General features: G+C 58.7%; 48 protein-coding genes (2 of these 48 running past the window's edge). 21 read left to right on the forward strand and 27 right to left on the reverse strand.

Annotated features, from left to right (window positions below; genetic code table 11):
* Nucleotides 1–521: the 3' portion of a CsgG/HfaB family protein gene (locus tag ASC74_RS30150; RefSeq protein WP_056746588.1), read on the forward strand. The gene continues 346 nt to the left of window position 1, outside the view; 521 of the gene's 867 nt are visible here — the last part of the coding sequence; the start codon falls outside the window, past its left edge; its stop codon occupies nt 519–521.
* Nucleotides 522–1,156: 635 nt separating this feature from the next.
* Here ASC74_RS30150 and ASC74_RS30155 read toward each other — a convergent pair.
* From ASC74_RS30155 to ASC74_RS30165, 3 genes are read right to left on the reverse strand one after another with little or no spacing between them, the layout of a single operon-like run.
* Nucleotides 1,157–1,540, reverse strand: coding sequence for a hypothetical protein (locus ASC74_RS30155; RefSeq protein WP_056746590.1), 384 nt, complete (start codon nt 1,538–1,540; stop codon nt 1,157–1,159).
* The gene (locus ASC74_RS30160; protein ID WP_056746592.1) at nt 1,540–2,490 is read right to left on the reverse strand and encodes a hypothetical protein; all 951 of its coding nucleotides are present in this window, start codon (nt 2,488–2,490) and stop codon (nt 1,540–1,542) included. Before ASC74_RS30160 ends, ASC74_RS30155 begins: the two co-directional genes overlap by 1 nt.
* Nucleotides 2,491–2,550: 60 nt before the next feature.
* Nucleotides 2,551–2,865 carry a hypothetical protein gene (locus tag ASC74_RS30165; RefSeq protein WP_056746594.1) on the reverse strand — a complete coding sequence of 105 codons (315 nt, stop codon included), beginning with the start codon at nt 2,863–2,865 and terminating at the stop codon, nt 2,551–2,553.
* A 720-nt stretch (nt 2,866–3,585) separates the two neighbouring features.
* On the opposite strand from ASC74_RS30165, the gene ASC74_RS30170 reads away from it, so the two are divergent.
* Nucleotides 3,586–3,942: a DUF6124 family protein gene (locus ASC74_RS30170; protein ID WP_056746601.1), complete on the forward strand. Its 357-nt coding sequence runs from the start codon at nt 3,586–3,588 to the stop codon at nt 3,940–3,942.
* Nucleotides 3,943–4,125: 183 nt separating this feature from the next.
* Here the strand turns inward: ASC74_RS30170 and ASC74_RS30175 are convergent, their stop codons facing one another.
* From ASC74_RS30175 to ASC74_RS30190, 4 genes are read right to left on the reverse strand one after another with little or no spacing between them, the layout of a single operon-like run.
* A complete protein-coding gene (locus tag ASC74_RS30175; RefSeq protein ID WP_056746604.1) occupies nt 4,126–5,505 on the reverse strand; it encodes a curlin in 1,380 nt (459 codons plus the stop codon).
* Between the two features lie 27 nt (nt 5,506–5,532).
* Entirely contained in the window at nt 5,533–5,994 is a 462-nt protein-coding gene (locus ASC74_RS30180; RefSeq protein ID WP_056746605.1) for a curlin, read from the reverse strand.
* A gap of 60 nt (nt 5,995–6,054) precedes the next feature.
* On the reverse strand, nt 6,055–8,298 hold the full coding sequence (locus ASC74_RS30185) for an Ig-like domain-containing protein (protein WP_056746607.1): 2,244 nt from the start codon (nt 8,296–8,298) through the stop codon (nt 6,055–6,057).
* Nucleotides 8,299–8,333: 35 nt separating this feature from the next.
* Nucleotides 8,334–9,680, reverse strand: a complete 1,347-nt coding sequence (locus ASC74_RS30190) for a hypothetical protein (RefSeq protein ID WP_056746609.1) — start codon at nt 9,678–9,680, stop codon at nt 8,334–8,336.
* 282 nt (nt 9,681–9,962) lie between these two features.
* Between ASC74_RS30190 and ASC74_RS30195 the strand changes: the two genes are divergently transcribed.
* The 5 genes from ASC74_RS30195 (at nt 9,963) to ASC74_RS30215 (ending at nt 18,446) form a co-directional block, all read left to right on the forward strand.
* On the forward strand, nt 9,963–11,411 hold the full coding sequence (locus tag ASC74_RS30195) for a sensor histidine kinase (RefSeq protein ID WP_056746611.1): 1,449 nt from the start codon (nt 9,963–9,965) through the stop codon (nt 11,409–11,411).
* A 191-nt stretch (nt 11,412–11,602) separates the two neighbouring features.
* Complete coding sequence (locus ASC74_RS30200) at nt 11,603–14,410, forward strand: multicopper oxidase domain-containing protein (RefSeq protein ID WP_056746612.1); 2,808 nt, start codon at nt 11,603–11,605, stop codon at nt 14,408–14,410.
* 17 nt (nt 14,411–14,427) lie between these two features.
* A complete protein-coding gene (locus ASC74_RS30205; protein WP_442965810.1) occupies nt 14,428–15,450 on the forward strand; it encodes an SCO family protein in 1,023 nt (340 codons plus the stop codon).
* A gap of 103 nt (nt 15,451–15,553) precedes the next feature.
* Nucleotides 15,554–17,047, forward strand: coding sequence for an ATP-binding protein (locus ASC74_RS30210; RefSeq protein ID WP_056746617.1), 1,494 nt, complete (start codon nt 15,554–15,556; stop codon nt 17,045–17,047).
* Nucleotides 17,016–18,446 (forward strand): sigma-54-dependent transcriptional regulator, encoded by a 1,431-nt coding sequence (locus ASC74_RS30215; RefSeq protein ID WP_056746619.1) that lies wholly within the window; start codon nt 17,016–17,018, stop codon nt 18,444–18,446. The genes ASC74_RS30210 and ASC74_RS30215 overlap by 32 nt, the downstream gene beginning before the upstream one ends.
* A 3-nt stretch (nt 18,447–18,449) precedes the next feature.
* Here the strand turns inward: ASC74_RS30215 and ASC74_RS30220 are convergent, their stop codons facing one another.
* Nucleotides 18,450–18,836, reverse strand: coding sequence for a hypothetical protein (locus tag ASC74_RS30220; protein ID WP_056746620.1), 387 nt, complete (start codon nt 18,834–18,836; stop codon nt 18,450–18,452).
* A 179-nt stretch (nt 18,837–19,015) separates the two neighbouring features.
* Between ASC74_RS30220 and ASC74_RS30225 the strand changes: the two genes are divergently transcribed.
* The 7 genes from ASC74_RS30225 to ASC74_RS30255 all read left to right on the forward strand — a co-directional run bounded on the left by ASC74_RS30225 (nt 19,016) and on the right by ASC74_RS30255 (nt 26,328).
* The gene (locus ASC74_RS30225) at nt 19,016–19,822 is read left to right on the forward strand and encodes a class I SAM-dependent methyltransferase (protein WP_056746622.1); all 807 of its coding nucleotides are present in this window, start codon (nt 19,016–19,018) and stop codon (nt 19,820–19,822) included.
* 77 nt (nt 19,823–19,899) lie between these two features.
* Nucleotides 19,900–20,568: an ABC transporter ATP-binding protein gene (locus tag ASC74_RS30230; RefSeq protein ID WP_046049637.1), complete on the forward strand. Its 669-nt coding sequence runs from the start codon at nt 19,900–19,902 to the stop codon at nt 20,566–20,568.
* Nucleotide 20,569: 1 nt separating this feature from the next.
* Entirely contained in the window at nt 20,570–23,041 is a 2,472-nt protein-coding gene (locus ASC74_RS30235) for an ABC transporter permease (protein WP_056746624.1), read from the forward strand.
* On the forward strand, nt 23,031–24,095 hold the full coding sequence (locus ASC74_RS30240) for a lipocalin-like domain-containing protein (RefSeq protein WP_056746626.1): 1,065 nt from the start codon (nt 23,031–23,033) through the stop codon (nt 24,093–24,095). The genes ASC74_RS30235 and ASC74_RS30240 overlap by 11 nt, the downstream gene beginning before the upstream one ends.
* Before the next feature lie 127 nt (nt 24,096–24,222).
* Nucleotides 24,223–24,465, forward strand: coding sequence for a hypothetical protein (locus ASC74_RS30245; protein ID WP_056746628.1), 243 nt, complete (start codon nt 24,223–24,225; stop codon nt 24,463–24,465).
* A 120-nt stretch (nt 24,466–24,585) separates the two neighbouring features.
* Nucleotides 24,586–25,164, forward strand: coding sequence for a hypothetical protein (locus ASC74_RS30250; RefSeq protein WP_056746629.1), 579 nt, complete (start codon nt 24,586–24,588; stop codon nt 25,162–25,164).
* A gap of 351 nt (nt 25,165–25,515) precedes the next feature.
* A complete protein-coding gene (locus tag ASC74_RS30255) occupies nt 25,516–26,328 on the forward strand; it encodes a VanW family protein (protein WP_056746630.1) in 813 nt (270 codons plus the stop codon).
* Between the two features lie 181 nt (nt 26,329–26,509).
* Here ASC74_RS30255 and ASC74_RS30260 read toward each other — a convergent pair whose 3' ends face one another.
* From ASC74_RS30260 to ASC74_RS30300, 7 genes are all read right to left on the reverse strand, one after another.
* Nucleotides 26,510–27,007 carry a hypothetical protein gene (locus ASC74_RS30260; protein ID WP_056746631.1) on the reverse strand — a complete coding sequence of 166 codons (498 nt, stop codon included), beginning with the start codon at nt 27,005–27,007 and terminating at the stop codon, nt 26,510–26,512.
* 1,406 nt (nt 27,008–28,413) lie between these two features.
* Entirely contained in the window at nt 28,414–28,884 is a 471-nt protein-coding gene (locus ASC74_RS30275; RefSeq protein WP_046049630.1) for a hypothetical protein, read from the reverse strand.
* A gap of 230 nt (nt 28,885–29,114) precedes the next feature.
* Nucleotides 29,115–29,585, reverse strand: coding sequence for a hypothetical protein (locus tag ASC74_RS30280; RefSeq protein WP_046049629.1), 471 nt, complete (start codon nt 29,583–29,585; stop codon nt 29,115–29,117).
* A complete protein-coding gene (locus tag ASC74_RS30285; protein ID WP_056746632.1) occupies nt 29,582–34,561 on the reverse strand; it encodes an RHS repeat-associated core domain-containing protein in 4,980 nt (1,659 codons plus the stop codon). The genes ASC74_RS30280 and ASC74_RS30285 overlap by 4 nt, the downstream gene beginning before the upstream one ends.
* Nucleotides 34,558–35,298 (reverse strand): DUF4123 domain-containing protein, encoded by a 741-nt coding sequence (locus tag ASC74_RS30290; protein ID WP_056746633.1) that lies wholly within the window; start codon nt 35,296–35,298, stop codon nt 34,558–34,560. Before ASC74_RS30290 ends, ASC74_RS30285 begins: the two co-directional genes overlap by 4 nt.
* Nucleotides 35,288–37,330: a type VI secretion system Vgr family protein gene (gene tssI, locus ASC74_RS30295; protein WP_056746634.1), complete on the reverse strand. Its 2,043-nt coding sequence runs from the start codon at nt 37,328–37,330 to the stop codon at nt 35,288–35,290. The genes ASC74_RS30290 and tssI overlap by 11 nt, the downstream gene beginning before the upstream one ends.
* Before the next feature lie 132 nt (nt 37,331–37,462).
* The gene (locus tag ASC74_RS30300) at nt 37,463–37,978 is read right to left on the reverse strand and encodes an Hcp family type VI secretion system effector (protein ID WP_054051032.1); all 516 of its coding nucleotides are present in this window, start codon (nt 37,976–37,978) and stop codon (nt 37,463–37,465) included.
* 444 nt (nt 37,979–38,422) lie between these two features.
* Here ASC74_RS30300 and ASC74_RS30305 point away from each other — a divergent pair, with 444 nt between their 5' ends.
* Nucleotides 38,423–39,100, forward strand: coding sequence for a type 1 glutamine amidotransferase domain-containing protein (locus ASC74_RS30305; protein WP_056746636.1), 678 nt, complete (start codon nt 38,423–38,425; stop codon nt 39,098–39,100).
* Nucleotides 39,101–39,269: 169 nt separating this feature from the next.
* On the opposite strand, the gene hglS is transcribed toward ASC74_RS30305, so the two are convergent.
* The 3 genes from hglS to ASC74_RS30320 all read right to left on the reverse strand — a co-directional run bounded on the left by hglS (nt 39,270) and on the right by ASC74_RS30320 (nt 43,311).
* Nucleotides 39,270–40,640 (reverse strand): 2-oxoadipate dioxygenase/decarboxylase HglS, encoded by a 1,371-nt coding sequence (hglS, locus tag ASC74_RS30310; RefSeq protein ID WP_056746638.1) that lies wholly within the window; start codon nt 40,638–40,640, stop codon nt 39,270–39,272.
* A 252-nt stretch (nt 40,641–40,892) separates the two neighbouring features.
* Nucleotides 40,893–41,834 (reverse strand): alpha/beta fold hydrolase, encoded by a 942-nt coding sequence (locus ASC74_RS30315; protein WP_056746639.1) that lies wholly within the window; start codon nt 41,832–41,834, stop codon nt 40,893–40,895.
* Between the two features lie 22 nt (nt 41,835–41,856).
* Complete coding sequence (locus tag ASC74_RS30320) at nt 41,857–43,311, reverse strand: flavin-containing monooxygenase (RefSeq protein ID WP_056746641.1); 1,455 nt, start codon at nt 43,309–43,311, stop codon at nt 41,857–41,859.
* A gap of 193 nt (nt 43,312–43,504) precedes the next feature.
* Between ASC74_RS30320 and ASC74_RS30325 the strand changes: the two genes are divergently transcribed.
* The 3 genes from ASC74_RS30325 to ASC74_RS30335 all read left to right on the forward strand — a co-directional run bounded on the left by ASC74_RS30325 (nt 43,505) and on the right by ASC74_RS30335 (nt 46,313).
* On the forward strand, nt 43,505–44,578 hold the full coding sequence (locus tag ASC74_RS30325) for a diguanylate cyclase (RefSeq protein WP_056746643.1): 1,074 nt from the start codon (nt 43,505–43,507) through the stop codon (nt 44,576–44,578).
* Between the two features lie 77 nt (nt 44,579–44,655).
* On the forward strand, nt 44,656–45,897 hold the full coding sequence (locus ASC74_RS30330) for a M20/M25/M40 family metallo-hydrolase (RefSeq protein ID WP_056746644.1): 1,242 nt from the start codon (nt 44,656–44,658) through the stop codon (nt 45,895–45,897).
* A gap of 125 nt (nt 45,898–46,022) precedes the next feature.
* Entirely contained in the window at nt 46,023–46,313 is a 291-nt protein-coding gene (locus ASC74_RS30335) for a hypothetical protein (protein ID WP_236713368.1), read from the forward strand.
* A gap of 151 nt (nt 46,314–46,464) precedes the next feature.
* Here ASC74_RS30335 and ASC74_RS30340 read toward each other — a convergent pair whose 3' ends face one another.
* The 8 genes from ASC74_RS30340 to ASC74_RS30375 form a co-directional block, all read right to left on the reverse strand.
* Nucleotides 46,465–47,334: an isocitrate lyase/PEP mutase family protein gene (locus ASC74_RS30340; protein ID WP_056746645.1), complete on the reverse strand. Its 870-nt coding sequence runs from the start codon at nt 47,332–47,334 to the stop codon at nt 46,465–46,467.
* Nucleotides 47,335–47,464: 130 nt separating this feature from the next.
* Nucleotides 47,465–48,499 (reverse strand): arginine N-succinyltransferase, encoded by a 1,035-nt coding sequence (gene astA, locus ASC74_RS30345; RefSeq protein ID WP_056746648.1) that lies wholly within the window; start codon nt 48,497–48,499, stop codon nt 47,465–47,467.
* 61 nt (nt 48,500–48,560) lie between these two features.
* On the reverse strand, nt 48,561–49,577 hold the full coding sequence (locus ASC74_RS30350; RefSeq protein WP_056746649.1) for an arginine N-succinyltransferase: 1,017 nt from the start codon (nt 49,575–49,577) through the stop codon (nt 48,561–48,563).
* Nucleotides 49,578–49,696: 119 nt separating this feature from the next.
* A complete protein-coding gene (locus tag ASC74_RS30355) occupies nt 49,697–51,046 on the reverse strand; it encodes an APC family permease (RefSeq protein ID WP_056746654.1) in 1,350 nt (449 codons plus the stop codon).
* 57 nt (nt 51,047–51,103) lie between these two features.
* Nucleotides 51,104–51,856 (reverse strand): N-formylglutamate amidohydrolase, encoded by a 753-nt coding sequence (locus tag ASC74_RS30360; protein ID WP_056746656.1) that lies wholly within the window; start codon nt 51,854–51,856, stop codon nt 51,104–51,106.
* Nucleotides 51,840–53,171, reverse strand: a complete 1,332-nt coding sequence (locus ASC74_RS30365) for a glutamine synthetase family protein (RefSeq protein WP_056746658.1) — start codon at nt 53,169–53,171, stop codon at nt 51,840–51,842. The genes ASC74_RS30360 and ASC74_RS30365 overlap by 17 nt, the downstream gene beginning before the upstream one ends.
* Nucleotides 53,168–53,812 (reverse strand): isochorismatase family cysteine hydrolase, encoded by a 645-nt coding sequence (locus ASC74_RS30370; RefSeq protein ID WP_056746659.1) that lies wholly within the window; start codon nt 53,810–53,812, stop codon nt 53,168–53,170. Before ASC74_RS30370 ends, ASC74_RS30365 begins: the two co-directional genes overlap by 4 nt.
* 2 nt (nt 53,813–53,814) lie before the next feature.
* Nucleotides 53,815–54,669 (reverse strand): MurR/RpiR family transcriptional regulator, encoded by an 855-nt coding sequence (locus ASC74_RS30375; protein ID WP_056746661.1) that lies wholly within the window; start codon nt 54,667–54,669, stop codon nt 53,815–53,817.
* A 341-nt stretch (nt 54,670–55,010) separates the two neighbouring features.
* On the opposite strand from ASC74_RS30375, the gene ASC74_RS30380 reads away from it, so the two are divergent.
* Nucleotides 55,011–55,583 carry a histidine phosphatase family protein gene (locus tag ASC74_RS30380; protein ID WP_056746662.1) on the forward strand — a complete coding sequence of 191 codons (573 nt, stop codon included), beginning with the start codon at nt 55,011–55,013 and terminating at the stop codon, nt 55,581–55,583.
* Nucleotides 55,583–56,338 (forward strand): precorrin-6A synthase (deacetylating), encoded by a 756-nt coding sequence (gene cobF, locus ASC74_RS30385; protein ID WP_056746664.1) that lies wholly within the window; start codon nt 55,583–55,585, stop codon nt 56,336–56,338. Before ASC74_RS30380 ends, cobF begins: the two co-directional genes overlap by 1 nt.
* A 124-nt stretch (nt 56,339–56,462) precedes the next feature.
* Here the strand turns inward: cobF and ftrA are convergent, their stop codons facing one another.
* Nucleotides 56,463–57,437: a transcriptional regulator FtrA gene (gene ftrA / locus ASC74_RS30390; protein WP_056746665.1), complete on the reverse strand. Its 975-nt coding sequence runs from the start codon at nt 57,435–57,437 to the stop codon at nt 56,463–56,465.
* A gap of 101 nt (nt 57,438–57,538) precedes the next feature.
* Between ftrA and ASC74_RS30395 the strand changes: the two genes are divergently transcribed.
* On the forward strand, nt 57,539–57,671 hold the beginning of the coding sequence (locus ASC74_RS30395; protein WP_056746667.1) for a rhodanese-like domain-containing protein. 302 nt of this gene lie beyond the right edge of the window; 133 of the gene's 435 nt are visible here — the first part of the coding sequence; it begins with the start codon at nt 57,539–57,541; its stop codon lies off the right edge, out of view.

The raw sequence follows: 57,671 nt of genomic DNA on the forward strand, positions 1-57,671 counted from the left end.
TTCGCGCCTCGCAGAAAAAGCCGAATACGCCGGTGAATATCCAGGGTGAGTTGCCACCGTTGCAGGCGGCCAATTTGATGCTTGAGGGCGGGATTATTGCCTATGACACCAACGTGCGCAGCGGTGGGGAAGGGGCGCGGTATTTGGGGATCGATATCTCCCGGGAGTATCGGGTGGATCAGGTGTCGGTGAACCTTCGTGCTGTCGATGTGCGCAGTGGGCAGGTGTTGGCCAATGTGATGACCAGCAAGACGATTTACTCTGTCGGGCGCAGTGCCGGGGTGTTCAAGTTTATCGAGTTCAAGAAGTTGCTGGAGGCTGAGGTCGGGTACACCACGAATGAGCCGGCGCAGTTGTGTGTGTTGTCGGCGATCGAGGCGGCTGTGGGGCATTTGCTGGCGCAGGGGATTGAGCGGCGGTTGTGGCAGGTGGCGGGGGATAATTCTTCGCCTGACAACAATGCGACACTTGACCGCTATTTGACTCAGAACAAGGTTGTGCCTGAGGGAGAGGAAGAGTGAACCGAGGCGGCCTTCGGGCCGACCAGTCTCCCCCAGATGTACCCAGTCCAACTGTGGGAGCGAGCCTGCTCGCGAAGGCGGACTGATAGCCGACCTGTTTCTATCAGGTGTACATATCCATTTCTGCGGTAACGGCCACTTACGGTTTCGCTCTTACAGCGAGTCACTTTTTCAAACGACAAAAAGTAACCAAAAGTCTTCGCCCCGAGCGTCCGGCCCCTCGCCTAGGCTCGGCGTTCCTTCGTTCCGGCATTCATCTGGGGGCATCGCCTCCGGTCGGCTTCGCTTCGACCTCCTCTCGATGTGTTCGACTTCGTCGAACGGCGCTGCGCGCCTCCCCCCAGATGAATCGGCCTGTTGAGTGGTGAGAAGCGAAAGGCGTGCCCACCCCTTCAAGTCTAAACATACAAGCGAGCTTGCTCGCGATGGCGGCCTGACAGTCGACCTGTTTCTTACAGATGTACTCGGTTCAACTGTGGGAGCTGGCTTGCCTGCGATGGCGGCCTGATAGCCGACCAATCTCACACAGGGTGTACGCCCAGTAGCCCAGTGGCCAAAGCGCTACCAAACCGAAGAATGAACAGGCAGTAAATCTCAGGGACTCGTATTGGGTCGTAGAATTAGCTGCTGGTTCTTCATTTGAGCAGGCCGGTGTATTTTCCATATAACCAAAGAACCACCACCGCCCCTGTAACGAAATAGGCAATATGAAATGGATACGCTGCCCAGCGCTTAAGCCTTTTAGGCAACCGTTTCACTTCTTCAACGGATAAGGGTTCCTGGCGCTGAATTTTTTTAGACGAGATTAAAGCGCTGATTGCGGCCAGACGAAAAATTCTTCCATGATGCCCCGTGCCCCACGTGAGGCGGTTGATGCCTATGGAATCCAGTTGTTTGAAATGCTTTTCCAGCGCTTCGAGTTTTGTGTGAGCAGCATAAAAAATGATAGCTACGTCGAAAAGGCTCAGCAGGATAAGCGCTCCCCAGACCCAGGCGAGTGTTGTTCTAGTGAGTTCCATTATTCAGAATGCTCATAGAGTTCTTGCCCAATCAGTTCGCTGCCGTCGGTCATCAGCGTTCCGGTTCCGGTGGCGCCTACCGCGCCGGCAACGAGTACACAAACGAGTTTTCCGAGTCCTTTTACTTTTGCACACACAGCGGTGCCTATTTTCGAGCCTGCTGCACCCCCGGCGACAGCTCCAGCTGTACCGCCCACCATTTTTGCGCCCTCAACAAATTTCATTTGCTTGCATTCATCCTCGCGACCAGTCGTGCATACCTCATGAATTTTTAAACTGGATGCGCCTAACTGCAGACCAATCCCGACATAACCACCGGCTTTCATATATTTTGCCGCTCGTGAGACACCCTCAATGTTCGTTGCGTACCCAGGCAACTGTGTTGGTGCCCCAGCCTTGTCCCAACGATGAATCGTTCTGCGAGTTGATAACCCCAAGGCTCGCTTGAGTTTCGGGTGATCCGCAATGCCGGTGCCTTTGCGTACGAGTGACCCAAGGCTGGCATCAAGCTTCGCCATAAGTCGTTTACGCTTGGAAAAAAACTCTGGCGAATGCAGATTGCGGTACTGGCGATATTGTTGCTGATGCAGCTCCTCCAGTTCTTTGAGGGCATTTTTCAAGCCCTCCAGATGCTGCCCAATCATGAACGACGCCACACCCAACGATCCCGCCGACACCTCCAGAAACGGCTCAATCACCTCATGGTGCTCAACCATGAACGACGCCTCTTCATCACTCAGATCCTTGAGCGCGTCATTGACCTTCTCGGCAGCGATCATCATCTGCGCCTCTTCACGCCGGCACATGTAATGCCGTGAGTCGCTCAAAATCACCATTTGCCCCGGTTTCACGTGTTCACCCAGATGGCGATTGAGCGAACGAAATTCGCGACGTAGCGCATCGCTTGGCGAGCTCTCGTACAGTGAGCGTTCCAGGGACTCAAGGCTCATGGGCCGTTCAACAATGTGAAAACCCGACTCCGACGGTTTGGGCTGCGTGAAGGCGTGATCTTAGACCAGATGTTGCGCTGGTGGTGGCTCGGGCTTGGTCTTGAAACCGTTCCATGAAGCGCCACCGTTATCTGGATTGGCGCGAGGCGTGACCATTACCCAATCACCGTTGCTCACGGCGTTGATCAGTTTTTGCTGGTGGACGGCCTGCATGTAGTTGGAACGGTTGGCGCCCACGGCATTCAGCAGGTCGTCGAAGCCTTGTAAGTCGTATGGGTAGTTCAGGGCCTGACGAAGAGCATCGGCAGCTTGATGGCTGTCGAGTACTTGGCCGCTCTGGCCGGCGAGTTGGTGTTGGGGGATGAGTTTGGTCACGCTTGTCGCCCGGTCCTTGGAAACGGGGCACTTTGGCGATAGGGCTCAAGGGTGGATGCCGGGGGATTCGGTTTGGCTTGTAGGGAAAGTCCGAATTTTTTGCGGTGTTTGGGGGAGGGCGGTTTGTCAGCGGGTTACTGGCTGAATGACAGGGCCCATCGCGGGCAAGCCACGCTCCCACAGTTGATCCGCGTCGTGCACAAAACACGCGAGACGGCCTGACAGCCGAGCAGTTGTTCCCGGAAGTACTCAATCCCCTCTGGGAGCGAGCTTGCTCGCGATGAAAATGGGTCAGCTGACATCAATGTTGAATGACACACCGCAATCGCGAGCAGGCTCGCTCCCACAAGGAATGTGTTCTGATTCGAGGGGCGTGTTTAATGGTGTTTAGAGTTACTTCCTGAAAGCTACAGATCCTTGCGCCGTTGCCTACGACTACGCCAGAATCCGCCGGCTTGTGCGCTTTGTACCTGGTCTCTATCGTTCCTGGGCCGCCGAGTTCAGCGGCCGGGTTTAGCGACCCGGACTATCCAAAGTGCATCAGTGCCCCAGACTTTCTTGCAGACTTTTGATGTCTGCAATTACGTTATGGTGGCTGTATGCGGGAGATCTTCGGGTCTGCCGGGTGCCTTTGACCGGTTCGCTAACCTGCATACAGTCGCCACCCTTACTTGTTTAGCGACAGGTTCTGGTGGCGCTATTTTCCAAAGGAGCTTCACCATGTTCAAACCCACACCCAATCCCCCAGAAACCGACACCGTTTCCCCCTACGCGTCACCCGATTCAAAAAAACTCCACGAATCCGCCGACCGCGCCCTCGACCATTACCTCAATCCCCACAAAGACACGCCCGAACGCAAGGTCAGGACGATGTTCGTCATCGCCCCGGACATCGACACCGAAAGCCTGTTGGCCCACGCCTGTGAATCGTTGGCTTCCGCCAGTGTCATGGCCAGTGATTTCGCGGTGTTTGTGGAGGGGCCACAGCGCAGCATGTTATTGGGCATCCAGCAGGTCATCATGCTGGCCGACCTAGCGGTAAATCGGGCGCTGGATAACATCGATCCGCAGGCGTAAGCCGCACAATCGATCGTTCCCACGCTCCGCGTGGGAATGCATCCCGTGACGCTCTGCGTCACATTCAGAAGCGGAACGCAGAGCGTCCCTGGCGGCATTCCCACGCAGAGCGTGGGAACGATCAACCGGGACAGACAAAAAAACCGCGATCCTCCACGGACCGCGGTTTTTTACGCACTGCGATTATTGCTGCAGCACAGTCGCCTTGTTGTCAGCACCCAGCTGCTGCACGGTCGCAGTCTGGGTCATGCCACTCTGAGTGACGCTGGCAATGTTGCCGGTGCCGCCCTGAGTGACGTAGGCCACGTTCATGCTGCCGGACTGGTCGAAGTTGGTGGTGTTGCCGATGCCGGTGCTGCTGCCCTGGGCCAGGTTGGTGGTGCCGCGCTGGTCGGCGATGAGGATGTTGTCGCTGCCATTCTGGTCGAAGTACAGCTCGTTGTAGTTTTCGGCCTGTTTGACCGTGGTTTTGTTGCCGTAGCCTGTCTGATTGGTGGTCATCACGTGGCCGATGCCGTCCTGTTTGAAACTGGCGGTGTTGTTGGTGCCGTTCTGGTTGACGGTTGCACGTTGGTTGCTGCCGAACTGGCCACCCTTTTCCGGGCCTTTCCAGTCGCTGGCGTAGACCTTGTTACCGCTACCCACGGAGGTGGCGTTCAGCACATGGCTTTCGCCCTTCTGGTAGGTGAAGTGCACGTTGTTGGTGCCTTGTTGGTACAGCGCCAGGGTCGAGCCGACGGATTCGAACTGGTCGGCGTAGATCGCGTTGAGGTCGCCGACTTGCAGCACCTGGGCGACGTTGTTTTCGCCGAAGCTCTGGTCGACCACGGTTTCGTTGGTTTTCCCGTACTGGTTGACGGTGGCCTCGCTGGCGGTTTGCCCGCCTTGCCAGACTTCGGCGCCGTTGAAGTCGCCGAACTGGTTGATGGTCACAGTGCCGCCGTTGCCATCGCGTTGGTCGCCATAGGCGTAGTTGCCTTCGCCCGCCTGGTTGAGATTGATCTGGCCACCCATGTGGGCGATCTGTTCGGCGGTGGCGTAGTTGGCGGTGCCGTACTGGATGATCACTGCGTTGTTGGCAGTGCCCAGTTGGATCTGTTCGATGTTGGCCTCGTTGCTGTCACCAAACTGGAAGGTCTGACCTTGGGTGCCTTCCTGAGTGTCCTGATAAATGAACGAGAAGTTACCGGTGCCGTGCTGTTGTTGCAGCGCTTCGTTGCCGCCCACGCCTATCGACTGGCTGGCGTGGCTGGTGTTGGAACTGCCGACCTGTTGCTGGGTGATGGTGCTGCCGTTTTCGAACAGTTGCTCGGCGTAACCGGCGTTGTAGTCGCCGAGTTGATCCTGGGTGATGGTGCCGGTGGCGTTGTCTTGCACCGCGGCGGCATCGTTGCCCTGGCCGAGTTGTTGTTGGGTGGCGGTACTGTACGGGGCCGCGGTCTGTTTCACGTCGGCGATGTTGGCGGTACCGACCTGGTCCTGGGTGGAAACGCTGTCGTCGGCCATCGCCTGGGCACTGACTAGGACCAGGATGGTGGCGGTGAGGGGCGTCAGTTTGAACATGATGAAACCTCCATGTGGTGCAGTGCTTTAGCGGTATTGTTTGACCGAAACGCTCATGCCGTTTCCGGACTGGGTCACGGCGCTTGAAAGCCCCGTGCCGGCCTGGTCGATGCTGGCGTCGTTGTTGTTGCCGTTCTGGGAAATTTGCGCGCGGTTGTGACTGCCGTTTTGTGTGATTGAGGCGGCGTTGCCACTGCCTTGCTGGGTGATCATTGCCATCAGGTCGCTGCCTTGTTGCAGGATGTAGGCTTCCTGATGACTGCCCGACTGGACGATGGTGCCGAGCAGCGACTGACCGTTCTGTTGCAGCAGCGCCACGTTGGCCTGGCCGTTCTGGTCGATCAGCGCGTGCTGGCCAACCGGTGGCGGTAACTCTCCCAGATCGCCACCGGGACCCAAGTCATCGTTTTCCATCAAGTCATCGGCGCGCGCGCCCGCACTGCTGCAAAGCAGAAGCAGGCAGAGCAGGGCGGCGGTCGAGGTTTTCATGGCTGCGTCCTTTGGGAAGAGGCCGGCCCCACCCACCGAATCGGCGGGTGGGGCGAGGGCTCAGTTGGAGATCACCGAGACTGTGCGCACGGTGCCTTGGGACGAGGTGATGGTGGCTGTCGGGTTCGCCGATGGAATCACCGCGGTGGTGTTGTTCACCGTCAGCCTCCAGCGACCGGTTGCCGGTACCGTGGTGGTGCCCAGGGTTGCCAGCCCGGTCGGGGTGGAGACCTTGATGGTGATGGTGTTACCGGTGGTCACCGATGAGGTGCCTGCAAAGTCCCAGGTGAAGCGGTTGTTGGAGCGAGCCGACACCGTAGCCGTGGTCACCGTGAAGGTTTCCGCCGCAGGCCTTGGCGAGACTTGCACGGTGACCGTGGCCGGTGTCGACAGGGCGCCGAAGCTGTCCCGGGCGATGTAGGTGAAGGTCGTGGTGAAGGCCGTCGTGACCGTGGCCGGTGGGGTGTAGGTGATCACTGTGCCGTTACTGCTGACGGTGCCGCGACCTGCCGGTGGTTGGGTGAAGCTGGCGACTGCCAACGGCACGTTGCCTTCCGGATCGGTGTCGTTGGCCAACACGTTGATCGGTATCGCCACGCCCAGGGTCGCGACGGCGTCGGCGACTGCCACCGGTGGCCGGTTAGGCGCCACGGTGATGGTCACGGTCGCTGGGGTAGTCGAAGCCAGGCCTTTGATGTCTTGAGCCTTGTAGGTGAAAGTCGTTGTTAACGGCACAGTGACCACGGCGGGCGGGGTGTAGACCACCGCAGTCGTGCCGCTCAACGCCACGGTGCCTTGGCCTGCGGCCGGTTGGGTCAGCGCGGTGATGCTCAGCGGCGTGTTGCCGTCCGGGTCTCTGTCGTTGGCCAGCAGGTTGAGGGTGATGGGCACGCCGAAGCTGGTGCTGCCGGTGTCGGCCACGGACAGTGGCGCCTGGTTCTCACCGGCATCCGGTGCAGAACCCACCACGACGACAGGCTCGGTGTCACTGCCACCGGCGGCGGATTTGACCGTCACAGTGGCGGGTGGCTGGGACAGATCGGCGACGGTGATTTTTTGCAGGGTGCCGGTTTTCGACAGACGTCCGTAACCCTGCGCGACCATGTCTGGCACCGCCACTTCGTCAGTGGACGTGGCCTCGATCAGCAGGCTGTGATTGCTCCAGTTGTAGCGAGCAGTCTGGATTTTCACCAGGTCAACGAGCTTGCTCGAGACCGCCGTAGGGCGGGTGGTGCCGGCCGGGTTGGTGGCGGTGAGCACCACGACCGGAGGCACGGGGCCGCTGAGCAGGCGTTGGCCGAAGTACAACCCGGTGCCGTCACCCACCATATTGGTCAGGCATGGCGTAGGCGGTGGGCCTGGCACAAGGGCGAGGGTTTCGCGGAAGCACAATGTAGAGCTGTTGTCCGCTTTGCCAAAAATTTCGACCCGGGTGCTGGTACCGGTGCCCGAGGCGATGCGACGGTAGGTTGCACGGCTAAGGTCGACATGGGTTTGCGCACGATTGTCGAGGACTTTGCCGGCCAATGTGAACAGGTTGCTTTGGATCGTCCCGGCCGGGCCCTGGATGCGCACAAAGTTGGTGTTGTTGGGGCTGCCGGTGACTTGTTCGGTGAGGTTCGGGTCGCCGACGAAGGTTTCGATTGCGCCGGTGTCCGGGTTCACTTCGGTGTAGGGGCCGTTGACGCTGCGCAGGAATGGCCCGATAGCACCGCTCAATGCCCCGTTGAAAACTCCCGGCGCACCGACGCCGATGTCTCTGGTGATGTTGATTGCACGACGACCGGGGGTGGTGACTTTGACCGTTTCCACGCCATAAGGGTGAGTGATGGTGTAGGTCCCGGCGACGGGCACGTTTATCCGCATACGAATCCGCGCAAAGCTGATTTGATCGCCATCGAGCGGATTTCCGCCGGCAAAAGCGGCTTCTATCCCGGCCACGTAGGCGTCCATTCCATAACCAGCGGCGTTGTTGGGAATGTTGGTCTCGGCGAGGAACCAGAAGGCTTCGTCTGGCCAGTTATCCGGGAACACCATCGGCAGGGTGTCGTCGAAAATGCCCGGTGCCGGCAGCAGGGTACACATGTAGGCCGGTGGCGTGGCAGCCGGCACCCGCGAGCTGGCGGCCCGGGACTGGCACAGTTCCATCGACAGCAGATTGTTGTCCTGGTACCACATCGGGAATTTCCCGGTGGCAAAGGTATAAGGACCAGGGTCGACAGCAGCGAGTTGCGCGAATGCACTGCCGGACAGCGATAGAGTCAGTCCCAGTGCGTTGAGCGCCAGGCGTGGCCAATTGTTCATGATGCCTCCTGATGAGGATCTGGGCATGTGAGCGTTCATTGCACGATGACCACTTCTTCGGTGTCGGTGCCGCCATTGGATGACGTCACTCGAACCTTGGCCGGTGGTATCGGCGAGATGCCGGTGGCCAGGGATTTCACTGCGCCATCCCCACTGAGGGCGCCAATGGCGACACCTGTGCCAGAGGTGGCAGTGAGCACCGGTGGCGAAGTTTCGTCGCTGGTCGAGGCCACGACCGTTATTTGCCCGGTGCTGAGGCTGTATTCGGCACGTGAAATCACCACCAGGTCCGTCAGGGGCATGGGTAAGGTGGTCGGCGTGCTGCTAGCGATGGCCAGGTGGTTGTCGGCGGTCACTTGCAAAGTGCTTGGCAAGCTCGGGTTGGTCGAAGACTGCGCATACCAGTTGCCGGTGGTGTTGGCCTCGGTAAGGTTCAACACCGGGTTGTTGCTATCCAGCGTCACTTTGGCCGGTGGCGGCGGGGCCAGGACGAACACGTCTTGCTGGGCCACTGGAGCGCTGGCGCCGGGTTTACGCGAGTAGGTGCTGCGCTGGGTGATCATTGGCGTCGGCCGTGCCATTGTCGCCAACTTGCCGGAGATGGCCATCACCGCAGTGCGCAAATCCAGCCCGTTGGGTCCTTCAATGCGGATGTAGTTGGTATTGAAAGGGCTGCCGGTGAAGGCCTCCTCCAGGTTCGGGTCGCCGACGAATTGCTCGGCTGATCCGGTGACCGGATTGGTCTCGGTATAGGGGCCATTGACGCTGCGCAGGAACGGCCCGACATCGCCCTTCAGGGCACCGTCGTAGGTTTTCGGCACGCCGATGCCGATGTCCCGGGTCATGTTGATCGCCCGCCGCCCGGGGGTGTCGACGTTGAAGACATCGACGCCGTAGGGGTGGGTAATGACGTAGGTGCCCGCGGTCGGTACATCGACACGTATGCGGATGCGGGCGAAGCTGATCTGGTCACCTTCGATTGGGTCGCCACCGCTGAAGGCCGCTTCAACGGCGCTGACATAGGTCAGGTCGATGCCTCGGGCTGCGTCGACGATGGTGCCGTCGCCGGTGAACCAGAATGCCTCATCAGGGAAGTTGCTCGGGAAGACGAGCGGTTGCGTGTCGTCGAAGATCCCGGGGGCCGGCAGCAAGTTGCACATGTACGTCGGTGCGCCCGGTGCGCTGGGCACTCGCGAGCTGACGGCCTTGGACAGGCAAAGCTCGAGGGTTCGACCGTGAGTGTCCTGATACCAGGCGGCGAACGAGCCGTTGGCTGGCACGTAGGGGCCGGGGTCGACGGCAAACAACGCCGCCTGGGCGACGCCTTGGGCCAGTGCGCTAACGACCAGGGCGGCCGCGGTTTTGGACAGTAAAGGGTGCATGAGTTAAGCCCTCTATATCGGAATGCCTGCCCCATGGAGACGGGCCAGTTGAGAGGGGGTCGGCAACTTCCATACCAACCGGCGAAAACGGCCGGCAGAGGCCCGAGTCACGGGCGTGTCACTCACAAACGACATCGGAGCGCGGTTTTTGGGCGCGGGCCACTGTCCCCAGGATTGGGGGTAAATGGGGATAAGGAAGAAGTGGGGGGACGAGACCCAACGTCGGGCAAACAGCCGTTAGTGGGCTATAACCCTATAGGGGGAATCGTCGGGAACACGTCCATGGACATGCCTACTCAAACACTCCAGGCCGAGGGAGGTGATATTCGCCTGAGCTCGCGCAAGCAGCCGTTCAATCTACTGCGCTGGTTTTCGCTCATCAGCCTGGCGGTGATTGGCACGGTGGCGGTGGCGTTGGGGGCGGTGTCCACCCGGTTCGTGATTGCCGAAAGCGTGCAACGCGATGCGTTGTTGACGTCCCAGTTCATTCAGGCAATTGCCTTGGTCGAGGTACGCCACGGATCGATTCCCAGCGGGCGGACCATGGGCGAGCTGCTCGACCCGCGTAAAGACAAGGGCTTTTCCGACGTCGACCCGCTGGCCCGCGCGATTGTCCGGGGCGAATTTCTCGACCATATCGAACACTTGCCGGACGTGATTCTGGCCAACATCTATGCCCCCGACCGCAGGGTGATCTGGTCGACCAACCCGGCGTTAATGGGCACCACGATCCACGCCGACGAAGACCTGGAGCAAGCCTTTGCTTCCAGAATTCCTGTGTCGGCCAGTTATCACGATGTGGACAAGAGCCGCTTGGAACAGAAGTTCGTGACGCCTCCGGAATACATCTTCATCGAGAACTACATTCCGTTGTTCGATGCCAACGGCGACAAAGTCACGGCGATGGTCGAGATCTACAAGGAGCCCAAGGACCTGATCAGCCGCATGGAGCGCGGCCTGGTGTTGATCTGGCTGGCCACTGCACTGGGCGGCGGGCTGATTTACCTGGGGCTGTACTGGATCGTGCGCCGGGCGGCCATTTTGCTGGCGGCGCAACAAAAGCAACTGATCACCAACGAAACCTTTGTCGTCCTGGGCGAGATGTCGTCGGCGGTCGCCCACAGTTTGCGTAATCCGCTGGCGACCATCCGTTCAAGCGCCGAACTGGCGCTGGAATTTGACAGCGGCCCGGCCCACAAGAACATCAACGACATCATCGGCCAAGTGGATCGCATGACGAAGTGGGTGAGGGAGCTGCTGCAATCCTTGCGTCCGCTCAACGATGACGCCGAGCCTGTCAATCTGGTGGCGGCGCTGCATGACAGCCTGATGGCCTTCGAGCATCAAATCACCAAAGCCTCGGTCCACGTGGTGTTCGACCCGAAGCTGACGCCCATGGTCCTGAGTCAGCAGGTGCAGTTGACGCAGATCCTCAACAGTTTGCTGGCCAATGCACTGGAAGCCATGGACAAGCGCGGCACGTTAACCATCACATTGGAGCCGACCGATTCCCGTGGCCTCAGCGTGGTGGTGAGCGACACCGGCAAAGGCATGAACGAAGAACAGCGCAGCATGGCCTTTCGGCCGTTTTTCACCACCAAACAAGGTGGGCTGGGTGTCGGGCTGGTGCTGGTCAAGCGGATCATGGAGCGGTTTGGCGGTGCGGTGACCATGGAAAGCCGTGAAGGCGAGGGCACGAGTGTCCGTCTGTCGTTCAAATTGGTCCCCTGAAAACGGGTGTGAACTTTCCCCGTTAGCGGGTGTCATTCCCCAGTCGCTTCCCCGGTCATGGCACATTGATGTTGATAAGCCATTGTTTTGATGAGTATTAATACTTTCGTAAAAACGGTTACAACTCTGGCGAGGTCCTTGCAAAACCCCCATTACCCCCTTCATGACTCATGACTTCGAGGCGGCTGGTGATGGACAGAAAAGCGCGGTACCCCTTCAAACGGTTTGGCCTCCTGACGCCTCTGAGCGTTCTTCTGACAATGACGCTGGGCACAACGACTCTGCGCGCCAGCCCCATCGACGACGAGCGACAGCCAGAACCTTCCGACCCCTCGGCTTACTACGATGAACCGGCTGACAAAGCCGCGGCGTTGAACGCCATTTTGACCATGCCCGAGGCCAACAAGGACTCCTTCGATTTACCCGGTGGCGTCAAAGGCAGCCGAGACACCACGCGGGTGGAAAACATTCTGCCGCCGGCGGTGCAAACCAGTTTCAACTACCCCACCAACGGCAAGCCGAGCCCGCTGTATGGCGCTCAGCCGTTCACTCAGCAGTTGGTGCTGTTCGAAGAATTCGGCCCGGAAAAACTCGACCCCACCACACCGGCAGCGCCGTTGGGTTTTCCACCGCCAGCCATCGGCCCGTTGCCACAGCAGGACCCCACCAGTGCGGCCCGCAGTGCGCCGCCGAGTGCGGCACTCGACGCCTTTCTGCGTCAACCGGGGCTGACACCGTTCCCGAGTCTGTACTCCAACGTGATCGACCGTAACCCGTGGCAGAAGCAGATCGAATTTTTCCTCAACCGCCGTATCGGCTCCTCGGCCGAAGGCCGTCCGCCAGGAAAAGGCTGGTCGCACCAGCGCTGGAACGAGTTTTACCCGCAGGCCGCCTACAAGACCGTGCAAACCGGCGCACGGTTGAATACCGGTTTGCGTGACAGTCGCCAGATGCACCGCTATGCCGTGGGCGAGTTTGGCCCGGGCGGCCTCTATCACAACGTGGCTGGCGTACCGGCGACCGATGGCACCGCCAAGGGCGTCGATGCGCGTTTTCACCCGAAAATGCCGGTGCAGAACCACAACTCGGTCTGGACCTTCGACGGCACCTTCCCGCCCAAGTTGCTCATGGTGCGTTACGGGCAACCCACGTTGATGCGTCATTACAACGGCTTGCCGATCGACCCGTCGGCGAACATGGGGTTCGGTTTGCACACCATCACCACCCACGAACACAACGGCCACACACCGGCGGAAAGCGACGGTTATGCCAATGCGTTTTTCTTCCCCGGGCAATTTTACGACTATCGCTGGCCGATCCAGTTGGCCGGCTACGACAGCATCAACACCAAGGCTGAAGACCCGCGTGCAGCCTTTCCGTGCTCGCCGGGCGAAACCCTGTGGACCAACGACCTCATCCCCAGCCGCAAGACCTGCAACAACGGCACGATCAAGATCCGCGGCGACTGGCGCGAAACCATGAGCACCCACTGGTTCCACGACCACATGCTCGATTTCACCGCGCAGAACGTCTACAAGGGCAACGCGGCAATGATGAACTACTACAGCGCCCTGGACCGCGGCAATGAATCGGTGAATGACGGCGTCAACCTGCGTTTCCCCAGTGGCAGCGCCTTGCCTTGGGGTAACCGCGACTACGATGTCAACCTGCTGTTTGCCGACAAGGCGTGGGACAAGAACGGTCAACTGTGGTTCAACCCGTTCAACACCGACGGCTTCCTCGGGGATCAGGTGCTGGTCAACTGGCAGTGGAAACCGATCCTGGATGTGCGCGCCCGCAGCTATCGGTTCCGCATGCTCAATGGCTCAGTGTCGCGCTTCTTCAAACTGGCGCTCGTGCGCGAGATCAAGGGCACCAGCGGGGAGTTCCAAGGGCCTGCCGGGTCGGGAGTGTCGTATGCCCGCGTGCCGTTCCACATGATTGCCAACGACGGCAACATCATGGAACACAGCGTGCCGTTCGACGGCAGCATGGACCTGGATGCCGACGGCGATAAACAGAATCACAACGCGATCCTGCCAACCCTGGGCATCGCCGAACGTTTCGACATCATCGTCAACTTCTCGAAATACGGGATCAAACCGGGCGACAAGCTGTTCTTCGTCAACCTGCTGGTGCACGAAGACGGCAAGGGCCCGGAAGAACCCGTCTCCCTGGCTGACGTGCTGTCCGAGAAATACAAGGCGATTATCAAGCAAACCAGCAAGGGGCCGAAGTGGGAGGACGGTGATCCGGTGGTAGGCAAGGTGTTGCAACTCAACGTCAAGGCGTACACCGGCCAGGACCTGGCCATGGACCCGGGCGCTTATGAACCGGCCAAACCGGGCAAGGCTGAAGGCCTGGTGATGATCCCGTTGAAGATCCATCGCGACAACGTCGCCGACAAGGCGCTGTTGGCCAAAGCCCGCCACCGCACCTTCACCTTCGGTCGTTCCGACGGCACCGATGAAGCACCGTGGACGGTCAAGACCGATGGCGGGTTCGGCTTCCACATGGACCCACGTCGCTTGAACACCTCGACCCAACTGGCCAGTGGCCCCACCGATGCCGGTGCCACCGGTTTCGGCACCCTGGAAGTGTGGAACATCAAGCTCGGCGGCCAGGGCTGGAGCCACCCGGTGCATGTGCACTTCGAGGAGGGGATCATCCTCAGTCGCGGCGGCAAGGCGCCACCGGAATGGGAAAAATGGGCACGCAAAGACGTGTACCGCATCGGCTCGGAAAAGGATGGCCTGGACAGCGTCGAGATGGCGATCAGCTTCCGCGAATTCGCCGGGACGTACATGGAGCACTGTCACAACACTCAGCATGAGGACAACTCCATGCTGCTGCGCTGGGACATTGAAAAACCCGGGCAATTCCAGCTGATGCCGACACCGCTGCCGAGTTGGGATGGTGTGCGCTACGTGAACTCCGCCGCGCTGCCAACCTTCCGCACTGGCGACGGCTACGGCCCCCAAGTGGTGGTCAAACCATGAGCCGCGAGGGAGCCGACATGAAACTGCATACGCCGCGCTCCCGCGCCTTGGGCATGCACCTGGTGTTGATGCTGGTCACCTGCCTGCTGGCCAGTCGGGTGCTGGTGGCTCATGAAGCGGCTCCGTCGGTGTCAGCGTCACCGACGGAGTCGGCGACACCCTGGGGGGGCGATTACTTCCCCAACACCTTGCTGACCGATCAGAACGGTCGGCAGGTGCGTTTCTTTGATGACTTGATCAAGGACAAAGTGGTGGTGATCAATTTCATCTTCACGTCATGCAGCGACTCTTGCCCGCTGGAAACCGCGCGCCTGCGTCAGGTGCAGAAGTTGCTGGGGGACCGGGTCGGCCAGGACATTTTTTTCTACTCCATCAGCATTGATCCCTTGAGCGATACACCCGACGTGCTCAAGGCCTACGCACAACGCTTCAAGGTCGGACCGGGCTGGAAGTTTCTCACCGGGGAATTTGCCGATGTCACCGATCTGCGAAAAAAACTCGGGCTGTTTATCGAAGGCGTCGACAACGGTCGCAGCAAGGACCACAACCTGAGCCTGATCGTGGGTAACCAGGCCACGGGTCGCTGGATGAAAGCTTCACCTTTCGAAAATCCGTGGATTCTGGCCGATCAGTTGGCCAACACGCTGCACAACTGGAAACAGCCCAGCGTTGAAGAAAACTACGCAGATGCGCCCGAGATTCGTCCGCCGAGCAATGGCGAAGAACTGTTTCGCACCCGCTGCGCGTCGTGCCACAGCCTGGGTCCGATGGACGGGCAGGGCATCGGCATGCGCAGCATCGGCCCGGACCTGATCGGCGTCACTCGCCTGCGTGATCCGGCCTGGCTGAGTCGCTGGATTCGCGAACCGGACCGCATGCTGGCGGAAAAAGACCCGATCGCGATGGAGCTGTTTGAGCGTTTCGAAAAAATACCCATGCCCAACCTGCGCCTGGATGAGAACGCGGCGCAGTCCATCGTGGGTTTTTTGCAGGAAGAAACCGATCGTCAGCAGCCGCTACAGGCGGCGCAAACGCAATAGCGGCTTAATCCTGTCATTGGGGCCGTCAGTTTCGATCAATGCCACCTACACTGATCCGAACCGCGGCTGAAAAGGCTTGATGCAAGGCATCCGGGAAGGTCCTATGCAGATACCAGGACAACAAAAAATACCTGCGTCGGCTATGTCGGCAGCAGAAAGCAAGGGCTGGCGAGGACAGTTCAATTTGCTGCGCTGGTTTTCCCTGGGCAGCTTTTTCATCATCGCCGCCGTGGCGCTGGGGTTGGGCTACGTGTCCACTCGTTTTGTCGTCGATGAGAGCATCGAGCGTGATTCCTTGCTGACTGCGCAGTTCATTCAGGCCATTGGTGATGCGGAAGTTCGCCATGCCGGCATCACCCTGCAAAGAACCATGGGTGAAATGCTCGATCCGCGCGATGACATCGCCTATCCCGACGTAGATCCGGCGGCGCGTGCCGCTGCCCGCATAGAGTTTCTCGATCATGTCGAACACCTGCCGGACACGCTGTTGGCGGTGGTGTACGCCCTGGATCGCACCGTGGTCTGGTCGACCAATGCGCAAATGATTGGCATGCGCGTCGAAGGTGATGAGGAACTGGACGAGTCCTTCGAAATGAAGGAACCCGTGTCCACCAGCTACCACGAAATCGATGAGGAACGTCCCGAGCAGCAACTGCTGCGCGAGCCTGAGTTTCTGTTCATCGAGAACTACATCCCGATGTTCAATGCCGACAAGAGCAAAGTGATCGCCATGGTGGAGATCTACAAGGAACCCGCGGACCTGGTGGAGCGTATCCAGCGCGGTTTCAAGTCGATCTGGCTGGCAACCCTGCTCGGCGGCCTGGCCATCTACCTCGGACTGTTCTGGATTGTGCGGCATGCGTCCATGCTGCTGCAGAGCCAGCAGAAACAACTGATCAGCAACGAGACCTTCGTCGCGCTGGGGGAAATGTCCTCGGCGGTGGCCCACAGCTTGCGCAATCCATTGGCCAACATTCGTTCCAGCGCCGAACTGGCTCAGGAAATCGCCAGTCAGAATGCGCAGAAGAACATCGGCGACATCATCAGCCAGGTCGACCGCATGTCGCGCTGGGTTCGGGAGTTGCTGGTGTCATTGCGACCCATAAACGACGACTACGAAACGGTAGACCTGGTGCTGGTCATCGACGACACGTTGAGTGCATTTGACGCGCTGATTAAACGCTCCGGCATCGACGTGCGTTTCACCCCTCAGAGTTGTCCGCCGGTCATCAGCCAACAGGTGCTGCTCACGCAAATCCTGAATAGCCTGTTTGCCAATGCCCTGGAAGCCATGCCCAAGGGCGGCGTGCTGAGTATCGATATTGAAACGCCGCAGCCCGGACTCGTGCACATGACCCTGAGCGATACCGGCAAGGGCATGACCACACAGCAACAACAAATGGCCTTCAAGCCGTTTTTCACCACCAAACAAGGAGGGTTGGGCGTGGGCCTGGCCCTGGTCAAAAGAATAATGGAGCGTTTTGAAGGCTCGGTCGAATTGACCAGCCGAGAGCAGGAAGGAACCCGCGTCTGTCTCAATTTTAAAGTGGCAACGGGAGGGGTATATGGAGCACAGCATTCTGCTGGTCGAGGATGATGAACTCCTCGCCGAGAATATTCAGACCTACCTGGAGCGCAAGGACTTCGAGGTGACGGTCTGCCACTCGGCTGAGGACGCGCTGGACCAATTGGGCACTTTCGTCCCGGACGTGGTGCTGACCGATAACTCGCTGCCGGGCATGAGCGGTCACGACCTGATCCAGAAGCTGCGCATCAGCGCGCCGGATCTGAAAGTGATCATGATGACCGGCTACGGCAACGTCGAAGACGCCGTGGTGGCGATGAAAGAGGGCGCTTTCCATTACGTCACCAAACCGGTGGCGCTGCCGGAGCTCAAGCTGCTGCTGGACAAGGCCCTGGCCACCGACCGAATGGAACGCACACTGTCGTTCTATCAGGAACGCGAAGCGCAGAGGTCAGGGGTGCAGGCATTGATCGGCGAATCGGCACCGATGCAGTACCTGAAAAGCACCATTGGCCAGTTAATCGACGCCGAGCGGCGCATGGCCAATACCGATCTGCCTCCGGTGTTGGTGGAAGGCGAGACCGGCACCGGCAAGGAACTGGTGGCCCGTGCGTTGCACTTCGACGGCCCGCGCAGCAAAGGTCCGTTCATTGAATTCAACTGCGCCTCGATTCCTTCCAACCTGGTGGAGTCAGAGCTGTTCGGTCACGAGAAGGGCGCCTTCACCGACGCCAAGGACCGCCGCGTCGGGCTGGTGGAAGCAGCCGATGGCGGGACGCTGTTTCTCGATGAAGTTGGCGAGATGGACTTGTTGCTGCAAGCCAAACTGCTGAAGCTGCTGGAGGATCGGACGATCCGCCGGGTCGGCTCGGTGAAGGAGCGCAAGGTCGATTTGCGGGTGATCAGCGCCACCAACTGCAACCTCGAACAAATGGTCCAGCAGGGCAAGTTCCGCCGCGATCTGTTCTTCCGTTTGCGGATCATCTCGATCAAGGTGCCGCGCCTGTATGCCCGTGGCGCAGACATCCTGCTGCTGGCTCGACACTTCCTGGCGATCCACGGCAAACGCTATGGCAAACCGAACCTGTATTTCAGCGATCAGGCTGAAGAATTGCTGCTCAGCTACAGTTGGCCGGGCAACGTGCGCGAGTTGCGCAACATGCTTGAGCAAACCGTGTTGCTGGCCCAGAGCGACACCATCGCCGCCCATCAATTGAACGTGTGCCTGAGCCTGGTGGATGAGCCGCTGGTGTTCCAGCAAGAGCCGCAACACTACGAGCCGCGTCCGGTCTACAACGGCACCGAGTCCATGAACCTGCCGGAAGTGGAGCGCGACATGGTGCGCAAGATGCTCGACAAGACCGACTGGAACGTCACCAAGTCCGCACGACTGCTGGGCCTGAGCCGCGACATGCTGCGCTACCGAATCGAGAAGCTCGGCCTCGCGCGCCCGGAAAAACGCCAGTGGTAGGCCTTATTGCATCAATGGCCCCTGACGGCTGAGACACTCGAGCAGGCACGTGGGGTCGACGACTTCTTCGTTCACGTAGACACCGCGTTGCTGATCGTAGGAGCGGATGAACACTCGAACCGTGGCATCCGCTACCGTCGGCAATCTTGAGTCGTAGAACTCATGCTGGCTCGAAATGGGGATGAAGTCCTGAGGCGCTGTCGGGATGTACGAGCCGGGCGGCACCGTGCTCATTGACGGTGGCACGGGGTGAGCGAAGGGTTGGTCGGCCCCGTAATAGTTGAACTCACTGCTGTAATCGGTAGTGGGTGTCAGGCTGTCGTCCGCGTGAGCACCGGTTGTGGTGATCAGGCAGAGGGCGAGCAGTAGCCTCGGATCGGTTGTTTTCATGGCAGCACCTGCGAAATCGGTTTTTCCCGCATTTCCCCAAGGTCATTAACTATAGCTCCCGTACGAGCGCGCGTTCGCGATGCCCGGATTACAAGATTTGAACAAAGACGCAATGGGGTTTTTCAAAGCGCTGATCTAGACTCGTGCCGGTCAATCAAGACCCCCGTCTGGAGCGCGCAATGGAAATGCCGACAAAAGAAAAAGCCATCGCCAGCAACCGCGATGCCTGGAATGACTCCGCCCGACACCACAAAGACACCCCCGAATGGCAGGCCCGTTTGACGGCTGTGGGTGACAGGGATTTTTGCTGCATGGACGACACCCTCCGAGGTTTGCTGGAACAAGTGGGTGTCGACGGCAAAGACGTGGTGCAACTGGGCTGCAACAACGGCCGCGAAAGCCTTTCGTTGTTTGCGCTGGGTGCCCGCAGCGTCGTAGGCGTCGACCAGTCCGAGGCTTTCCTCGATCAGGCGCGGGAACTGGCGTCACGCTCGCACCATACACCTGAGTTCATCGAGGCAGACATCCATCACTTGCCGACTGAACTTCATGGCCGTTTCGACGTGGCCCTGATCACCATCGGCGTGTTGAACTGGATGCCGGACATTGGCGAATTCTTCCGCCACGTCGCGCAAACCCTGAAGCCCGGTGGCAGCCTGGTGGTGTACGAAACCCATCCCTTCCTCGAAATGTTCGACCCCGAGTCCGCCGATCCGTATCGGCCGGACAGCTCGTACTTTCGCAGCGAACCTTTCGTGCAGGACCAACCGATCGTCTACGAAGGCAAAGTCGACCTACAGGCGGCTTCGTCCTACTGGTTCGTCCACACCCTCGGCGCCATTTTCACCGGCGCCATCGACGCCGGATTGCAGATCAGCCACTTCAAGGAGTACCCGCATTCCAACCGCGAGGAACTCTATGATCGGTATGAGCAGCAAACGGCGCAGTTGCCGTTGTGTTTTACGTGGGTGGCGGTGAAGCGATAGGTTCCAGGATCGGGACCTATTCGCGGTGCTGCTGCCGTCCGCTATCCTTGCTCCACGCACATCGAACGGTTTTTCCCATGCTTTCGGTCCAAGGCGTCTTCAAAAGTTACGCCACTCCCCAGGGCCCACTGCCGGTTCTGCAAGGTGTCGACCTCACCTTGAAACCCGGCAGCAGCCTGGCGTTGATGGGTGAGTCGGGCAGTGGCAAGAGCACCTTGCTGCACCTGATTGCCGGACTGGACAAGGTCGATCGCGGCAGCATCCGCAGCGGCGAACATCGGCTGGAGCAGATGAGCGAAGGGCAACTGGCGAACTGGCGGCGGACTGAAATCGGCCTGGTGTTTCAGCAGTTCAACCTGATCGGCAGTCTGCGTGTGGAGGACAACCTGGCGTTTCAGGCACGACTGGCGGGGCGCCATGATCCGCGCTGGCAGGCGCATCTGGTGCAACGTCTGGGCTTGGGTGATTTGCTGCAGCGTTATCCGGAACAGCTGTCCGGCGGCCAGCAGCAACGGGTTGCGCTGGGCCGTGCCTTGGCATCGCAGCCGAAATTGCTGCTGGCCGACGAACCGACCGGCAGCCTCGATGAAGCCACCAGCGATGAGGTCTTGAAGTTGTTGTTGGAGTTGCTCGACGACAGTCCCACCACGTTGTTGATGGTCACCCACAGCCCACGGGTTGCCGCGCGGCTGGCCGAAAAAGTGGTGCTCCACGGTGGTCGTCTGGCTGGCGCGGACGAGCGCTGAGGTGCGGGTCTTTCGCGAGACGCTGCGGGCGCTGCTCAGTCATTGGCGGCAGCATCCGGTGCAGTTTTTCAGTGTGCTGACCGGGCTCTGGCTCGCCACCAGCCTGCTGACCGGTGTGCAGGCGCTGAACAGCCAGGCGCGTGAAAGCTATGCCCGGGCCAGTCAGTTGATCGGCGGCGAACCCCAGGCCAGCCTCAGTGCGCCCAGTGGTGCGACCTTCTCCCAACACGTGTTTGTCGACCTGCGCCGTGCGGGTTGGCCGGTGTCGCCGGTCCTGCAAGGTCGGGTGACGCTCAAGGGGCATGACGACCAGCGCTTGCAGCTGATGGGGATCGAGCCGGTGTCGCTGCCAGCCGGTTCCTCAGTGGCCGGGCAGGCGTTGGCGATTGAGCAGGTCGTCGAGTTTTTCAGTCCGCCGGGCAGTACCTGGATTGCGCCGCAGACGTTGCAGGCTCTGGGTCTGCCCGAAGGCGAACGCCCGCTGACTTCGAGTGGTCAGGCATTACCACCGCTGCATGCCCAACCCGATATGGCCCCCGGTGTGTTGTTGGTCGACATCGGCTTCGCCCAGCAGATTCTCGGCCTGCCGGATCAGCTGTCGCGCCTGCTGCTGCCGAAGGATTTCACCGCGACCCTGCCTGAGCAATTCAAAGGGCAACTGCAGCTCAAGACCCGTGGCGAAGAGAACAATTTGTCGCGCCTGACCGAAAGCTTTCACCTGAACCTCGATGCCCTGGGTTTTCTGTCATTCGTGGTCGGCCTGTTCATCGTCCACGCCGCGATCGGCCTGGCGCTGGAACAACGCCGTGGCGTGCTCAGAACCCTGCGCGCCTGCGGTGTCAGTGCACGGATGCTGATTGCCTGTCTGGCGGTTGAACTGGGTGGTCTGGCGTTGATCGGCGGATTGGTCGGCGTCGCCAGCGGCTACCTGCTGGCCAGCGTGCTGTTGCCGGACGTCGCCGCCAGCCTGCGCGGGTTGTACGGCGCCGAAGTGGCGGGGCAGTTGAGTCTCAGTCCGTGGTGGTGGCTCAGCGGCGTCGGCCTGAGCCTGTTGGGCGCGTTGTTGGCGGGTGCCAACAGTTTGTTGCGGGCCGCACGCCTGCCTTTGCTGGCCCTGGCCGACCCGCAAGCCTGGCATCAGGCTCACGCGCGCTGGTTGCGGCGCCAGGGTTGGGTTGCCGTGATTGCCGCGGTGATCGCAGTGCTGGCGTTGATCTTTGGCGACAGCCTGAGCAGTGGCTTCGTATTGATGGCGGCACTGTTGATCGGCGCTGCGCTGGCGTTGCCGGTGGTGCTCAACTGGGTGTTGAATCGGGTGCTGCATCGCAGTCGTTCGGTGCTCGGCCAATGGTTTCTCGCCGACTGCCGTCAGCAACTGCCGGCGTTGAGTCTGGCGTTGATGGCGCTGTTGTTGGCACTGGCGGCGAACATTGGAGCGGGCAGCATGACGGCGGGTTTTCGTCAGACCTTCAGCGATTGGCTCGAACAACGCCTGACCGCCGAACTGTACGTCAACCCGCGAAATCCGGCCCAGGCCAGAGAGCTGCAAACCTGGCTCAAGCAGCAACCTGGGCTCACGGCGGTGCTGCCCAACTGGCAAGTGTCGATCCAGTTGCAAGGCTGGCCGGCGGACGTCTTCGGCGTGATCGATCACCCGACGTATCGCCAGCATTGGCCGCTGCTGGAAGCCTTGGGCGACAACCCTTGGGAACGACTGGCCAAGGACGACGCACTGATGCTCAGCGAGCAACTGGCCCGTCGGCTGAAGGTGCGCCTTGGCGATCACCTGACGATTCCCACACCGAACGGCGCCTGGTCGCCACGGATCGTCGGCATCTACGCCGACTACGGCAATCCCAAGGGCCACATTCTGGTCAACGTCAACCATCTGCTGCGCGGCTGGCCACAGCTGACACCGAGCCGTTTCAACCTGCGCATCGACCCGACGTTGATCCCTGATTTCCTGACAGCGCTGCAAACACGCTTCACGCTGGAGGACAGCCGCATCGTCGACCAGGCCCGGCTCAAGGGTTGGTCCACGCAAGTGTTCGAACGCACCTTTGCCGCGACCGCCGCGCTCAACAGCCTGACCCTCTGTGTGGCGGGCGTGGCGCTGTTCATCAGTCTGTTGACCCAAAGTCAGAGCCGCCTCGGGCAACTCGCCCCCCTGTGGGCGCTCGGCGTGACTCGCCGGCAATTGATGCTGCTCAATCTCGGGCAGACCTGGTTGCTGGCGGTGCTGACCCTGGTGCTGGCGTTGCCGTTGGGGATCGCGCTGGCGTGGTGCCTGGACACGGTGATCAACGTCCAGGCCTTCGGCTGGCGCTTGCCGCTGCGGGTGTTTCCGATGCAGCTGTTGCAGTTGATGGGGTTGGCGCTGTTGGCGACTTTACTGGCGTCAGCGTGGCCGCTGTACTCGCTGTACCGCACGCAACCAGCGGATCTGCTGAGGACGTTTGCTCATGAAGATTAAGGTTGGCGTGTTGCTATTGGCGTTATTGAGCGGGTGCGATAACTCGGCGCCTGTTGAGAAAGGCTTCGCGGGGCTGGGTCATCAGGCCGCCGCGTTTACGCCGGTGGTGCCCGGTCGGGTGTTCAGCTTTCCGGCGGATCACGGTCCTCATGACGGTTTTCGCATTGAATGGTGGTACGTCACCGCCAACCTCAAGGACGATCAGGGGCGCGAGTTCGGCGCGCAGTGGACGTTGTTTCGCAGCGCCTTGAAAGCGACGCCCGAAGTGGCTGGCTGGGGTAATCAAATTATCTGGCTTGGCCACGCGGCCGTGACATCGGCGACAGTGCATCACGCCGCCGAGCGTTACGCCCGTGGGGGCGTTGGTCAGGCTGGCGTGAGTCTCGCGCCGTTCAACGCGTGGATCGATGATTGGCGTTTCAGCAGTCAGGGCTCCGACCCTATGGCGGAGCTTCAACTCAGCGCCCGGGACAAGGATTTTGGCTATCAACTGCGGCTGACCTCCACACGTCCTTTGGTGCTTCAGGGCGACAAAGGCTTCAGTCAGAAATCCGAACAAGGGCAGGCGTCGTATTACTACAGTCAGCCGTTTTTTCAGGCCAACGGCACGCTGGAAATCGATGGCAAAACGTATCAAGTCAGCGGCCCGGCCTGGCTCGACCGGGAATGGAGCAGCCAACCCCTGACCGCCAACCAAACAGGTTGGGACTGGTTTTCCCTGCACCTGGACAGCGGCGAACAAGTGATGCTCTACCGCATGCGGCAAAAGGACGGCGCACCTTACCTCACCGGCACCTGGATCGACGCTGACGGCCAGACGCAGTTGCTGCACGCCGCCGACATCAGCCTCACACCGCAAGACACTGCCAACGTTGCTGGACGTTCGATGCCGGTGCGCTGGTCGATCAAAATCCCCGACAAACACCTCGACATCACGATCAGCGCGCTCAACCCCAAAGCGTGGATGGCTTTGCGTATTCCCTATTGGGAAGGACCGGTGCAATTGAGCGGCAGCCACGGTGGGCAGGGTTATCTGGAAATGACCGGGTATTAAGGCACCCCTGTAGGAGCTGGCGAAGCCTGCGATCTTTTGACGTTGATCCTGATCTCCCCGAATTCCCGCCGGAACTCCTCGCGAAGCCCAACCCTCTACCGTGAGATCCCCCCGCAGGAGTCCACACATGAGCGACGACCTAAAACCACCAGATCTTGCCTCGTGGCAGCGCCTGTTCGAAGACAAGGCCTACTGGCAACAATCCCCCGACGCCCATTACGCCGAACTGCTGCGGGTGGCCGATGACTTGCTGGGGCAGGGCGCCATCGACCTGGAACAATGGCAAGCCTTGAAGGCCAAGGCCGATCAATCCCATAAAGACTCGCCTGCCGTGAACGTCGCCCAGGAGGTTGACGATCCCGAGGCTTGAGGCGTTCTCCAAGAAACTGCGAACACTCTCTGATCAGCGTCTATGCTCATCTACGCAGAGGGCGCTGGACGATGGTTCAGCGCTCGTTGCTGCCTCCAATTCACAGGGAATGTACTGCTTATGAAACTTCACGCACTGACCAAAGCAATCACCCTTGCGACCCTGCTGTCTGCCGCCAGCCTTAGCGCCATGGCTGCGGACATCCCGCTGTCTGCCGTTGTGGAGGCAGATCAGGTCACCACCAAAGTTGTCTCGGTCGATGCTGCCAAACATCAGGTCGTACTGGAGGGGCCGGAAGGTCGTCAGGTCCATGTGCAATTGACCGACAAGGCCAAAAACCTCGGCAAACTGAAAGTCGGCGACCAAGTCGATGTCGAGGTAACTAGCTCTGTCGCCGCCTACCTCGACACCGATGTTGACAAAGGCCTGCCAGGCACCGTCGAACGCGCTGGCGAAGTCCGCGCAGCCCCTGGCAGCGACAACCCGGGCGGCGAAGCCTACCGTCAGGTGCAGGTCCAACTGAAAATCACCAAAATCGACGTGAAGAAAAACCAGGTAACCTTCGAAAACCCCGCCGGCCAGTCCAAGACCGTTGACGTCGTAAGACCCGAAGTTCAAGCGAAATTGAAAGACCTGAAAGTTGGACAGAGTGTCGTTGTGACCTATACCGACATATTGAAAGTGACCAGCAAGCACTGAAGTTGAGTATTAGCTCTATATGTTGCTTGTACAACTTTCCTGTATAAGAACAATCAGTTTTAATGGTCTAACTGGTGAGTTTGCTGGTCTGTAAAATAGTATTTGGGCCGACATTTAATCGAAAGTTGTTTCGATAAATTTCATGTTCATATACGCGGACATATTCGAAAACTTCAATTAAAATGCTTCCCGTTCGCCCAGTGTCAGGGTTCTTTACCGGTGCATGGATTGCCAGGCCATTACACTGGGCGAACACCTTCTCGACGTGCGATACACACCTGAAACAATACGTTAAGATTCGCGGCATTTTGCAGATCAAGGAAGAAAACGGCTGCCGCCGTTCTGACACGGATGAAACCACTCTCCCTCTACCACCCGGCGCTCTACTGGCTTCGCGTGTGGCAAAAAAGACTGTTCCGGCAATTGGCCTGGCGCTTCTCCCGCAAGCAATACGCTGTTTCGGTGGACGTCGTATCCCGACTGCCATTCCGCTACCTCAAGCACACCTCCAAACTGATCCGCAAACTCGGCAACTCCGATCTTGCCCTGCAACACAACAAAGTCATCAACCTGAAACTGGCCGTCGCTTCGATGGACGGCGTCGTCATTGGCCCTGGCGAGTATTTTTCATTCTGCCGCCTCGTGGGTCGGCCCACCCGCAAACGCGGTTATGTCGAAGGCATGGAACTGTCATTTGGTGAAGCGCGCAGCGGCATCGGTGGCGGGATCTGCCAACTGAGCAACCTGATTCACTGGATGGCGATTCACTCACCTTTGGTCGTGGTTGAACGGTCGAACCACAGCTTCGATCCCTTTCCTGACGAAGGGCGGGTACTGCCATTCGGTTCTGGGGCTGCGATCTTCTACAACTACATTGACCTTGTGTTGCATAACCCGACCGATCGTTATTTTCAGTTGAAGCTGAATGTCGCCGAGCAACAGTTGGAAGGGGAGTTGTTGTGCGATCAGGTGAGAGAGTTTCGGTATCACGTTTATCAACTTGAGCATCGGTTTGTGCGAGACGGTGGGCGGGTTTTTCGGGAGAACGAGATATGGCGGGAGGTCAGGAGCAAGGGGCAGGAGAGTCAGGTGCTGAAGAGTGAGCGGCTTTATAAGAATCGGGTGGTGGTTAAGTATGAGGTTGAGGAAGGTTTGTTGACTTGAAATGCATAAAACGGGCGCTCGTTAGATCGCTCGTTTTTTTTGAGGCCGGTTGGAAAATTTTTCATGATGAAGCTCTTGCATCAACGGAACCGCAAGGTGGCATTTGTATGCCTTGATCGTGTTCGGTCTGTCAAAACCGGTCGCTGAGGTTGAGTGACTGTATCGCAACAATATTGACGGTTCAGTTCCTGAAATAAAGCTCATCCAGTTGTCGTCTCCGAATCAGCAGGTATTCCTCCCAGATCTTGGGGAACTCCTCATCCTTGGTGAATGGGAACGTCAGATAAATATGCTTGCCTGTCACGCTTATATACTGGCGCGCGCGTTTGAAGGCAGGTTGTTCGTACATCGAAATGCTTTCATCGTAACCGTCGTGGCGGTGAGAGATCGTTACCCGATGTGGAGCGATCATGCCTCGCGCAAAGTCAATCACCCAGCCGTGATCCAGTCCCGTGGTCAAATAACCGTAAACGCCGTCGCTAGAAAGTCGGATACACGATTTGGCCTGAGCGCCGTCGTCGTCATTCACGACGACGATCTTGTCTTTGAAGTATTGGATGCTTTTTTGATTCGGTCCTTGCAAAACCAGATTCCAGTCTTCGGCTGACATTCTGAATTCGCCTTGGTTTTCAAATTCGGCTATCCAGCCGTTTGAAAGGGTGATTCTATGTTTGTTCAAAGGGTGTCCTAATCGTTGAATATCCCAAGCCGTTAGGTGTAAATATCATTTCAGGCTTTTATGTGGCCACTCCACGATCTATCCCAGGTTTAAAAATGAGCAACTCGTCTAACTCGCGATTCCTGCAGCGCTTAACAAATTCCAGCGCGGCGGTTGAGTTGGTTAGGTACAAATTATAAGAAACTCTATCTATCTGATAGTACTCATCGTAGTCCATCATGCGATTGCTCACGGGTATCGCAACGTAAGGTTTTCCTGATACCTCTTCGATGCCGATCGTAAAGCGCTCGCCTGTATTGATTTGTGTGTCGTTGAATATCATTTTTTGAATAACCCAATGGGTGTCCCTTTTTGGTCCGCTGAGCTCCTCCGTCACCATGTTTTCCTAGTCGTGGTACTCGGCATGATTCGTTAAATACTTACCAGCCAAGCCTCGCACTGTTGCAGCTTTTCGTTATCGTTCATCGCGTGAGATATTTTCTTGTCGATCTCTTTGAGTTTAGTTGGTTAGTTTTCTTGATAGAGCATTAACCAACCGTCTCTGCCGTCGTGTTCTATCATGTATTTTCTTTCTTCTTTTCTGACGTTTAGCGACCAGGAAGAAAAAAATCTGGATGATCCGAAAATACCATTACCGTACAGCCGCAACGACCCGCTATGTCATATAAATCGGATTGCTTCATTCGTGACCTCCTAGATGTGCATCAAATGGACCTAAAAGGGGATTTATTTTCGATCTTAACCAAAAGGGGACAGGTTTATTTTCGTGCGTGGAATATAAATCTGTCCCGTTTTTTTTGTTTGATGTCAGCTACAGTTTTTCTAGATTAAAATTGCAACCATTTGTCTTTATTTCAGACAGAAATTGTTCAAGGCTAATCACGGGCTTGCCAGCATTTTGGTTGGCGTACTCTCTACGTAGAAGCCTGAACAGCTCGCCGATTGTTTTTTTGTTTTTTTCGCTAAGGTTCGCTATTAAGTCAAAGCTGTCTTCGGACATGAACGATGTATTATTTCGCATTAGATAGTAACAGCTTATATTTAACAGCAAGGAGTCCGCATCTTCGTAGCGGCTCTGCAGTGATGTTAAATATTTACTGAATACGTCGAGTAGTATTCTGTTTGGGCTTTCTTTAGATTTTAGATGTCCGAAGAGACCTTGCCAGTTGTTTATATAGAGGTGATCTCCCCAATCAGGGGCTCGGGAGAAATATTGTCCTTGGCCTTTAAAGAACTCCGAGGGCTCGTTGTTTTCTAGTGCGATCTGAAATTTGGTTTTCATTGAAGTTTTGCCCAGTCCTCAAATTGACTTAGTAATTAATCGACACTTTTATTATGTTGTATTTTCTCAGAGTGCTTAGGCCCATTATTTGGAATAGGTGCCATTCTCTCTTCCGTTCGGCATTTTAAAGAGCCTCTAGTTCGATGGTGCAGCCGTTTCTTTTTAAATTTTGAATTTCTTGATCGAAAGAGTAATTTGGTAGATCTTTGTTCTTTCTGTCGTAATCTTTTCTTAAGAGTCTAAATAGACGACCTATGTTTTCTTTGTCTTTTTTCTCAAGGTTCTCAATAAGGTTGTAGTTGTCGGTCGATAAAAATTGAAACATGCCTCTTGCTATGTAATAGGCTGATATATTGGAAAATAGCCCTTCAGCATCTTCGTAGTTTTCATCCAGGCATTGAACGTATTCTTGAAATAAAGTTGTCAGTAAGCTCTGCGCCGCGTTTTGGGTTTTTAGTACGCCGCACATCTCCTGCCAGTTGCTTATGTATAGATGGTCGCCCCATTCGGACCCCTTGGCAAAATAGATGCCATCTCCTTTGAAAAAATCGGAAATTTCATGCTTATTTAAGGCGGTTTCGAACGTGGTTTTCATTGGGGGTTTTTCCCAGTAATCAAAGTTTTTCAACAGCGCTCCCAAGTCACTATCATGGGGGGATGGTTTCAGATCCGATCAGCGCTGCTTCTTTGTTACGCGTTTGATAACTAAAATTGGACTAACTAAAAGGGCGGATTTATTTTTGTGAGTGCGTAGAAATGAATCTGTCCCCCTTAATCTCCTTTAACCCGAACTCGTAATGCCTTGTGGTATTCGATTTTTTATGGTTACAGGTTTCTGAAGTTTTTTGGTCCACCATCATTGGCAAGCTTTGTTATGCGCCGATTGTAAGTTTCAATATCCTGTGCATTATTAATTTTATAAGTTTCTTGATGCAGAAATTCCATGCAGTTGGAAATTATTTGTTTTTCGTTGTTTGATAGGTCGCGAATTAGATCAAACCCGTTTTCAGATAAGATTGGAATCTTTTTTCGCATGTAGTAGTAGCAGCCTATGTTTTCTAGAAGATCGTTTGCATCATCTATACTGTTTGTGATGGTTTTTAGGTATTTTTCGAATGCGTTTTTCAGGGTTGCAACTGGATTTTTTTGTGTTTTGAGAAACCCACAAAGACCTTGCCAATTAATGACGTGTAGCTGGGTTCCCCAGTCGGGGTCTTTCGTAAAGTAAATACCACTACCTCTGAAGTATTCCGGGAGTTCATCTCTGTTTAGCGCTTTTTCGAAATTGCTGATCATTGAAGTTGCTCCCAGTCATCAAATTGGCTCAAAAGTTTGTTCATGTCAGCTCCATGATTGATTTTTTCGGAGCCAATCAGAGCCGCTTCTTTCGTCCCGCTTTTCGTTTCGCCTCCAGGTACCCATTCTTTTGGATAAGCACCGGCTTCGTTACCATTTGGGATTTCATATTTAAATCTAGGGTCGTCAGGTTTTATTTTTACCAGATAAATTTTGGCGGAGGATAGGTCCGATGTACCTAAATTGAGCTCTCTATTGAGCACTTGCCAGTTACCACCGCTTGCTTTGTATTTTGCAACCACAGTATCCATTTCGGACGGCAGACCTACAAATTTTCTAGGTGGGAATGTTGGATAGGCCGAGCGTTCAATCCAATCATCGATAACGACAAATGAGCCTCCCTGTCGCTTGAAGGCTTCTTCATGCATATTTACGTATTGTTCCGGCAGATACTCACGCGTATCAACAGGTCTGTTCCCTTTCTCAAGATTAATAACTTCATCATATTTGGCTTGTGACATAGGAATGCTGTCGGGTTTCGTTGCATTTGCCGAATTATTGGGCAGCTTACAGTCGGGCGTCGGGCAGGTATCGCTCAACCCCAACGGATCCACCCACCCCGTAGGGTTAGGCACGTACTGGTAGTTGTTCAACCCACCTGCAAGCTTGATCGGATCCGGCGTCAAATACCGCCCAGTGCCCGGATTGTAGTAGCGATGCCGGTTGTAATGTAAGCCCGTTTCCGCATCGAAGTACTGACCCTGGAAGCGTAGCGGGTTGTCGATTTCCGCAATGTCGAGGGTGGCAAGGTTACCGTAGGCGCGGTATTTCGCCGACCACATGATCTCGCCACTGTAGTCGGTGAGTTCCTGCGGGGTGCCAAGGTGGTCGAGTTGGTAGTAGAACGGCTCGGCTTTTAGCGGGCCTTCACCATCGAGCATCGCCAGGGGGCGGAAGGTGCCCGGCTCGTAGATGTAGCTGCGATAGCGGTTGTCCGCGCTTTCGGCGATGAGGCGTTCGCCTTGCCACAGGAATTCCGTGGTTTGACCATCGACGGTTTTGGCGATTCGACGGCCGAAGGCGTCGTACTTGTAGCTCGCGATGCTGCCACCCGGGAGGCTGGCTCCGATCAGTCGGTGCTGGCAGTCGTAACGGTATTCGGTGATGAGCTTTTGCCCGGTTCCACGGCGTTCGCGGATCTGGTTGCCGTAGGCGTCGTAGTCGTAATGGCGATCACCCTGCATTAGCAGGCGGTTACCTTTGACGTTGGCCAGGTTCGTGGTTGGCTGGTCGCCTTGACCCAGGAGGTTGCCCGCTGGGTCGTGGGCGAAGCTTTCCGGGGTGGTGCCACGGACGTTGATCAGGCGGTCGAGCGGGTCGTAGTGGTAGCTGCGGTTGCCTTTGCGACTGTCGTCGATGCCGGCGAGGTTGCCGTTGGCGTCGTAGGCGTAGCGGCGCTGGAATAGATTGCGGTCTTGCTGACTGACGCTGTGGGCTTGCAGTCGGCCTTGTTCGTCGTACTGGTATTGACTGAGCAGCAGACCTTGTTGACGCTGCTGTTCGCGACCGGCGCTGAACTGGTGAGTGGTCAAGCGCGAGCCATTGAGGTCGATACTGCTCAGGCGACCGCCGGATTGGTGGCGGTAGTCGAGTTTGCTGCCGTCGGGGAGACGGCAGTGGCTCAATTGGCCGAGGTTGTCGTATTCGTAACGCAGGGTGCCCCAGCCTTGGTGTTCGGTGATCAGGCGATCTTGCAGGTCGTATTCGTAGGCGAGGGGCCAGTGGCCGTCGTCGACGTTCACGAGGCGACCGAGGGCGTCGTAGCTGTAGTGAATCTTCTCGCCATCGGCCAGGGTTTTCACCAGCAAGCGGCCAGCGGTGTCGCGTTGGTACTCAGTGACCAGCTCACTGCCGTCGTCGCCGCACTCGGTTTTCTTCAGCAACTGGCCGTTGAGGTCGTATTCGTAGGAGGTACGTCGACCGTCGAAACCGGTTTCCTGCTGGATGAGGCCATTAGGGTAATAGTCCAGGTGGTAGTGCTCGCCACGTTGGTTTTCGATCTCGCTGAGCAGCAGGCGCGAGTTGTCGTAGCGATAGCGCAGCTGGCTGCCATCCGGGTTGATGCGGCGACTGACCAGGTGCAGGTTATCGGCGTATTCGAAGCGGGTGACGCGACCCAGTTCATCACGTTCGGCGGTGACTTTGCCGTAGGCGTTGTAGGTGAATGCACGGGTTGCGCCACCGGGCAGGGTGATTTGCGCGAGACGGTTCGCCGCGTCCCATTGGTATTGAGTGATCGCGCCGCTTTCGTCCTGGCGAGTGATTTGCCGACCTAGCGCGTCATAGCGGTACTTGCGCTGACCGCCGTCCGGCAGCTGTTCTTCGAGCAGTTGGCCGAGATTGTTCCAACCCAGTTGATGACGGCTGCCGTCGGGGTGGCGGATTTCCAGCAGGCGGCCCTGGCGGTTGTAGCTGTAATGGGTCGAATTGCCGTCTGGGTCGATTTGTTCGGTGATGTCGCCTTGGTCGTTGCGCCAGTATTTCCAGGTCGCCGGCCCACGGTTCACGACGCGGACGAAGCCGCGGTAGTACTCGTAGGTTGTCGGTGCATCTTCCGGTGGAATGACCGCGACCAGTCGGCCGGCGTCGTTGTATTGGTATTCGGTGACGGCACCGAGTGCATCTTTCTCTGCTATCAGGCGGCCCTTGTCGTCGTAGGCCTTGAGGTGTTCCGCACCGTCCGGATCGACTTTGGCAACCAGTCGAGCCTTATCGTCGTGGGTGTAGACCTCTTCGCTGCCATCAGCGTTGGTAACCGTGACGCTACCCTTGTCATCCCAAGCGTAGTGCGCGTCCATCTGGGAGAAGCTTGCCCAGTGATGGATGCAGCGTGCCGACTTGCCTTCTTTTTCCCATTCCCAATAGAAGCTGGCGCCACCAGCCAGTTGCCGCTCGAGAATGACGTTTTGGTCGTTGTAGGCATAACGCTCGGCTTCACCAGCAGCGTTTTTGGCTTCGATCAGGCGGTGCTGCGCATCGTAGCCATAGGTGACCAACGTCTGGATGGTGCTCCAGGCATCTTCCAGATTGTCTGCCGGGCTGAACTGCTGATAGTCGATGGCGACGATGTGTTTTCGATCGTAACGCACGAGGAGGGCGCGACCGGCACCGTTATCGACACGTTTGATTCGACCGTGGATGTCACGAGTAATGTGCAGGCGATTGCCGTAATCGTCACTGATGGCAATCAGCGTTGCGCCTTTGGTGTTGTAGCGGAAGTGGTAGAACTGGGTGCGTTCACCGGCTTGGGTGAGGATCAGTTCGGAGGGGTCATCACCGAGGAAAATCGCCGCTTCCGATAGGCTGTTGGTGATCGCCGGGCGCTGCACACTTGGCAACGGGAATGTGGTGACGCGGTTTTCGTGGTCGGTCCAGATCACCTCGTCGCCGTTGATGTCGACGCGTTGAGCGAGGGCGTGGCTCCAGCCGTAGCCGAGGCCGCAGTCGATTTCCGCAGCGCTGGTGCGATAAAGGCGCGTCCAGCTGAAGGGCAGCAGACCGCCGAGTTCGCCATCGGTCAGGGTCAGCAGTTCTTCGCCAGTGACCATCGATACGGGGCAACCATTGGTGCAGGTTTTCTTGGCGCATGCGGCGCTTTTGTCGTCAGGTGTTTTCGACTGAGTAGAAACGTCGTCGATCTTTTCCTTTGGTGCGAGGGTGGTCTGTTTTTCTTTCTTGCCACGCGGAAACGAAGAGGCGTCTTTCACTTCCTGCTTTGGCGTATCCGTGGTTTTCGGCACCTGACTTTTAGAACCGTTGGCGGCAGCCTCGTCGATTTTGATCGCCGCCGTTTTGGCAGGCTTCATCGGCACATTTTTGGCGCTGGCAATCAACGGCTTCGATACTTCGGCGTGTGCTGGCAGGCTGTGCTTGCCGCTCAGGGTCATCAGTTTCGCGGCCAGCTCTTCAAGGTACTTGATCGCTGTACCGGATTTGACAGTAGACAGGGCTTTGGTCCCCACCCGCACCGCAATTCCTGCACCTCCAGTGAGGCAAATACCCAACACCACGTTGATCAGGAATTCCGATGCAATGGCTGTCACCACGTCGACGATGACTTGCGGTGGCAGCATGCCGACCCACGCCACAATCGCCGAGACGTAAATGAACATTAATGGTTCGTCACTGAGGATCAACAGACCCGAAGCAATGGATTCCTTGGACGCGGCATAGAGCTTGTCGATCTCGACATCCGACAGGTACTTGCGCAGCTTTTCGAGGTTTTCCTTTGGGTGTGCGAGCAGTTCGAACAGGCTTTTGATGTCATCCCACAGCCTGAGCAGCGCTTTTTCCAGGCCATCCATCGCTCGTTTTAACAGAATGACAGAGCGGCCCGCGCGGTCAGCAGCCGAGTAACTGGCCCACTGAGGCTGAAATTTGCCCGACCATTCACTTTGCAACCAACCATTGAGATTGCCGATCACGCCCTGGTAGGAGTCGTACAGCGCTTTGACATTGCTTTGGGATACGTTCGGGAAAAAGGTGATGCGGTACATCTGACCTTTCTTGCAGCCGTTTATCACCTTGATGCCGCTCGGGCCGATCGTTGTTTCAATGACGGGACCGGTAACGTCGTCGTAGAAAGTGCCTTTGGTGACGGGCTCGAGTTTCACTGGCGTGTTGCCAATCGGTACGAAGCGCGCCGACTCGAACATGTGGATCAACGTGAAGTCGCCTACCAGAGGGCAGGTCGCATAGGTCTCGACTTTACCGGTTTTGGTCTTGCGTTTGGTCACATTGACTTCATTGCCTACCTTGAAGGTCTGGTCCACATCCAATGCCCAGCCGGTCAGGAAACCGTCCGCCCAATCCTTGTAATCACTCAGGCAATTGTTGAAGTCCTTGAGGATAAGGCTCACGTCAGGTGTTTTGGCGTCCAGCACGCGCAGGACCAAGGTACCAATCGGGGTATTCATGACGTGACTTCCTTTGTCAGCTCAGCAGCAAGACGCTCTGCCATATCTTCTGTATTGGATTGTTGGCGCACGAAGCGCTCGACCTTGTGGCGCAGGTTACTTTCGGGGAAGGCGAAGAACAGTTCCGGGCAGTCCTCTCCCAGCCACTGCATCAGGTTGTCGACGACGGTGGTGTGGTCTTTTTCCGCAAGCGTGTCGACTAACTTCTGCGGCACCTCCCACCATGGCCAAGCCTTGGCCGGTGGCACACCTCTTGGTCCCACTTCCAGTGTCTGGCCATTGATCAGGTAGCGGTCAAACACCGGTAAAACTTCTCCCGCGCCAGCACCCAATCCTTCAAGAATCGGGAAAATATGTCGCCCATCCCAGAACCGAAAAAACACCTCGGTGCCATCGGGCATGCGCACTTGAGTCAAGCTGCGAAGATGTTCGAACACCACGTCCGGGGTGCTGGTGGACACCGCCAGCCAGCCCCAATCCTGAGCGTCGGTTTCAGCAATCCACTGAAGGAAACCGGCGTTGGGTTTCAGTTCGGCGAGGTAGGGCATTACTGGCTGCCAGTCGGCGTACGGCGTGCCGCTCCAGATCGGGTTCAGCTCCGGCGCCATCTCCTGCTGGTAGAAGGCCTTCAGTGGTTCGGCATCGCTCGCCGCACTGACAATCAAATAAAGACGTTCATTAGCCTGCAACGGCCGTTCAGCCAGCCAATCCTGTGGGGTCAAAAGATCAGATCGCACAAGCACCTGCCTTGCATTTTTCGCACTCTTCACAGAACGGCGCGTTGCGTTTGAGGGTGTTGATCTGCGCCGGGGTCAGGACCGCGCCGGCCTTGTCGGCATCCGCCTGTTTCAGCACGCCGGGCATCAGTGGCGCGGCGCCAGTGCCGTTGCCGGGGCTGCCACCTGAGTTCATGTTGATCACCGGGCCGCTCAGGGTGACGCCGCTGCCATCAATCTTGATGAAGCTGCCACCGCCCTTGAGGGTCAGTTCGCTGCCGGCTTCGAGCACGACTTTCATGCCGCTGCTCAGGTGGATTTCCTGGCCCGCTTCAATGAATTGGCCAGTGCCGACCTTGATGTGCTGGTTGACGCCCACGGTCAGGTGGTCGTTGGCGCGGGTTTCGACTTTGCGGTCGGCGTAGACGGTGTGGTGCTCTTCGGCCTTGAATTCGCTGTAGCTGTTTTGCTCGACGGTGTCGTGGCGTTCGTTGCCGACGCGGATTTTCTGGTCGTGCTCGACGTTTTCGTCCCAGTCGCGTTGGGCGTGCAGGAAGATTTGTTCCTGGCCTTTTTTGTCTTCGATGCGCAGTTCGTTGTAACCGCCGCCGCCGGGGGAGCTCAGGGTTTTGAAGGTGCTGCGGGTTTTGTTCGCCGGCAGGGCGTACGGGACGACGTTTTCCTTGTGGTACAGGCAGCCGCTGATCAGCGGTTGGTCGGGGTCGCCTTCGAGGAAGGTGACGAGCACTTCCATGCCGATGCGCGGGATGGCGATGCCGCCGTAGTGGGCGCCGGCCCAGGCGGAGGAGACGCGCAGCCAGCAGCTGGTCTTGTCGTCGGCCTGGCCTTCGCGGTCCCAGTGGAATTGCACTTTGACGCGGCCGTACTGGTCGCAGTGGATTTCTTCACCTTTGGGTCCGGTAACCACGGCGCTCTGGCTGCCGAGGATGCGCGGTTTCTTTTGCGTCAGGGGCGGGCGGTTCGGCACGTCCCACGGGGTGGCCTGGAAGCGGTTGCGGTAGCCCTGGTGGAAGTCGTCTTTCAGGTTAGTGGTGCTGCTGGTGACCGACTCTTCCAGCACTTGCGGCTGTTTGCCTTCGTGGAGGATTTCGGTGAGCAGCCACAGGTCGTTCCATTTGGCCTTGGGGTGTTGGGTCAGGGCCAGGAAGTGGCCGCTGACCAGCAACGGCTGATCGCTTTTGCCTTCGGCGAGCTGGAAGTCGCTGCGGTGACGTTCCAGAGCGCGTTTGGCCAGGTGCTTGCCGCGTTCGCGGTCGATGAAACGGCCGGGATAGTCGTAGTCTTCGAGGTCGGGCAGGACGTCGCCGCGGTTCTCGCTTTCCAGGGTCAGGCGTGGTTTTTCGAAGTCGTAGTCGCGACGGGTGGTGCGGCTGGTGCGGGTTTCCAGGCGCAGGTCGAAGCGCTTGATCACAGGATCGTTGGCGACCATCCCGGAGTCTTGCTGGTAGGCCACGGGCGCGAGTTTCGGGAACACCGTCTGGTCATCGCCGAATACCAGCTTGTGGGCGGTGGCGCTGTGCTGAAAGTGGTAATGGATACCTTCTTCCTCGCACAGACGCTGGACGAACTGCAGGTCCGATTCATCGTACTGAACGCAGTAGATGCGCTCGGGATAAATCGCCCCGACTTTGAATTCATAGGCGTTGCTTTGGATGCCGTGCTCTTCGAGGACGCTGCCGATGATTTTCGGCACCGTGAGGTTCTGGAAGATGCGTTGGTTGATGCGGTGCGCGAGGTAAGACAGGTGCGGGCGCAGGGTCACCGCGTAGCGGGTCAGGCGTTTGCCGGAATCACCCTGGGCGGCGCGGTAGATCTGGCCATGGATGCCGCTGCCGTCAGGCGAGAGCTGCAAAAAGGCCGGTTTGTGCAGCAGGGTCTCGAGGTCCAGGGACGGCTGTTCACTGACCAGCTCCACCTCAAACACAAAAGGCTGGCTGATGGCTTCCCGACCTTGCAGGGAGAAAACCTGGAAGTCGCTGGAAAGACCTTCGATGGTCAGGGCAAAGTGAGTTTGATTGGCCGGCGCGAACATCCCTTGTTCCTCGTGCAGTGCAGCGGCGCTCGCCGGCACCCGTGCAGGGAGCTTGCGGACGCGAAAATTCTGGAAGGGCGAAAACAACATCGACCAGCAGAGCTGGCCGATGCTTGAGACGGTCGGCCTGAGTTAGGCGACCGGCTGACGCCAGTCATCGGAACCCGAAGTGCCGGATACTTCGTGGGTCCAGGTGATTTTGCGGTAGGTGAACTGCACTTCTTCCAGGTGAGTGAAGTGCGAGTTCGACGGGTCCTGGCAGTTGTGCATTTTGTTGTTGATGGCGACGATGATCGCGTCTTCCAGTTTGGTGGTGTAGTAGTGCTCTTGGGTACCTTGAGCCGAGGTGCGGTACCACTGGATAACGATTTCGCTCATGCGCTCGCCGGAGGTCAGAGCGGCTTGCAGCAGTGGCGAAGCCTTGTCGTACACCTTGGTGATCACGACTGGCTTGTGGACGCGCTGACCGGTCGGTTGGCCGGACTGCGGGTCACGCGGGATGATCACGTCGTGGCTGAAAGCCTGAACCATGACCTGGTCTTCGTGACCTTCCTGGTAGGTGTTGCCAACCGAGTCGGCGGTGAACGCGCCGGCAGTGATCAGACCTTGTTTCTCGCCAGTGACGGACATGTACGCTGGTGTAGCCATGGATGTGCTCCTTGCTAAAAGTTAGGGTGCCCGGGAGGCGGTATCGCCCGGTGGGTGCCTGACTGTTATCAAGGTCCGTGCCAGAAGCGGCTAAGACTATATAAATCAGTCGGTTGAGAGGTTTTTAAGCGCTCGCGGAGAATCTTCGGCAGAGATCGCCGGTGAATGTGCGCAAGAAGTTGCGCAGTACTGCGCAACTTCTTGCGCACTTGGCTGGGACGCCTGACAGGCCGGGCGATCAGCGTCCCGAGAAGGGCTTTCGCAGCGTTGAGTGCGCAACTTCTTGCGCATCAAGGCGGTTAGCCATCATTCGGTTACCCATCGTCTGATTTGCCGAAAACCGGTAGCAGAACCGCTAGGGTGACAGGTGCAACGAACACAGCAGCCCGGAGGTCAAACTCAGCGCCGAGATGAATGAACATCTGCGAACTCAAGGAGAACGACATGAAAATCCTGATGGTTCTAACGTCACACGATCAATTGAGTGACACGGGTAAGAAAACCGGCTTTTGGCTGGAGGAATTCGCCGCACCGTACTTTGCCTTTAAAGACGCCGGTGCTCAGTTGACCCTGGCCTCGCCCAAGGGTGGTCAACCACCGCTGGACCCAAAAAGCGACGAGCCCGACGCGCAAACCGCAGCCACCGAGCGCTTTCGCAAAGATTCCGCCGCCCAATCCGCATTGGCGTCTACCGCTCTGCTGAGCAGCGCGAGGGCTGAAGATTACGACGCGATTTTCTATCCGGGCGGCCATGGCCCATTGTGGGATTTGGCCGAAGACAAAATTTCGATCGCTCTGATCGAGGCGTTTTACAAGGCAGGCAAACCGGTCGCGGCCGTCTGCCACGCACCGGGTGTGTTGCGTCACGTCAAGGGCGCGGACGGCCAGCCGCTGGTCAAAGGCAAACGTGTGACGGGGTTTACCAACACTGAGGAGGAGGCTGTGCAACTGACGAAGGTCGTGCCGTTTTTGGTGGAGGACATGCTTAAGGAGAAGGGTGGTGTCTATTCCAAAGGTGCTGACTGGGCGAGTTATGTGCTCACAGATGGTTTGCTGATTACTGGTCAGAATCCGGCTTCCTCTGAGGCTGCGGCACAAGAACTGTTGGCGAAGCTCCGCTAAATCTGACGTGTAGCAGCTGGCGCAGCCTGCGTTCGGCTGCGCAGCAGTCGTAAACCGGCAAACACGGTTTGTCTGAAAGACCGTGGCGGCTGAAACAACGACTGCTTCGCAGCCGAACGCAGGCTGCGCCAGCTGCTACAGGTTCGTGCCACGCCTCGGACCGCGAGGCTCAATGCGTGAAACATTCCTCGATCGAGCGCCGCTGCGTCTCGGCATACAACGCCAATTCATCAATCGTCGTTCGCCCCAGCGCCTTCTCGAACACCTGCCGGTTCGATTGCACGCCATAGTGGGTTTGCGCCGCATCCCCCAGGTTCGACTGAAAAATCCCCGCAGCGCTAACCGGCAGAAAATCTTCGTACACCAACGGTTCAACCCGCAAGTACCCGCCGCTGAGCAGATCTTCCAGCGACCACGATTTCAACTCGTCGGCCCCCAAACCTTTTTCCGTGACGAAGTAGCGAAAGTACGCCAGTTCCTGTTGGCGCATGCCCTCTACGGTGTCAGGGAATTCTGCAAAATGCTGCGCCATCAGCGCGTTGTAACGTGCGGCATTGGCTTCATTGGGGAAGTCTTTCAATTCATCACGGGCAGCGTTGAGCAAACGGTCGTAAAGCGCCCGGCCTTTGGGGGTGAGCGCCGCGCCGCGTTGCTCGATCTCGCCGAAACGGGCGCTGTGGCTGCCGTGAGTCTGGGCTTGATCGGTGAAGGCGACAGGCTCGTCCAGGGCCTTGAAACTGGTCTGGCGTAGCAGGATCGGGCACTGACGGCGGGGCGGGCCTTCGATCACCGCTTTAGGGGCGATGCCGTGGGCAGGCATTTGCGCCTGGACGATGTCGATGTCCAGGGTGCGCGGCGTCAGGTGGTTGATATGCGGGCCGGTGAATGCCACCACGTCGGCGATCAGGCGATGCTGGGCGCTGAGTTTGCGGTACTGCTCGGCGGTCACGGTGGCGGTGTGATGCCAGCGGAACGTTTCCAGCGCCTGCTCGACGAAGTCCTGGGCCTCCTGTTCGGTGAGGCCTCCCTGGGTTTCGGCGCGATCGATGAGAATCAGCGCAGTGGGCGTGAAGATCGAACGCTTATCCAGCACCGACTGGGCGAACGCTCGCAGTTCCAGGTCTTCGATCAGTTCCAGGCGCAGCAGGGAGGTGAATACCCGGAACGGGCTGACCTGCAACGCTGCTTCATGCACTGCGCGAAAAGCGGTGGAGTGCACCGGCACACCGGCCGGGGTCAGGTCGTAATAACCCACCGGCTGCATGCCCATCACCGCAAACAGCCGGGCGAGGGTGGCCAGTTCATCGGCGGTGCCGACACGGATCGCGCCATGCCGCTCCAGGTCCAGGCGCTGGATTTCACCGGTGCTGTTCAACTGTCGGGCGATCTGTGGATCGCTGTCCAGCACGTGACGGTTGGTCTGTTCCACCAGTTCCATCAGCGCGCCGTACAGCGGCACTTCTTCGCGGTACATGTCGGACATCGCTTTGGAAAAGCGTTGGCGGATCAGGTCAGGGCTGACGAAGCTCGGGTGACTCATGAAAGAATTCCTGGTGCGGTGACGTAAGGGATGCGGGAAAAGATCGCAGCCTTGCGCGGCGCCGACAAACGAAGAATCTTACGAACTTCATTCTGCAAAGGACTGCTGTGTAGCAGCTGTCGAGCCCCAGCGAGGCTGCGTTCGGCTGCGCAGCAGTCGCAAGTCCTGCACGCACGTTCCTCCTGACACACCGCGGTGCCTGATTTCACGACTGCTTCGCAGCCGAACGCAGCCTCGCAGGCTCGGCAGCTGCTACACCGGAAGTTCCGAACGCAATGATGCCAAAAATTCCCGATACAGTCGCGCCGTGTTCGTCGGTTGTTCCACCATCGGCATATGGCCGGTGTGGTCCCAGACTTCCACTCGCAGATCGGCGATGCCTTTGCTCCAGATCGCCACGCTGCTGACATCGATCAAGCGATCCTTGTGTCCCCACAGCAACAGCGCCTGGCACTTGATGTCGGGTAGTTTCGGCTCCATCGGCGGGCTGGCGCGCAAGTCCCTGAAGATTTCTTCCAGCTCCTCGCATTGCTGTTCATAACGTTGCGCGATGGCGTCCAGCACCACCTTGGGTACCCACGGCGGTTCGGCCATGGTCATGGCGTAGAAGCGCTGGAACTCTTCCCGTGAATGAATCAGGAACGGATTATGGCCCTTGGCCAAATGCCGCTCCAGGTCGCTGGCTTCGGGGGCGGTGACCCCCGCGGGATCGATCAGGGCCACCGAAACAATGCGATCCGGGTACGTGGCCGCGAGCCACGCTGCCATGTAACCGCCCATCGAGTTGCCGATCACGTGGACTTTCTCGACGCCGCAGACATCGAGCAACTGGATCATCCGCTTGGCCTGCAAGGGAATGTCGTAGCCGCCGCCCGCCTTGAAGCCGGTTTCGCCATGGCCGGCGATGTCGGGGATGATCACCCGATAGTTGCCGACAAAGTGCCGGGCAAAGCGCAGCCAGATGTTCTTGTCGGCGCTGTAGCCGTGGAGCATCAGCACGCTGCTGGACGCTTCGTACGGCCCGCCTTGCCAGGTCGAAACAGTCATTTCGGCGATCGGCACGACAATTTTGTGCAGTCCATACAGCTTGGCCTCTATCGACATGTTCAAGTCATAGAGCCAATGACCGATGGCCGGGTAACTCAACCAGCTCCAGGCCACGAAAACTGCGATTGCGACAACCAACAAAAGCATCAGGCATCTTCCTTTTACGTAATCAGGACAGAATGTGATCGGCGGGTTTCAGCGCCCTGGTCAACCGGTGATAGCTGAAACTGAACCCCGGAAACATCGCAATCACATGACCGCTCTTGCTTTGATACCAACTGTGGCAACCCCCGGACTTCCATACCGTGCGTTCCATCTCCCGGTGGATCATTTCAGTGTAGGTACGTTCTGCTTCGGGGCGTACTTCGATGCTGCGCAAACCGTGTTCTTTTAATGTGCGGATGCAATCGAGAATGTAGTTCATCTGAGACTCGATGATGAACAGCGCCGAGGTGTGGCCGATGCCCGTGTTGGGGCCGGTGACGATAAACAGGTTGGGGAAGTCCGGCAGGCTGGTGCCGAGATAGGCCCGCGGGTACAGGGCCCAGAAATCTTTGAGTTGTGTTCCGTTCTTGCCGGTGACCGGGTAGGAAATCACCCCGTCGGTGGCGTCGTAACCGGTGGACCAGACGATCAGGTCCAGGTCGATGTGTTGGCCGTCCTGGGTGACGATGCCGGTTTCATCGATGGCGGCGATGCCTTGCTCGCGGCTGTGCAGGCTCACGTTACTGCGACCCAGCGCCGGGTACAGGGTGCTTGAGATGATTATCCGTTTGCAGCCGATGACGTAGTCGGGTGTCAGTTTTTGCCGTAATTGGGGGTCGGGCACTTGCCGTTTGAGGAAGCGCAGGGCGTGTTGCTGGACCAAGCGGATCGCTGGTTTCGAATACTTGAAGGCAATCACTCGGGTTTCGAACAGCCAGTAGATCATCCAGCGCAACAGTTTGTAGGCCGGTTTGAGCCCCAGTAACCAACGCTGGAATGGCCCAAAGGCGCGGTCGGCCCGAGGCAATACCCAGTGAGGCGTGCGCTGGAACACATGCAAATGCTCGACGTCCGGGGCAATCGTCGGAATCACCTGGGCCGCGCTGGCGCCGCTGCCAACGATGGCCACGCGTTTTTGCCGGTAATCGTAGGTGTGATCCCAGTTGTTGGTGTGAAAGGTCTTGCCCTGAAACCGCTCCTGGCCCTCGAAGTGGGGAACCACGGGTTGGCTCAGCGGCCCGGTGGCGTTGATCAGGAACTGCGCATGGAATGTGCCTTTGCTGGCGGTGTGCACCGCCCAGTATTTGCCGTCGTCGTCCCACTCGATGCGCTCGACATTGGCCTGCAGTTCCACCTTGTCTCGCAGGCCGAAGTGCTCCACCACGTACTGGGTGTAGTGGTGCAGTTCGGCCTGTTCGGCGAACATTTGCGTCCAGCGATAGGGCGCGAAGGACAGCGAGTAGAGCGGCGAGGGCACGTCGACCGCCGCACCGGGGTAGGTGTTTTGGCACCAGGTGCCGCCGAAAAAGTCCCGCCGTTCCAGCAGGCGGAAATCGTCGATGCCGGCCTTGAGCAAATTGATCGCCGCGCACTGGCCGCCAAAACCGCTGCCGATGATCAACACTTGAAAGGTCTGCATGGGCCTCCTTTTTTATCGTTATCGAGCGAACCCTCCTTTCATGTATAGCCAAACATTGGTCGCTCGCCTTATGGCTATGCCTTGGTATTCAGACCGCCAGCCGGTGATGGCTATTTGCCGTTGCCCTGATAGACTCTCACCACACTTGAAACCCTTGTGTTTTCAGGTTCCGTTCTGTGGCGCAGAGGCCTCTATGGAAAAAACGGGAGGAAAAGGACTTTCACTGGCCAGGAGGCTCTATACATCGCGAACCCTGGGTTTGGCTTTGGGGCTGTTGCTCGTGAGCGCGGCGATGTATCCACTCAACCCTGCACCGTGGGTCTGGGTGATGATGATGCTCAACGGCGTAGTCTGGCCGCACCTGGCTTATCAATGGGCGCGCCGCGCGCCAGTGCCTTATCACGCCGAACACCGGAACCTGCTGGTGGATGCCTTTCTCGGCGGCTTTTGGGTCGCCGCCATGCACTTCAATCCGCTGCCCGGCGCGACGACCCTGGCCATGATGGCGATGAACAATGTGGCCATTGGCGGCTTACGTTTCCTGTTGGCGGGAACCGTGGCGCAGATTCTCGGAATGGGCGTCGGACTGCTGATTTTCTCCCCCGCCTTCATCCCGCAAACCAGCCAACTGCAGATGTATGCCTGTTTGCCCTTGATGTGTTTGTATCCGCTGGCATTGGGCTGGATCTGCTTCCGCCAGGCCTACACCCTCGGCCGACAAAAGCGTGAATTGCTGGCCCTGAGCCGCACCGACAGCCTCACAGGCCTGCTGAACCACGGCGCCTGGAAGGATCAACTGGAAATCGAATTCCAGCGTTGCAAACGTCAGCAGCAGGGCGGGGCGATTGCGCTGATCGACATCGACCATTTCAAATCCATCAACGACACCTACGGCCACGTTGCCGGGGACATCGTCCTGCGTCAGTTGAGCAAAATGCTCAAGCAGAACCTGCGTGCGGCGGATGTTGCCGGGCGCTACGGTGGCGACGAGTTCTGCGTGATCCTCCCGGACCTTCCGCTCACGAGTGCTGCGGCCGCCATGGATGCCCTGCGTGATCGCTTCGCCACCTTGGGTTATGAGCAGAGCCCGGCGCTGACAGTCAGCCTGAGCATCGGCCTGGCCGCCTTCAACCCGGCACACACCGACGCGACCCTGTGGCTCAACGACGCCGACCAAGCGCTTTACGAAGCCAAAGCCACCGGCCGCAACCGCGTCATCTGTTGCGGCGATGGCAAATCGCATCACGGAATACTTGATTCGGTGTAAAACGTGATCGGTCTAGAGCCTTGCGCCGTAGTCAGGTAGGGTGTTTTTCACCCCCGACACGAAACAAGGATCGATTCATGACGTTCAATCTCCCTCGCTCCCTGCTGGCCACCAGCCTTGGCCTGACCCTCGCCCTCGGCGTTTTCGCTCCCGCCGTTTCCGCCGAACCGCACAAACAAGTCCTCGCCGATTCCGAACAGTACAAGGGCGAAGCCCTGAAGTTACTGGAGCGTTTGGTGAACATCGACTCCGGTTCCGGCTATGAACCGGGCCTGACGAAAGTCAGCGACATCGCCATCGACGAACTGAAAAAACTCGGCGCGACCATCGAGCTTGTGCCCAATACCCCGGACAAAAGCAGCCATGTGATCGCGACCCTGAAAGGCACCGGCAAGGCAAAAATCCTGCTGATGGCGCACATGGACACCGTCTTCAAGGAAGGTTCGGCCGCCGAGCGTCCGTTCCACATCAAGGACGGCCGCGCCTACGGGCCGGGCGTGATGGATGACAAGGGCGGCATCGTTGCCGGGATCTACGCGCTGAAAGTCCTGAAAAACCTCGACTTCAAGGACTACGCGCAAATCACCTTCCTGCTCGACGCCAGCGAAGAAACCGGCTCGGACATCGCCACCGACCTGATCAAGAAAACCGCCAAGGCCCACGACGTCACCCTCAACCTCGAACCCGGCCGCCCGGCGGATGGCCTGGTGGTGTGGCGCAAAGGCAGTGCCACCGCCGTGGTCGAGGTCAAGGGCAAGGCGGCCCATGCCGGTGTCGCGCCAGAGCTGGGACGCAACGCCGCCATGGAAGCGGCGCACCAGATTTTGCAGCTCGGCAAACTGGGCGACGCCGAGAAGAAAACCACCATCAACTTTACCGTGCTCAAGGCCGGCGACCGCACCAACGTGATTCCGGATCAAGCCACCGCCAAGGCAGACGTGCGGGCGGCGGTGCCGGAAGAGTTTGACCGGATCGAGAAGGACCTCGCGCGGGTTTCGAAAGACAAGCTAATTCCTGACACCGAGGTCACCACCACACTTCAGCGCGGATTGCCGCCGATGCCGCAAACGCCGGAATCCGATCGGTTGATGGCCATGGCTCAAGGGATTTACGGGGAGATTGGCCGTAAGTTGACGGAAGAGGGAAGCGGTGGGGCGGCGGATGCCAGCCTGTCAGCGGGTGTGGGCACGCCGACGCTGGATGGGTTCGGGATTGTCGGCGGCAATATTCATACGCCGGAGGAATACGCGGAGGTTGAGAGCGTGGCACCGCGGATTTATTTGTTGTCGCGGATGATTATGGAGTTGGCCAAGCACTAATCTCACCGCTGATCGTTCCCTCGCTCCTGCGTGGGAATGCCTCAACGGACGCTCTGCGTTCGGCTTCGGCAGGGACGCGGAGCGTCCCGGGCTGCATTCCCACGCAGAGCGTGGGAACGATCAACTTGTGGCGCACAACTTTCCAAGACGTGTCCTACGACGCCGAAACCCCGGTGCTCTTCATCAACACCCACAAAGAACTCAGCGACATCGCCGCTTGCGCTGCGCATCGCTTCACCGTCGTTCGCGATCTGGCTGACACCTTGTCCAGCCTGAACCTCAAAGACATTTCCGATTGCGACCTGATGCGCGTTACCCGGGCGGTTCATCTGTTGATGCGCGAAGGCTGCGCGATGCTGAATGTGGTTCAGGCGCGGGCGTTGCAGCGGGAGGAGGGGTTCAAAACTGCAGTTTAGTGGTGTGGCATCTGGCCCCTTCGCGAGCAAGCCCGCTCCCACACTCGATCACTGGTGTGCACAAATAATGTGTTCACCGAGAGTCTAATGTGGGAGCGGGCTTGCTCGCGAAGGGGCCATTGCAGTCACTACTTCGACATCTGCTAAACCGCTACTCCTTGACGCTCATAAACTCTTCCGCCCAACGGATGTATTCCTCAGGCTGCGTATAGGTGTGGGTCAATTCGGTAGCGCTTAGGTCCGACGCCTGGGTAAAGATCTGCCGTTGTTCCCGCAGGCTGTCATACGTAGCCTTGATCGCGGCAAAGTAGGCGCCGTGACCATCGATGGTGACCCGCACGCCCAGTTCGGCCAGGCGTTTATCGTCGCGCAGCAACGGGTTGCCGTAGGTGACCAGCATCAGCGGTACGCTCAGGTGCTCGGCGATTTGTTCGAGGTGGTCGAAGTCCCGCACGCCCACCATGCAAATCCCGTCCGCACCGGCCTGCTGGTAATGACAGGTACGGCTGATGACTTCCTGCACCGGCAGAATCCCGGCGTTGGTGCGGGCGATGATCGCCATCTCAGAGTCGACCCGGGCTTCCAGCGCCGCACGAATCTTGCCGACGCCTTCCGCCACCCCGATCAGGTCGGTGGACTTGCGGCCGAACTGGGCGGGCAGCAGCGTATCTTCGATGGTCAGGGCGGCCACGCCGGCGCGTTCGAGTTCGACGATGGTGCGCATGACGTTGAGCGCGTTGCCGTAGCCGTGGTCGGCGTCGGCGATGACCGGCAGTTGGGCAACACGGCCAATGCGAGTGGCCTGCTCGGCAAACTCGCTGAGGGTGATCAGGGCGAAGTCAGGCGCACCCAGTACCTGCAACGATGCGACTGAACCGCCCAGGATCCCCACTTCAAAACCCAGGTCAGCGGCAATGCGGGCCGACATCGGGTCGAAGACCGACGCCGTGTGGTAGCAGGTTTTGGAAGCGAACAGCTCGCGAAAGTTACGGCGTAAATCTTGATGAGAAAGCCTGGACATATGAGTTCCACCACTGCAATGGGAATGGAAGGGCTTGAGCAAAAGTGTCAACGCCGAAGGAACAAAAGGCTATCACGCGAGCGGGGGAAGGATGATGACGAATTTGCAGAGGCGGATGGACCGCCGTCGGTCACGCCGCAACAGCCTGCTGTTGTTGATTGAGTAGCGGCACGGCGCGTACCGAGTCGCCGGGTTGCAGTTGCAGGCGTTTGGCGGTGAGGCGGTCGACGATCAGGTTGTTGCCCACTTGCCTGGCCTGGGCGGCGGTGATACGGCAGTTTTCCAGGCGACGGTTGTGGATCAGCCACACCGGGGCCTGCTCGTCGGGCGTGCCGATGGCCAGCAGCAGCGGTTGGCTGTCACGCACGGTGCGGATATTCGAGACCGGGGCTTCGATCACCGGGCCGGCGTCGAAGATGTCGATGTAACCCTTATGGGCAAAGCCTTCGGCGGTAAGGATTTTCAGCGCCGGTTCCGTGTTCGGGTGCGCCTTGCCGATCACGGCCTGGGCCTGTTCGGTGAGCAGGCAGGTGTAGAGCGGTTGGCGTGGCATCAGTTCAGCGATGAACGACTTGCTGCCCAGGCCCGACAAGTGATCGGCGTGGCTGAAATCCATCTTGAAGAAGTGCCGGCCCAGGCTGTCCCAGAACGGTGAACAGCCTTGTTCGTCGGCGCTGCCACGCAGTTCGGCGATGAGTTTGTCGCCGAACAAGTGCGGAAACTCGGCAACAAACAACAAACGCCCCAATGACAGCAATCGACCGTTACTGCCGTGGCGTTGATCGGGTCGCAGAAACAGCGAGCAAATCTCCGATTGGCCGGTCATTTCATTGTTCAGGAACAACGTCGGAATCTGCCGCCGGATACCCAGGTCCGGTGACGAACTGACTGTGAGACCGACCCGGTAGTTGTACCAGGGCTCGCGCAGGCCCACGGCGCCCACCAGGGCACTGACGCCCACCAGTTGCTGATCGTCGTCTTCGAGTACGAAGAGGTAATCGGCATCAGCGCGTTCGACCTGTTCGGCGAAGGTTCGTTGGGCCCAGCGCACCCGGTGGGTCAGGCGTTCCTCGTTGGCCGGCAGGGTGGTGAAGCCAGGGCCAGCCTGGTGCACCAGGTTCTGCAAGGCGGGCAGGTCGGTGACGCGAACCGGGCGGACAATCATGATGCAACTCCTTCTGCACGCCTGCTCGGGCGCTGTCGTTGGGCGCGGGGCCGGGTGATGCTCACAGGGCGATCAGCCGGATCGGGCTGCCTTCGGTCACGTTCAGGGCGGCGCACATCTCGGCGCTCAACACCACAGGTTGCCCGGCCTGGTAATCCAGATCGGCGACGATGGCGCGATAGTCCTTCAGCGAATCATTGCTCACCAGATAGCTGCCACGGGCATCGATCGGCGAGCCCGGTTGCGCCGTGCCGGTCTGGCTCCGGGCGATGGAGCGGATGCTGGGAGTGCGCGCATACAACGTCGGACCGCCGTCGAACAGGTCGATGTAGCTGTTGGTTTCGAAGCCTTCGCGCTCGAGGATATCGAAGGCCTCCTGGCCATCGGGGTGAATGCGGCCGATGCAGTCCTGCGCCGCCTTGGGCAGCATCGGCACGTAGATCGGGTATTGCGGCATCAGTTCGGCGAGGAAGGTTCGGCTTTCCAGGCCGCAAAGTCGCTCGGCCTCGGCGTAGGGCAGGTCGAAGAAATGCTTGCCCACCGCATCCCAGAACGGCGAGTGCCCTTCATCGCTGCTGAAGCCGACGATCTCGGTGATGACGGCTTCGGAAAAGCGCTGCGAGTGGGCGGCGATGAACAATAGCCGCGCCCGGGACAGCAGTTCAGAGAAGCGTGTTCGCACCAGCGCTGCGTCAATATGAAAACCCCGCAGCAAGGTATGGCCGCTGAGGTCGTGGCACAACGACAATGCGGGCACGCCGTGCTCGATGTTCAGCTCCCGCGAGGCGCTGGTGAAGTGCCGGTTGCGCAGGCTGTAGAACGGCTCGCTGAAACCGGCGGTGGCAAGAATCTCCGAGCAGCCCACCAAACGCTCTCGGGTCAGATCTTCCAGCACGAAGAAGTAGTTCTCCGGACCATGACCCTCAACGTCTTTTTCGAATGAGGCGCAGGAGTCGAGAATCTTCTCGCGCAGGCATTCGGTGTCGTCCGGCAAGGACGTGACGCCTATCAGGCTTTCGCGCGCCAGTTGCTGTAACTGGGGCAGGTCGGTTAACTCGACTGGGCGTAAGACCAGCATGGATGCACTCCTGTATCAAAGGGTTCGGCGGTTGGCACCGAACCTGACTATCACTGTCGGTTTCCACGCGTTCAATCGGCGGTCGCCTGAGTTTTTGTCAGACGCCGCTCTTTTTCTTGTCAGCCGTTGCTTGGGTCGGGCAGTACCGCACGGGTGCCCAGTTTGTTGAGTACAAACAGGTAGACCAGGCCCAGGGCAATCCAGATCAGGCCGAGTTTCTGTGCATCGACGCCCATGTTGTACATGATCGCCGCGACGATGATGAAGCCGATCACCGGGCAGATCAGGTGACGGATCACCTGGCCGGATTTCTGCCGCCGCCAGTAGTAGTTGATGACCGTCAGGTGCAGCAACATGAAACCGCTCAGTGCGCCGAAGTTCACCAGCGAGGTGAGGGTGTCCACCGAGTTGATGAACAGGTAGCAGATCACCAGCGACAGCACGGCCACCAGGTAGATGCTCACATACGGCGTGTTGTGTTTGGGATGAACTTTGGCCAGTACCTTTGGCAGCTTGCCGTCCCGGGCCATGCCGAACAGCAGGCGAGACACCGCTGCTTGAGAGGTGATTGCCACCGCCACACCCCAGGCCAGGGCAGTAGCCACGGCGGTCAGGGTGGCCAGCCAGCTGCCGGCCGCGAGTTCAGCGATTTCATAAAACGCCGTGTCAGCCGATTTGAAACCCATGCCGGCCGCCAGATCTGTCGCAATCCAGGTCTGCACGACGAAGATCACGCCCATGACCACCAGCGTGATCAGCGCGGCCTTGCCGACGCTGCGGCCCGGGTCACCCTTGATCTCTTCGGCGAGGGTGGAAATCGCATCGAAACCGAGGAACGACAGCACCGCAATCGACACCGCTTGCATCAGCAGGGCGAAGTTGAACGTCTCGGGGTTGTACAACGGCGCCAGGGTCAGCTGACCGTTACCGCCGCCACTGTGCAGCGCGGTCCAGGCGTAGAACAGGAAGATCCCCAGCACCACCAGTTGCGCCAGCAGGAAGATGATGTTCATTCGCGCGGTGAAGGTGATGCCCCGCAAATTGACGAAGGTCGCGCTGACCAGGAAGGCCAGGATGAAACCGACCTTCGGAATGTCCGGGTACAAATGATTCAGGGCCATGGCCGCGTACACATACAGCAGCGGCGGAATCAGCAGGTAATCGAGGAGCATCAGCCAACCGGCGATAAACCCTACGTGCTGGTTCAGGCCCCGTTGCGCGTAGGAATAAACCGAACCGGCAATCGGAAAGGCCCGAGCCATGCTGCCGTAACTCAGGGCTGTGAAGAGCATCGCCACCATGCCGATGATGTAGGCCAGCGGTACCAGCCCCGGGGCCTCGGCGTTGACGTAGCCATACACGCCAAACGGTGCGATGGGGATCATGAAGATCATCCCGTACACCACCAGGTCGGTCAGCGACAGGCTGCGTTTCAACTCTTGCTTGTAGCCGAATTCTTCTATTTCCATGAAGCCCTTTTCCTTGGGATGAAAGCAGCTGCAAGCTGCGAGTTTGAAGCGATTGCTTTACAACAGCGGCGCCAGGTATTCGGTAAAGCGACTAATGTCTTCAGGCGTGCGCAGCAGGTCGTTGCGCACCTCGATCAACACTGATTCCAGGCCGCGTGCATCGCCGTGGACCGGCACGGTCATGTCGCCCAGCGGGTTGATTTTGTACGGCTCATTACCGGCAACTTTCAACGGATGCTGGCTCAAGCCATCGATCAATCGCTGGGCATACTCCTTGGCCTCTCTATACAACACGCCAACTTCAAGCACGCGGGGCTGGCCGTGATAGACCGGCGTGAAACTGTGAATCCCCACCACCCGCACCGGTCGTCCTTGAGCGATACGTTCGTCGATCAAGTCTGTCAGACGCGAGTGAAATGGCTCGAACAGGGATTGCCGACGGTACTCGCGGGTGGCTTCGTCCAGGTCCCGGTTGCCCGGTACCTGATAAATCTCGCTCTGCGCCGGAATGCTGTCCGGCGCTTGGCGCGGTCGGTTGAGGTCGACCAACAGCCGCGAATAATTGGCCGCCAACAGGGTTGCGCCCAATGCTCGGGACAAGCCCTCGGCCAGCGCCAGGGCGCCAATGTCCCAAGCGATGTGCTCGCGGGCCGCCTCGTGACTCAGGCCCAGGTCATTTAACCCGGCCGGAATAAAACGGCTGGCGTGTTCGCACACCAGAATCAGCGGGTGATCGGAGTCTTCCCGACTCAGGGTGTACGCGGGCCCGGTGTAAAGACCGAGCTCAGCAGATTCAGTACAGGCGCGCATAGTGTTCACAGCGTTCGGCGGACGACAGCTGTTCCGTCAGCGTCAGTTCCTCGGTTTTAAGGGCGAAGTAGGTGTCCAGCAACGCGCTCGGCAGGGCTTCAATCAATGCCTCGCTGTTGCGCAGGCAGTCCAGGGCCTGGGCAAGGGACGCGGGCAGGGCGACGATGCCGCGCGCCTCGCGTTGCTCTTCGTTCAGGGCGTCGGGGACTTCATCGGTGATTGCGTTCAAGGCCAGGCGTTGCTCGATGCCCAGCCGACCGGCAATCAGCACCGCGGCCATGGCCAGGTGCGGTGAGGACGTGGCGTCCATGGCGCGAAATTCCAGGTTGTATTGCGACGCCACCGATTTGCCGCCCAGGCTTATTGTCGGACAGATTCGCAGCGCCGCTTCGCGGTTGCGTTGCCCGAGGCACGCGTAGGACGCGCTCCAGTGATGGGGCTGCAAACGTTCGTAGGACACTGGTGTCGGCGCGGTAAACGCACAGAGCGCCGGCAGGTGATGCAAGATGCCGGCGGCCCAGTGCTGGCCGAGAGTCGACAAGCCATTGGTGGTGCCGGCGTCGTACATCACCGGTTGGCCGACCAGGTCCAGCAGGCTGACGTGCAGGTGCACGCCATTGCACACCGCATGCTCCGAGGTCTTGGGCGCGAAGCTCAACGCCAGGCCCATTTGCCGGGCGATCTCGCGGGTGATTTCACGCACGTTCACCGCGCGGTCGGCAGCGGCCACCCCCAGGGTCGGGCGACAGGTGATTTCGTATTGATGCTTGCCGTACTCGGGCAGGAACATTTCCGGCTCGACGCCACCGGCACGCAGGGCGCTGAGCAGCCAACCGCCAAACTCGGCGCCCTGACGCTGGGCTTGCAGAGAAAACGCCAAGTGTTCAGCGTCGCCGGTGTTCAAGTTGAATTCATGCTCGAACGCCGCATTGACCTGCAAGCCCAACTCGGCGCGATAACGCTCTACCTCGTTGCGCAACACCGTACGCGGGCAGGCACCCCACGGGCGGCCATCGGTTTCGCGAATGTCGCTGTGAATAAAGTCCAGCGCCGGCGCGTTGGCATCCGGGCCGTTACTGACCGTCACTCGGGTGAGCAGATCAGGCATCAGCCGCAAATCGCCATAAGCACCCCACGGGTTGGCGTAGGCGATGATGTCTTGCGGGGTCAGCGCGCTGTTGGCCGGCACCCAGCCACACCCCGTCTTTTGATAGTGCTCGAGTTCGTCCGTGGGAAAGGAGCGTCCGCGTGTCACACCGATCAGGTCAGTGGTGACGAGGGTGGTCAGGGGCAGTGGCAACAGGCGCTCGCTCATGGCTGCATCTCCTGCAACCGGCCGAGCACAGTCTGGGTGTCGGTGATCCAGCAGTAACCCTTGATTGCATTCAGGCAGGCCTGATGCCGCGCGGGTGTGTAAGTCGCGCAGGCATCTTCCACCAGCGTTACCAGATAACCGCGGTCGGCGGCGTCACGCACGGCCATGTCCACGCACTGGTCGGTGACGATGCCAGCGATGATCAAGTGCCGCGTCCCGAGGTTGCGCAGCACGTAGTCGATGTTGGTGGAGTTGAAGACCCCGGACGAGGTCTTGGGCAGCACGATTTCGTTTTCTGTCGGGGTCAGGTCGTCGATGATCCGTGCTTGCTGGCTGCCTTTGGGCAAGTGCATGTCCGAGAGTTTGTGGTCCAGCGAGCGGTCGCGGCCATCGGCGGTGAGGCTTTCGATAATCGTGTGCAGCACGTTTTGCCGGGCGCTGCGAAAGGCGCTGAGCAACCGGCGTTGATTGGGCACCACCTGCATGTGGGTGCGGGTCAGGAAGTACTCGGCGTCCGGCCCGTTGAGGTGTGGGTCGAACTGCGGCTCAAGCCAGGCGCGTTGCATGTCCACCAGCAACAGGGCGGTGTGATCGGTGACAAATGGCAAATCCCGAGGCGAGTGGTGGGGGAGCGTGAACATCCTTATTTTTCCTCCAGCAGGTGGGTGTCGAAGTCGGTCCGCAGGGCGTCGATGCCTTCCAGGCGATCGGCCAGATCCGGACTGCGCAGGGACAGGCAGGCAATCAGCGCCTCGACCTGGGCCAGCGCCGGAACCAGGGAGTCGAAGGCCGACACCGATTCCACCGGCGCACTGATAATCAGGTCGGCCATTTCCCGCAACGGTGAAGCATAGATGTCGGTGAACAACACCACGCGTGCATATCGACTTTTTGCCGCATTGGCCACGCGCAGGGCTTGTGACTGGTAGCGGCGATAGTCGAACACCAGCACCACGTCCTGACGCTGCACGTCGAACAACCGGTCGGGCAGTTGTGCATTGTCTTCCAGCGCGAAACAGCCCGGACGCAGCAAGCGCAGGTGATTGAGTAAATAACTGGCGAGGAAACTGCTGAAGCGCCCACCGAAGCAATGCACCTGATGGCGGGTGTCGAGCAGCCATTCCACCAGAATCCGCACATCTTCGGGTTGGGTCAGCGCATGGGTGTCCACCAGCGCTCGATGGCTGTGCGCCAGATATTGGCTCCAGGCGTCGCCTTTCTGAAGATGAGCACGAGGTTGCAACAGGGTGCTGGGGGAACGGAGGCGGTGGTCCATGTCGCTGAGCAGGGCATCCTGGAAATCGGCATATCCGCTGAAACCCAGTTTCTTGACCAGTCGCACGATGGTGGGATCGCTGACACCGGCATGTTCGGCCAAACGTGACATCGGGCCCAGTCCGTTACGCGGGTACTGGTCCAGCAAGGCACGGATGACTTTGCGTTCCGCCGGCGTAAGTTCCAGGCCGGGATCGGTGATCAGGTCTCTGAGAGAAGGCATCCGGGCTCCTGCTGGATGGATATGTCGGTTTCATTTCATAAATTGCTAAAACAGTATTTATGTAGTGGACTCAACATGTCTAGTGAATTTTTTCATGGTTTTTTAAAGCCCCAAAACAGGGCGAAAAGCCCGTGGGGCTTGGGCTACACGGAAGTCGACTGAGCTTGTAGGCCATTGCCCATAGTGGTGTCGGATATCGCCGATTTTTTCAGGTGTGGGTGATGTCGAACCTGAGTTGGCTGGCTCAAACGAAACGCCCTGGATCGCGCTTCTTGCGGCACAATTGGGCAATTATTTTCGGCGTGACGCCGTTTCAATTTCCATCGACAGAGTGATCCTTCGTGCAGGCGACCCGTTTGACCCTGATGTGCCACGCTCGAACCGTCGCACAAAAATTGGCGTGTTTTCCTACGAATGAACCCATAGAGATGGATTGGAAATCGGCAATGGGATCGCGTCGTGCTCAGTTCAAAGGGACGCCGCGACTGATGTGTGGACCTGAGCTGCGAACCCGGCAAACCGCCGAGCTGTTCGGCAGTGACGTGGAGATTGTCGAGGCATTGAGGGAGTGCGATTTCGGGAGCTGGAAAGGCGCGCGGATCGACGATCTGCAAAAATCCTCAGCCCAAGCGCTACAAATCTGGCTCGATGACCCGAATTCGGCGCCCCATGGTGGCGAGTCGGTGGTGCAACTTGGTGAGCGGGTGGCCGCTTGGCTGAAAACGCTGGAGGCCACACCGGGACACATCGTTGCCATCACCCATCCGTTTGTCATTCGCGCCGCGCTGACGCAGGTGCTGCAAGGCGCAGCGTTCAACCTGATCGATGTTGAACCGCTGTCGGCCATCGAGTTGCGGTTCAACGGCCGCTGGCGCCTACGCTTGCTGGGCACGGACCCTGAGGAAACACGTTGATGAAAAAACTTCTGGTCATCGGCATTGGCGCCGGCAACCCCGACTACATCACGATGCAAGCCGTGAAGGCGCTGAACCTCGTCGACGTGTTTTTCCTCATGGACAAGGGCCAGAGCAAAGACAAACTGATCGACCTGCGCCGCGAGATCTGCGAGCGCTACATCACCGATCGCGACTACCGTTTCGTCGAAGCCCACAGCCCGGAGCGCGAACGCGGTGATGTGGACTACAAGGCCAGTGTGGAAGACCTGAACCTGGCCAAGCAGCAGACCTTCGAACGGTTGATCAGCGAGGAAATGGCTGACGACCAGTGCGCCGGTTTTCTGGTGTGGGGCGATCCGGCGTTGTACGACAGCACGATCCGGATCTTGCAGGCGATTCTGGCCTCAGGCCGGTGCGTCTTCGAGTTCGAGGTGATCCCCGGCATCACCAGTGTCCAGGCGCTGGCGGCGCAGCATAAGGTGCCGCTGAACCGCATTGGCCGCTCGATTGAAATCACCACGGGGCGACGGCTGGCGGCGGGGCAGGTGAGCGATGCCGACAGCCTGGTGGTGATGCTGGATGCAGAAGATTCCTACCATCGGGTGGCGGACCAGGAGACTGAGATTTACTGGGGGGCCTACCTGGGGACGGCGGATGAAATCCTGATAAGCGGCAAGCTCAAGGATGTGGCGGATGAGATCGAGCGGGTGCGTAAGGCGGCTCGGTTGGCCAACGGGTGGATTATGGATACGTATTTGCTGCGCAAGCCTTGAGTGCAGCGGTGTCTGGGCTGACGCCTTCGCGAGCAAGCCCGCTCCCACAGTTGACCGAGTTGTATTGACGGACGCGGTCTACTGTGGGAGCGGGCTTGCTCGCGAAGGGGCCCTAAAGAACACCTCAAAAAATCGCCTTTGACTCCCGTCCAAACCGCTCCCGATACACCGACGGCGGCACGCCGACCACGCTGCGAAACGCCACCCGGAAACTCTCCACCGAGCGATACCCACAGCGCTGGGCAATCTGGTCGGTGTTCTGGCTCGTGCTCTCAAGCAACTCCCGGGCCCGGCCCAGGCGCTCATGCTGCAACCACGCCTTGGGCGGCATGCCGGTGGCTTCAGTGAAGCGGCGCAGAAACGTCCGTTCGCTCATGGCCGCCTCACTCGCCAGCTCGCGAACCTCCAGCGGTTCATGCAAACGCTCGCGCGCCCACTGCATGACGCGGGACAAATCGCTACGCGGCGTAGGACTGACCGGTGTCGGAATGAACTGTGCCTGACCGCCGGTGCGTTGCGGCGACATCACCAGCCTCCGCGCCACCGAGTTGGCCACCTGCGTCCCGAAGTCCCGCGCCACCAAGTGCAGACAGGCATCGATACCGGCAGCGCTGCCGGCCGAGGTAATCAGTTGACCTGAATCGACATAGAGCACGTCCGGGTCCACCAGAATGTTCGGAAAACGCTCGGCCAATTCAGCGGTGTAGCGCCAGTGCGTGGTGGCGCCGCGACCGTCGAGCAAACCGGTGGCCGCCAGCACGAACACGCCCGAGCAGATCGACAGCAGCCGCGCACCCCGCGCATGGGCCTGGCGCAGGGCCGCGATCAATGCCTCCGGCACCGGGGCGCTGCGATCACGCCAGCCGGGAATGATGATGGTCCGGGCGTCCTCGAGCAGCTCCATGCCGCCATCGGCCAGCACCTGAATGCCGCCCATGGCGCGCATTGGGCCTTGATCGACGGCGGCAATCCGGTGTTCGTACCAAGGGAAGTCGAACTCCGGCCGCGCCAGGCCGAAGATCTCCACGGCGATGCCGAATTCGAACGTACAGAGGCCGTCGTAGGCCAGAATCGCGACCAATCCAGGGGTGGGCTGCATTTGGCGGAAAGTTCCCGGTGAGTGTCTTGTGCGCCACTGTAGCCGCAAGCATCGGGCGGATAAAGTCTTCTCACACCCACACAGACTTTGGAGTACAACCCATGACCAGCCTGGTCCGCGAGATTCCCGCCGCCCCATCGGCCATCGCCCTGATGCATTTCAGCAACCGTCTGACCTTCGAAACCGACTGTTCCGACGTCCACGGCAGTCAACAGGCCGGCGAGGTGGATTTTG

Source organism: Pseudomonas sp. Root329, from assembly GCF_001424925.1.
Classification (GTDB): Bacteria; Pseudomonadota; Gammaproteobacteria; order Pseudomonadales; family Pseudomonadaceae; genus Aquipseudomonas; species Aquipseudomonas arabinosi.

Excerpts from the sequence above, each read along its gene's own strand:
- ASC74_RS30155 (WP_056746590.1), bottom strand. The coding sequence starts at position 1,540 with ATGGAACTCACTAGAACAACACTCGCCTGGGTCTGGGGAGCGCTTATC.
- ASC74_RS30160 (WP_056746592.1), bottom strand. The coding sequence starts at position 2,490 with ATGAGCCTTGAGTCCCTGGAACGCTCACTGTACGAGAGCTCGCCAAGC.
- ASC74_RS30170 (WP_056746601.1), top strand. The coding sequence starts at position 3,586 with ATGTTCAAACCCACACCCAATCCCCCAGAAACCGACACCGTTTCCCCC.
- ASC74_RS30175 (WP_056746604.1), bottom strand. The coding sequence starts at position 5,505 with ATGTTCAAACTGACGCCCCTCACCGCCACCATCCTGGTCCTAGTCAGT.
- ASC74_RS30180 (WP_056746605.1), bottom strand. The coding sequence starts at position 5,994 with ATGAAAACCTCGACCGCCGCCCTGCTCTGCCTGCTTCTGCTTTGCAGC.
- ASC74_RS30185 (WP_056746607.1), bottom strand. The coding sequence starts at position 8,298 with ATGAACAATTGGCCACGCCTGGCGCTCAACGCACTGGGACTGACTCTA.
- ASC74_RS30190 (WP_056746609.1), bottom strand. The coding sequence starts at position 9,680 with ATGCACCCTTTACTGTCCAAAACCGCGGCCGCCCTGGTCGTTAGCGCA.
- ASC74_RS30195 (WP_056746611.1), top strand. The coding sequence starts at position 9,963 with ATGGACATGCCTACTCAAACACTCCAGGCCGAGGGAGGTGATATTCGC.
- ASC74_RS30200 (WP_056746612.1), top strand. The coding sequence starts at position 11,603 with ATGGACAGAAAAGCGCGGTACCCCTTCAAACGGTTTGGCCTCCTGACG.
- ASC74_RS30205 (WP_442965810.1), top strand. The coding sequence starts at position 14,428 with ATGAAACTGCATACGCCGCGCTCCCGCGCCTTGGGCATGCACCTGGTG.
- ASC74_RS30210 (WP_056746617.1), top strand. The coding sequence starts at position 15,554 with ATGCAGATACCAGGACAACAAAAAATACCTGCGTCGGCTATGTCGGCA.
- ASC74_RS30215 (WP_056746619.1), top strand. The coding sequence starts at position 17,016 with ATGGAGCACAGCATTCTGCTGGTCGAGGATGATGAACTCCTCGCCGAG.
- ASC74_RS30220 (WP_056746620.1), bottom strand. The coding sequence starts at position 18,836 with ATGAAAACAACCGATCCGAGGCTACTGCTCGCCCTCTGCCTGATCACC.
- ASC74_RS30225 (WP_056746622.1), top strand. The coding sequence starts at position 19,016 with ATGGAAATGCCGACAAAAGAAAAAGCCATCGCCAGCAACCGCGATGCC.
- ASC74_RS30230 (WP_046049637.1), top strand. The coding sequence starts at position 19,900 with ATGCTTTCGGTCCAAGGCGTCTTCAAAAGTTACGCCACTCCCCAGGGC.
- ASC74_RS30240 (WP_056746626.1), top strand. The coding sequence starts at position 23,031 with ATGAAGATTAAGGTTGGCGTGTTGCTATTGGCGTTATTGAGCGGGTGC.
- ASC74_RS30245 (WP_056746628.1), top strand. The coding sequence starts at position 24,223 with ATGAGCGACGACCTAAAACCACCAGATCTTGCCTCGTGGCAGCGCCTG.
- ASC74_RS30250 (WP_056746629.1), top strand. The coding sequence starts at position 24,586 with ATGAAACTTCACGCACTGACCAAAGCAATCACCCTTGCGACCCTGCTG.
- ASC74_RS30255 (WP_056746630.1), top strand. The coding sequence starts at position 25,516 with ATGAAACCACTCTCCCTCTACCACCCGGCGCTCTACTGGCTTCGCGTG.
- ASC74_RS30275 (WP_046049630.1), bottom strand. The coding sequence starts at position 28,884 with ATGAAAACCACGTTCGAAACCGCCTTAAATAAGCATGAAATTTCCGAT.
- ASC74_RS30280 (WP_046049629.1), bottom strand. The coding sequence starts at position 29,585 with ATGATCAGCAATTTCGAAAAAGCGCTAAACAGAGATGAACTCCCGGAA.
- ASC74_RS30285 (WP_056746632.1), bottom strand. The coding sequence starts at position 34,561 with ATGAATACCCCGATTGGTACCTTGGTCCTGCGCGTGCTGGACGCCAAA.
- tssI (WP_056746634.1), bottom strand. The coding sequence starts at position 37,330 with ATGTTCGCGCCGGCCAATCAAACTCACTTTGCCCTGACCATCGAAGGT.
- ASC74_RS30300 (WP_054051032.1), bottom strand. The coding sequence starts at position 37,978 with ATGGCTACACCAGCGTACATGTCCGTCACTGGCGAGAAACAAGGTCTG.
- ASC74_RS30305 (WP_056746636.1), top strand. The coding sequence starts at position 38,423 with ATGAAAATCCTGATGGTTCTAACGTCACACGATCAATTGAGTGACACG.
- hglS (WP_056746638.1), bottom strand. The coding sequence starts at position 40,640 with ATGAGTCACCCGAGCTTCGTCAGCCCTGACCTGATCCGCCAACGCTTT.
- ASC74_RS30315 (WP_056746639.1), bottom strand. The coding sequence starts at position 41,834 with ATGCTTTTGTTGGTTGTCGCAATCGCAGTTTTCGTGGCCTGGAGCTGG.
- ASC74_RS30320 (WP_056746641.1), bottom strand. The coding sequence starts at position 43,311 with ATGCAGACCTTTCAAGTGTTGATCATCGGCAGCGGTTTTGGCGGCCAG.
- ASC74_RS30325 (WP_056746643.1), top strand. The coding sequence starts at position 43,505 with ATGGAAAAAACGGGAGGAAAAGGACTTTCACTGGCCAGGAGGCTCTAT.
- ASC74_RS30330 (WP_056746644.1), top strand. The coding sequence starts at position 44,656 with ATGACGTTCAATCTCCCTCGCTCCCTGCTGGCCACCAGCCTTGGCCTG.
- ASC74_RS30340 (WP_056746645.1), bottom strand. The coding sequence starts at position 47,334 with ATGTCCAGGCTTTCTCATCAAGATTTACGCCGTAACTTTCGCGAGCTG.
- astA (WP_056746648.1), bottom strand. The coding sequence starts at position 48,499 with ATGATTGTCCGCCCGGTTCGCGTCACCGACCTGCCCGCCTTGCAGAAC.
- ASC74_RS30350 (WP_056746649.1), bottom strand. The coding sequence starts at position 49,577 with ATGCTGGTCTTACGCCCAGTCGAGTTAACCGACCTGCCCCAGTTACAG.
- ASC74_RS30355 (WP_056746654.1), bottom strand. The coding sequence starts at position 51,046 with ATGGAAATAGAAGAATTCGGCTACAAGCAAGAGTTGAAACGCAGCCTG.
- ASC74_RS30360 (WP_056746656.1), bottom strand. The coding sequence starts at position 51,856 with ATGCGCGCCTGTACTGAATCTGCTGAGCTCGGTCTTTACACCGGGCCC.
- ASC74_RS30365 (WP_056746658.1), bottom strand. The coding sequence starts at position 53,171 with ATGAGCGAGCGCCTGTTGCCACTGCCCCTGACCACCCTCGTCACCACT.
- ASC74_RS30370 (WP_056746659.1), bottom strand. The coding sequence starts at position 53,812 with ATGTTCACGCTCCCCCACCACTCGCCTCGGGATTTGCCATTTGTCACC.
- ASC74_RS30375 (WP_056746661.1), bottom strand. The coding sequence starts at position 54,669 with ATGCCTTCTCTCAGAGACCTGATCACCGATCCCGGCCTGGAACTTACG.
- cobF (WP_056746664.1), top strand. The coding sequence starts at position 55,583 with ATGAAAAAACTTCTGGTCATCGGCATTGGCGCCGGCAACCCCGACTAC.
- ftrA (WP_056746665.1), bottom strand. The coding sequence starts at position 57,437 with ATGCAGCCCACCCCTGGATTGGTCGCGATTCTGGCCTACGACGGCCTC.